The sequence below is a fragment of the Paenibacillus foliorum genome (genome assembly GCF_013141765.1).
In the GTDB taxonomy this organism is placed as follows: Bacteria; Bacillota; Bacilli; order Paenibacillales; family NBRC-103111; genus Paenibacillus_S; species Paenibacillus_S foliorum.
This window is the reverse complement of record NZ_WHOD01000056.1, coordinates 1-57,671: the sequence shown is the minus strand read 5'-3', so window position 1 is coordinate 57,671 and position 57,671 is coordinate 1. Positions and strand designations below refer to the sequence as shown.

The following is a 57,671-nucleotide window of genomic DNA, read 5'->3' as shown; positions in this document are numbered from 1 at the left end:
AAGACTTTGCCAACGGCAATGGTAGCATACAAGGTACAAGACATTATTCGAAGCCATTGCCTACTCAAAAAACCTGCATCTATACAGCCTTTTGGAAGTTTCATCCGTACTCCTGGTGAATTCATGCAAATGTGCATCTCTCTTTTCATTCTTAGCTGAAATCGGACCATTTCACATGAAATTGCTGTACTTTCGCAGTTTTTTGTCTCAACAGCAAGTTTCAGTAGAAAATAACTGTATGTTTGCAGGATTTTGGCAGGCTGATGATCGGGAGAGGGTCAAGCACGGATTCTGAGGTTGAGCCGTAAAAGATAATATAGAAGGAGAGCAAAACCAAGAGCAAAACCAAGAGCAAAACCAAGAGCAAAACCAAGAGTAAAACCAAGAGCAAAAGTTTAGTGAAGTTTAGTGAAAGTAAAGTAAACATCTGGCTATGAATAAGCAAGACTCAGCAACGTAGATAAAAGTGATGTAAACAAGATAAAACAAGTAAAAACAAGTAAAAACAAGTAAACACAAGATAAAACAATTAAAAGGCTAAGCATTGCTACCAGATGTTTGCGAAGAAATTCTGTGTTTGCAAAACTCAATAAAATAGTTGAATGTACGCAAGGTCGTAGATTCAACCGTCGCCGCAATGTACACGGGAATCGCACGCGTTGGAAAACTGTTTCCTCTATTAAGTTACAGGAATCCCTCCCTTTAATTCCACTTGTTTTGGAATTCATAATGATTTACCTGGATTTTCTCTCCCTTTAATTCGGCCTATAGCCTCACAATAGATCTATTTTCGAAGATTAGCGGGAGGATTTTCATCAAAATGAAGGATACCGCACTCATCTGGATAATTAACGGGAGGTGTTCCATTTCGTGTTATAAGGTGCTTGCGTTGAGGTGCGCAACATGGTGATGCCTCTCCTAATTTTAAGCGTGATCATCCCGTAGCTGTAGGGGGGCATTTACTTAAGCAATTCATTGGATTCAATTGATATAAATGCTTAGCAGTCGATTATCCTTGAAAAACTCGTAGGAGGTGCCATCCATGAAAGATCGGCTGCTGCGAAAAAGCGTACTCACAATTGCAGAATTCGCTCCGGTTCGATGGCTATTTCTAAAGTATGGGATGAAGCTCGGTGTAGATCGTTTTGTAGCTGCTGAGACGCTGCCGGAAACTTTAGAAAAGGTTAGAGGATTGAACGAGGAAGGAATGCATGTAACGCTGGACTATTTGGGCGAAAATGTACTGGACTCAGGCCAAGCGGAGGAAACCGCAGCCATTATTAGTAGTCTATTTCCTGCCATACAGCAGCTTAGGCTTCAGGCTAACGTATCCGTTAAGCTTACCCAGCTGGGGTTGCGGATTGATCGAGCTAGCTGCCTTAAGCATATGGAGCGCATTGTGAGTGAAGCGGCTGTAAGCCGCAGCTTTGTCCGTATCGATATGGAGGATTCTACGGTTACGCAAGAGACGATAGATGTGTTTCGGTTGCTGCTACGGCGCTTTGGTCCAGGGCGGATAGGATTAGTCTTGCAATCCTACTTGTATCGGAGCGAACAGGATGCTGATCAGCTCGGAGCGGGAGGAACGAATCTGCGCATTGTCAAAGGCGCCTACCGTGAGTCTCCTGATGTAGCTTTTCCCGACAAGCGTGATGTAGATGCTGCTTACACCCGGATCGTTAAGGCTCATTTAACTAAAGGTGGTTATGCGGCAGTGGCTACACATGATCCTGAAATTATTGATACGATTATTCGGTTTTCCAAGGATAAAGGAATTCCTCGTGGCCGTTTCGAATTCCAGATGCTTTATGGAATTGCAGGCGATCTTCAGCGGGATTTGGTGCGTGCCGGCTATTTGGTCCGTATTTATACACCATTCGGTCGCCTTTGGTATCCTTATTTTACACGTCGTATCGCCGAGCGGCCAGCTAATCTATGGTTTGTTGCTAAACATATGCTGCGTCCTTGACCCTGTTCTTGTGCATAATCTTGACTATCCTGTTCCAAGGAGAAAGCAGCTGGATATAAAGGAGAGATATTCGATGAAAAAGCAACCCGGCAGACGGATCTCTATAATCGGCGTACCCCTGGATTTGGGAGCAGGCAGGAGTGGTGCGTGTATGGGGCCAAGCGCGATCCGGTGTGCCGGGGTCGTAGAGAGGCTTGAACAAATTGGATGCTTCGTCGTGGACGAAGGAGACTTGGCAGTAAAAAATTGCTACGCATCATCTGCACAGCAGCCGAAATCGAAACTCAAGCATTTAGACGAAATTGTTAAGGTAAATGGGGAGCTGAGCACCAAAATATACGAGGCTGTAACTGCTGGGTATTTCCCGCTTGTTCTTGGCGGAGATCACAGTATCGCCATAGGTACCTTGGCTGGTTTGAGGAGAATGGGCGGCGAATACGGACTCATCTGGTTCGATGCGCATACCGATGTAAATACGGCAGAAACGACGCCTACCGGTAATATCCATGGAATGTCGCTAGCGGTGGCTCTTGGTTATGGGGATCCCCGATTGACCGCTATCGGAGGCGGGATTGCGTTTTTTAAGCCGGAGCATACGGTAATAGTAGGAGCGCGGTCCATTGACCCAGGTGAACGTAAGTTTCTAAAGAAGCTGGGCGTCCGCGTGTTTACTACACGAGATATCGAGCGATTGGGGATTGCGAAGGTAATAGAGCGTGCGCTGGAAATCGCGGCAGGAGGAACGGACGGCATTCACCTTAGCTTAGATCTTGATGGACTTGACCCACGTGATGCGCCTGGTGTCAGTACTCCGGTTCCAGGCGGTCTTAGCTTCCGGGAAAGCCTCCTGGCAATGGAATTGATTTTCGATGCAGGGGTGGCTGTCAGTGCGGAATTTGTTGAGGTTAATCCAACGCTCGATCTTAGGAATAAGACAGCTAGGGTTGCAGTGGATCTGATAGGCGCGTTGTTTGGGGAGAAGATCACATAAACACGAACATATGTTTGTAATAATCTGGAAGATGTGATAATATAAACGCAGCATAGTTTTCAGGAGATGATCCGGGTCCGTATGATTAAAGTTCGTGAAGCTATAGATAAATATAATTATGATTGGTCTAGCTTTTTAAATGATAGAATCGATGATGCATGGTACGAGCCCATTTCTATTGGAAAAGCTTCTATTGCTGAAATCATCGGGCATTTAATGAACTGGGATCAATATCTAACAACGAATGTTGTTCCTGCTGTAAGGGAAGACGGAAAGATTGTATTTCCTGAGTTTGACTCTTTTAATAAACTCGGGTATGCCTTTGCGAAACAAGTAACGAAGAATCAACTAATAGCTGATTTCGTCCGTACTCGTAAACAGTTGAGTGCAATATTAGAAGAATTGCCTGCTGAAGTTATTAATAGACCGACATCGGCTAATGGAGCTTCTAACTGCCCGCACACTGGCGAGCCTTATACTCTACTTTATATTATCAAAGAATTTATTGAGCACGACGAGCATCATAGGAAACAGATTCATAGCTTTGTCTATAAACCGTTAGGTTAGACTGCTTTTTGCATCTCGCATGCCCTTCCATTCATGTAAAAACGCCCGGGCTGCGTTAGTAGCCGGGCGTTGGTACGTAGCTAATTAGATGAATGAACGAGAAACAATAACCAATAGAATGAATAGTACGAGAATTACGCCAGTGCTAGTAATCAAACTAGAACAACTACAGCTAGTTCCAAATCCCATATGTGATACCCTCCCTCCATTTTCTTCTGCATTGTATGATCTCAGGCTGTTCGTGGATTGGGCATATCTTAAAAATGTGCGAATATAAGGGAGAAATAGTAGTTCCATACTTTCGTAGATTTTCATAAACTAATAGACAAGTTCCGTCCTGACTGAATGAACTTGAGGACCGCTTTTGGCTTCTAGGATGCTTAGATGAATGCGCGAGAAACAATAACCAATAGAATGAAAAGTACGAGAATTACACCCGTACTAGTAAATAAACCAGCACAGCTACAACTGCTACCTACTCCAGCTCCAAATCCCATTGTGACAGCCTCCCCTCACATTTTCTTCTGCATTGTATGATCCCGGGCTGATCGCGGATTGGGCAAATGACAAAAATGTGCGAATATAAAGGGGGAATTAGCAGTTCCATACATTTCTAGATTCTCATATACTAATTTCGCAGGGAATAGCCATACCTGCAACCCATAGAGCCCCTTTTTAGAAAGTAGACGGTTGCGTAACGCTCCGTCTACTTTTGTTTGTGATTTTAATCTAAGGCATAGTCTCGGTAGCGTAATATTCAAAAGGGGGGTTACATATTTTTACAATAGATATGGAGATGACGGCATGAGTATGTGCTTCAGTTCGTCAAGCCATAGAGGGAGGTTAGCAGGATGTCTTCTCAGGTTGAAGGAGTGCTGGTGGTCGGTTGTGGTCCAATCTTGCTCTCGCTTGTTAAAGCGTGGTATGAATCCGGTTTATCCAAGCTCACTGTATATGTAACAAACACGCAGCTTACAGACATGGAGGAGCTCAAGAAGCTTCTGGAGCACGCTCTTCCGAGCGATCCGGGGGCTTCTCTGGATATCCATGCGGCAACAGGAGATGAGGAGGTGAATTGGGAAACCGAGATTCGGCCTTTTCCATTTATTTTGTATACTTCCCAGCCTGGCGACTTAGAGGAGCTTAGGGAGCTTCAGGCCGCCTGCACAGCAGAAATGAAGCCGATGCTCCCTGTAATGGGTTTAAGAGGTATGGGCATGGTAGGGCCGCTGCATCGTCCTGATGGAGATGGCTGGTGGGAGTCGGCATGGCGGCGCATCCATTCATCCGTCTTTCCCGCGGATGGGGAGCCGCAAAGGTTCTCTGCCACAGCGGCAGCTGTATTATCGAATCTACTCGTGCATGAATGGGGCAAAGCGGTTACAGAAGAGGAGGAAACGCATTGCATCGATCAATGTTATATCCTGGATCCGATCACGTTGGAGGGAAGCTGGCATTCGATCTTGCCTCATCCATTCATAACCGGGCATGAACAGGTTCGCATGGTGACGGATATGGAGCTTAGACTTGGTATAGAACAAGAGCCTGCCGACTCGGAGGAAACGGAGGAATGGTTTACTTGGTTCAACAAGCTGACTTCAATGGTATCGGGCATTTTCCATGTATGGGAAGAGGGGAGCTTGAATCAGCTTCCACTGGCACAGTGTCTCGTTCAGCCCGCTGACCCGCTATCGGAGGGACCTGCACAGCTGTTGCCGACTATCATCTGCAGCGGTCTGACGCATGTAGAGGCTCGGCGGGAGTCAGGGCTCGCGGGAATTGAATCCTACACTGCCCGCATGACTCCGTTACTCGTTTCCGAGCTGCCCTCGGACCAGCCGGAGGACATCCACATCGGAGCGGGGGGTACCTTCGCCGAAGCGTTGGGGCGAGGGCTGCGAGCTTGCTTAGACCAAGAACTAGGCATGCGGCCCCTTCATAATGAGCTGGTATTAACGCGCATGGAATGTACTCAAATCGAAGATGTTCGCTGCCAGTATTATTTACAAGCCATAAGCATCTTAGAGGGCGAGCCTGTAATCGCAGTCGGAGAGTCGCTGCTCGGATTTCCGGTAGTATGGGTCTGTTCGGGCGGCGCTTGGTATGGCAGCGTAGGCCTTGACTTGACTCTGGCGCTTCGCGGGTCGCTACAAAAGGCATTGATGAAAACGGAGTGTGCACCGGTTTCTTCTGTGATTTGGAACGATCATAAGAAGCTGCAAAGCGTCATCATTCCTTCTAATTATCCAACATGGAATGCGCCTTGGATGCTGTCTGCCGTTCAGACCTTGAAGCAGCATCATAAACGCTTGGAAGTCGTAGATATGCGATGCGAGTCTTTCCTGAGAGAAGGACCGTTCGAGGTGCTAGGTATACGGCTCAGAGAGGAGGAATCCTTATGAACCCCATTGTTATCGTGGGAGAAGGCATGCTTACGGATATGGTGTGCAAGCAGTTGTCGTGGTTCCCGATAGTGCATAGACCGGATTTTAGCCAGGGATTGCCTCCCGCTGCTCTGGTATTAGTGCTGGGAGGGGACTCCTCCGTTCATCTTCAAGCTGAAGAGATGCTGCAGCCGCTCGGCATTCCTTGGTTATGCTCCTATGTGTCCTATGGAGAAGGCGTGGTGGGGCCATTGGTACGTCCCGGAACGGCCGGCTGTTCCCTATGTGCGGAAACCCGTCGCTCTATGGCGGGACGCGAGCGCGAAGAGATGGACGGTCTGCTCATGAGTCTGATCTCCCCTGAGCATCCTCCTCATCCTGTTGCAGAGTTACCTCCTGCGGGGTTAAGGCATATGGCACATATTCTCTCAGCGGAAACGGCTAGAGTGCTTCGAGGTGACGAAGTATTGTCGGAAGGCAAGGTCTATTTAATTAATCTTAATAATTTGAATACCACCATCCACTACGTTCTTCCTGACCCGATTTGCCCAGTTTGCGGCCAATTGCCGGATGACTCGAAGGAAGCGGCTGAAATCGTGCTAAGGCCTTGTAATAAGCTCGAACGCAGCCATTACCGCTGCCGATCAATGAGGGATTTGCAGAAGGTGCTGGCTAAGGATTATTGGGACAGTCGGACTGGACTCTTCAATGGAAAGCAGTTAGACTTCGTATCGACTTTTGCCGGAGCGGCTATGAATCTTCCTTTGATCATGTCGAATGAAGTGACGGGAGGCCGTTCACATTCTTATGCTCACAGCGAGATGGCCGCTATCCTAGAGGGCTTGGAGCGACATTGCGGTATTGCTCCCCGGGGCAAACGAACGATCGTGTACGACAGTATAACCCGCTTGAAGGATGCTGCGATGGATCCGTCCAAGGTGGGGCTTCATGCGCAGGAGCAGCTGGAACAACCGGATTTTCCATTTCTGCCGTTGGATCCCGATTCTGAGATGGCTTGGGTCTGGGGCTATTCGTTTCAGCAGGCGCGCCCGATTCTAGTTCCCGAGCTGCTGGCTTATTACAGCTTGGTTTATGGCGGGGGCTTTGTATATGAGACTTCCAATGGCTGCGCGATAGGAGGAAGCCTAGAGGAAGCGATCTTGTACGGAATTTTGGAGGTGGTAGAGCGGGATTCTTTCTTGATGACCTGGTACGCTAAACTGCCTGTTCCGCGGCTCGATTATCGCTCATCGGGGGATCAAGAGCTGCTGGTGATGATAGATCGTTTAAGAGCTGTAACCGGATACGAAGTGATGCTGTACAACACAACGATGGAAAATGCAATTCCAAGCATCTGGGCAGTAGCGAAGAGTGAGACGGATCAAGGAGAGAAGGCAGTGAACCTTGTCTGTGCCGCAGGAGCCCATCTAGACCCGATACAGGCAGCTAAGGGCGCTATACATGAGCTCGCTGGCAATATTACAATGGCTGAGGAACGCTGGAGAGAGCGCCAAGATGAAGCTGAAGCCATGTTTTATGACTCTTCGCTAGTGCAGATAATGGAGGATCACGCGCTGCTGTACAGCTTCCCTCAATCGGAGGAGAGGCTTCGATTTTTGCTGGACGAACAGCGTCCACTTCGGACATTCGATGAAGAGTTCAGTTCGGTTTCAGCGCACGATGATTTAACGGATGATCTGAAACAGGTTCTTGAGGTGTTTCGCAGCCTTCAGCTGGATGTTATTGTAATCGACCAGTCATCGAGCGAGACACTACGCAACGGACTGCACTGTGTGAAAGTGTTGATTCCGGGAATGCTGCCGATGACGTTCGGACACATGCTTACCCGGTTGGAGGGTCTCGATAGAGTACTTGAGGTGCCTATGAAGCTAGGCTATGTAAATCAGAAGCTTTCTCCTGAGGAGTTAAATCCGTATCCGCATCCGTTTCCTTAGGATCAGAATTTCCAACGCGCGCGAATCCTGGGCGCGCGTTGCGGCATTGCATGGTGGTTGGTCGAACCCCACTTGCTTGGCTATAAATGAATGCCTCTTTGCAGCGTGATCCTGTTCATACAGGCTTACGATGTAAAGAGGCATTTTTTCTTTGACGCCAGAATTAATACGTTTTTGGGTTTGGGGTCAAGAACCCCATACAGCGGCCGGAATCTCACACGCATGCCCTCCCAACGCACAAACGTCTAGATTTCCACAATAAGGACCTAACGGCTTGATCACCGCTATTTTTCTTTGTCCAAATGTGGTTATTGATTAATAAGTGCTGGACAAGCTGGATAAACCCACGCCACGCCTGAGGTTTTGGCTTTTTGTGCGAAAAATGAATCCTCTGTGAAATATGAATCAAGGTGCGTTTTGTGCGAAAAGTGCATCAAGTGATTCTGCATCGGTGCTTTTCAAGGACGAAAACCGTTCTCTATAATAAGGATCGAGAAAGCGGTTACGAGTGATTCAGAAATCACAACTTAGTCATCCGGGAGGGATTCATATCCATCAGTCCAATGTACAGCAGGCGGTCGGCGTTCAGAGAAATAAGACGCATCCGATCCTGCGTAATATGAAAAGAAGCAAGTACTTGTATATGATTTTTTTTCTACCCTTTTGTTACTATGTACTGTTCCATTATTGGCCTATGTACGGTATCATCATCGCTTTCAAGGATTACAACATCGTCAAAGGGATTGCTGCCAGTCCTTGGGTGGGGTTCGTCCATTTCAAGAAATTTTTGGTTGACCCTTACTTTTGGAAGCTGATCCGCAATACGCTGTTGATTAACGTGTATGAAATTTTCTGGGCGTTTCCGGCCCCGATTGTTTTGGCTCTTTTGCTAAATGAACTGAAGAGTCAGAAGCTGAAAAAATTCGCGCAAAGCGTAAGCTATCTGCCTCACTTTATTTCTACGGTTGTGGTGTGCGGTATGATTGTTAACTTTTTGACTACGGATGGGCTTGTTAATCAGTTTATTTCGTGGTTAGGCGGTACGCCGGTCCATTTTCTGATGAAGCCGGAATGGTTCCGGACGATCTTTATCTCATCGGGTATTTGGCAAAGCGTGGGCTGGGGCTCTATTATTTACTTGGCGGCATTAACCTCCGTGGATGAAGAATTATACGATGCCGCTAAAATAGACGGAGCGAACCGATGGAAGCAGCTGCTCCATATTACTCTGCCGGGGATTGCGCCGACCATATCGATTATGCTGATTCTGAATATCGGGAAGCTGATGTCTATCGGCTACGAAAAAATTATTTTGCTGTATAACGGCTCGACTTATGAAACGGCAGATGTCATTTCCACTTATGTATATCGGAGAGGCTTGCTAGGCAGTGACTTTAGCTATGCTACCGCCGTAGAGCTGTTCCAAGCGATTGTCGGGTTAATTCTATTAGTATCTGCCAATCGGCTTTCCAAAAAAATCAGTGAAACCGGATTGTGGTAGACCACCAGGAGGTTGCTATGAACAAACAGATTTCAATGGGTTCAAAAGTTTTTGACAGCTTTAATGTGTTGATCCTTATACTGCTGATGTTTATTACCCTGTATCCCATTTATTACATTTTTATCGTATCGATTAGCGATGGCAACTTGGTTACTAGAGGCTTAATCACATGGATTCCGCTGGATATTACCTTTGATGCCTACAAAATTGTATTCAAAAATCCGGATATATGGCAGGCTTACGGAAACACATTGCTTTACACCACCGTAGGTACTACGATTAACGTCTTCATGACGGCGCTCTGTGCTTATCCGCTTTCCAGAAAAGACTTTTATGGGCGCAATCTATTTATTTTCATGGTCGCCATAACGATGTTTATCAGCGGAGGACTGATTCCCTTGTATCTGGTAGTGCAGCAGCTAGGGCTTATCGATACGATGTGGGCGCTTGTGCTTCCTCCGGCTATCAGTACCTTCAATATGATCATAATGAAAACGTACTTCGAGGGCATTCCGATGGCGCTGCAGGAATCGGCTTACTTGGATGGAGCTAATGAGATTCAGGTGCTTATCAAAATTATTCTTCCATTATCGCTGCCAGTTATGGCAACCATGGTGTTATTCTATGCCGTTCATCATTGGAACAGCTTTTTCCCGGCTCTGATTTATTTGAATGACAGTGATAAATTTCCCGTTCAAGTGCTGCTTCGCAATATCGTTATTGCAGGGGAGTTTGCTGATCAGACCGCCGATATAGGAAGTGCTTCATCCAACTTCAGGGTCGTTGCGACCAACTACAAGTTTGCTGTTATCATCATCACCATCTTACCGATTTTGATCGTCTACCCTTATTTGCAAAAGTATTTTGTGAAAGGCGCGATGATTGGGGCACTCAAGGGTTAAGCTCAGGGGTGTTTTATAAAATGAAACAAACTTAAAGGGAGGGTTTTACATGACTAGAACATGGGTAAAAGGACTGTCATTATCGCTTTGCACCGTTATGGTAGCATCAGGTTTAGCTGCTTGCTCCAGCGGAGGGAAGGAAACTGCACCGGCTCCGGCTGGGAATGCATCGTCCAAGGCCTCAGGCGCCAGCAAAATTTCGGAGAAGGAACGGGAAGTGAAGGTAACATTCCCAGAGCATCCGAATCAGCCAGTTAAAAACTTCGCACTTGTGCAGCAGGAAATTTTTAATCAAACCAATATTAAATTGAAATTCGAGAATGTCCCAAACAGCAATTATAACGATAAGAAGAAAACGCTGCTGGCAACGAATAACTTGCCTGATATTATTCAAATTGAGATGTCGGATGTTAACAATTTTGGCTCAACAGGTGTTTTCGTTCCGCTGCTCCAGTACATGAATAAGGGCTTGATGCCAAACTTCAAGAAGTTCTGGGATCAATATCCTGATATGGTCAAGCTGACCGCTGACGGTGAGCTGTATGGATTCCCTGCTATTGGTCGTAATGAGCTGAAGAACGGCTTTGGACCGGTCATCCGTACCGATTTACTGACCAAGCACAACCTGCCAGTACCCAAATCATTTGATGAGCTGTTGACGGTTCTCGCCGAGCTGAAGAAGATCTATCCGGATTCAACTCCGTTCTCCGTTCGTAAGGGAAGCGGCCCTATCCACCAGCTGTTTAAAACGATGGCTTATCCACTAGGATCAGGCGTTGGCAGCGGCAACGGTATTTATTTTGACAAGGATGTCAATGGAGGGCAATATCTATACGGTCCGGCTACGCCGCAATTCAAAGAGGTGCTTGCCTTTTTCAATAAAGCATTTACGATGGGTGTCCTCGACAAGGACTACGCAGTGGCCACTCAACAGCAATGGACAGAGAAGCTGACCAGCGGCAAGTCATTCTTCTTCATGGATAACAGCGGTTTCGCTCTGGATTACACGAAGCAGCTGCAGAAGGCAGTTCCGGACGGCAAATTCCAGATCATTCCGACTCCTGTTAACAAAAGCGGTAAAGCTAGAGCGGAGTTTTATGCAACAACACTTACGTCGGATAGAATGTTTGCGATCAGCTCCAAAGCGAAGGACCCGGAAACACTCATTAAGCTGCTTGATTGGATGTATACGGAAAAAGCATCGAACCTGATGAGCTACGGAGTTGAAGGCGTTCACCATACTTTGGATGACAAGGGCCAGCCGAAGCTTAAAGCCGAATATGTGGCCAAATTTAAAGAGGGTCAACCGACTCCGTTCTATGCCATGTACTCCGAGCTTGGTTCGGGTAAGCTGAGCTTTACTCCATGGTTTGCCAATATGGACCCGCAGGTACAGGTTGAGAAGCTGAATGGAAGCTGGAGTCAGGTCCATGAGGAATATTGGAAAACTATTGCAGACGATAAGTCGTACCACGATCCGTACTTGGATCCCCCGCTTACCAAGGAAGAGGCTGCTCGCGTGAAAGAGATTCTGGCGCCACTTACTACGATGCTGGAGCAGGAATACGACAAATTTATTATGGGTGTAAAGAAGATCGATGAATATGATGCCGTTATGAAAAAAGCCCGTGATACAGGAGGCGAAGAGCTGGAAAAGATCTATAACGGAGCATTGCAAAGATTGTCTCAAAAGAAATAAGCAGTTAGTTGAGCAGCAGCAAAAGCATGGCCGTTTCACCGCGGATGTTGGAGCATTTAAAGACATCTGCGGTAGGACGGCATATGTTTTCGGTATGTTCCAGCAGCACCAGATACTTATTAATAACGGAGGTTTCATAATCACATGCAGAACCAACCTATTGCCAAGGGCGTTTGGCCTACAATGGTGACTCCTTTCACCGATTCGAATCAAGTGGATTACTTTGCGCTAGAGCAAATGGTTGAGTGGTATATCCGTCAGGGGGTTGCCGGGCTTTTTGCGGTATGCCAATCCAGCGAAATGTTCTTCTTGACGCTTGAAGAACGCGCTTCGATTGCTAAGTTTGTAGTTGAGAAGGCAAAAGGCCGTGTCCAAGTAATAGCATCCGGTCACATCTCGGAATCTATAGAGGATCAAGTGACAGAGCTGCAGGCTATAGCTGCTTCTGGTGTTCAAGCGGTAGTACTGGTAAGTAATCGACTAGCGAAGCAGGATGAATCCGAAGAAGTATGGAAGCGTAATGCTGAAACACTGCTGAGCGTTGTTCCAGATATTGCTTTTGGCATTTATGAATGTCCATATCCCTATAAACGGCTCATTTCACCAGAGCTGTTGGCATGGTGCGAGTCAACTGGCCGGTTTACTTTTTTGAAAGATACATGCTGCCATACGGGGCATATTGAAGACAAGCTGAATGCAGTGCGCGGCGGTGGCTTGAATATATATAACGCTAATACAGCTACTTTGCTGGAAACCTTAAAGATAGGCGTTCAAGGCTATAGCGGGATTATGGCGAACTTTCACCCGGATTTGTACGTTTGGCTTACCCGTCACTTCGAGGATCAGCCGGAGCGGGCAGAGAAGCTGCAGCATTTTTTAGGCATGTCCTCTGTAATTGAAAGTCAATATTACCCGGTTAATGCCAAATATTATTTGAGCTTGGAAGGGCTACCTATTGGTCTTCATACAAGAACTAAAGATCACCACCTGTTGACCTATTCGAACCGGCGCGAGGTAGAGCAATTGTTTGCCCTAACTGCCGAATATAGAAAGCTATATGAACTATAAGAGGAGAGTAGAGCTATGAAGCTGAAAGAGCAAGTCAAACAATTCCTTTTTGAAGAGGAGCGTCCATTTAACAGCTGCCACGCATCGACGGTTATTGCATTACCCAATGGGGATTTGCTGGTTTCTTATTTCGCAGGTACTAAGGAAGGCAATCCAGACGTAGCGATATGGTGCTCCAAGAGAACGGATGGTGTTTGGTCCCAGCCGTATTTGGTCGCCGACGAAGAGGGGCTTGTTCATTGGAACCCTGTATTGTTCCGCAAAAATGATGGGCAAATCGTGCTTCATTATAAAGTAGGGCACCCGATTCCGGAATGGTATACACGGGTTACAGTGTCCAATGATGACGGTGTGACTTGGAGCGAGCCGGTTGATTTGGTGCCGGGAGATGTAGGAGGAAGAGGTCCGGTCAAAAACAAGCTCATCGTGCTGCAGGATGGCACATGGCTGGCGCCTGCATCCATTGAAGGAGAAGTGTGGGACTGCTTCGCTGATATTTCTTATGACCAAGGGGTGACGTGGACTCGGAGTGAGCTGGTGCCAACCAATCATGGGACAGAGAATGATGGTACTATGCAGCTAGTGCGTGGCAAAGGCCTCATTCAACCGACCTTATGGGAATCGAAGCCCGGTCAAGTGCACATGCTCATGCGGAGTACAAGCGGATTTATTTATCGCAGCGATTCATTAGATTCAGGGAAGACTTGGTCGCCTGCTTACAGAACGTATTTGCCAAATAACAATAGCGGGATCGACTTGGCCAGAATGGATGATGGAACACTAGTGCTGGCTTATAATCCGGTAGGGATGTACAGAGGACCCCGCATGCCGCTATTGCTGAGTATTTCAAGAGATAATGGCGAGTATTGGGAAGAACTGGTGGTTATGGAGGCGGAGTATCGATCCTATACGATCCCTATTGAGCCGGGCGAGTATTCTTATCCAGCTGTCATTGCTGAGGGGAATCATATCTATGTGACCTACACTTGGAAGCGGGAGAGAATCGTTTGCTGGAGTCTGGAAGTTGAGACAGAGACAGCTTTATAATAGCGTGTACTATGAACAGCGGTAGCCTGAAGTTATTTCTGTGCCGCTGTTCTACTGCGTAATTTGTGCTTGTGGATATCAAAAAGGAGGCTCTATGGATGGTACTTTTACCCGAATTGAGGAAGCAATTTGAGCAGCCCCCTGCGCCATACAGGTCGGTGCCTTTTTGGGCATGGAATGACGAATTAAAGCAAGAAGAGCTGCTTCGTCAGATTGAAGATATGAAGGAACAGGGGATGGGCGGCTTTTTTATGCATTCCCGCGATGGATTGGAAACTCCTTACTTAAGTAAGGAGTGGATGGATGCCGTCCATCAGTCGGTTGCTAAGGCAGAAGAGCTTGGTATGAAGGCATGGCTGTATGATGAAGACCGCTGGCCCTCGGGCTCCGCAGGGGGGAGCATTCCTGCTCAAGGGGATGAGTTTCGCTCCAAGGGATTGACCCTAGAGGTTGTAAGTGGTGAGAATGGCACGTATGAGGATGACGGTCGAGTGGTAGCTTTATTCAAAGCAACCATTCAGGGTATGGACCTCATAGCATGCGAAAGGCTTCTGTTGATACCCGCACATACAGCTTCACCTGTATCAGCACCTGCATCTATATCAACATCAACATCAACATCTACATCCCATGCGGACTTATCAGCCCCAGCACCTGTGACTACAACTATAACCGGAGCCGTACAGAATCTGGAGTTTTCTGATGGAGAAGTGCTACTCGTATTTCGAGTAGAGGTTTCTGCACCAAGCGAGTGGTTTAACGACGAGGCTCCGCCCGACAGCATGAATCCCGATACAGTCCAGCAATTTATCAACTCGACCTATGAGGTGTACAAAGCAGAAGTAGGCGACCAGTTCGGACGCACGATTACAGGTATTTTTACGGATGAGCCGGGCATACACGATCGTCATTGTCAGTATACGGCAGGTCGCGGCTGGGTGCCATGGACGTATTCGTTCCCTGCTTATTTCAAGCAGCTGCGCGGACATGATATTCTGGATCTGCTTCCCTACCTTTATTTTAACGGTGAACAATCCTCAATGGCTCGACATGACTTTTGGCGTACGGTATCCGATAAATTTTGCGAATCCTATACGAAGCAATTGGGAGACTGGTGTGATGCCAATGGACTTGCTTTTACCGGACATTATTTGTGGGAGAGCGCATTAGGCGTAGCAACGAGAGTTGGCGGATCCATCATGCCGCATTATCGTTATCAGCATGTGCCTGGAATTGATATGCTCTGCGAGCAGACGGATGAACATATGACGGTCAAGCAATGCACTAGCGTAGCTAACCAATACGGACGGAAATTCGTTATTTCGGAGACTTACGGCTGCACGGGTTGGGAGTTTACCTTTGAAGGACAGAAGTGGATGGGGGATTGGCAGTATGTATTGGGAGTTAACTTAAGATCACAGCATCTTGCCCTATATTCATTGAAAGGCTGCCGCAAAAGAGATTATCCCCCAGTGTTTAACTACCAGACCTCCTGGTGGAAATATAACGGGATTATGGAGGATTATTTCGCCAGAATTGGCGCAGTAATCACAGAGGGGACCCCGATAAGGGACATTCTGGTGCTGCATCCGGCGTCTACGGCATGGTCCATGCTTGGGACGAATCCATATGGAAGTCCAAGGCGAGGCTTGGATAGGGATATACCGGGTATTGACCGTTACGGCTATGAGTTTAACGACTTGCTGCGTGTTTTACTCGGACAGCATTACGATTTCGACCTTGGTGATGAGACGATTATGGCTGAAGCAGGTGAGGTTCGCGCACAAGAGAAGAAGCTGTTCGTCAACCTAGCGGGCTATAAGACCGTTATTATTCCTCCGGTCCGTACCCTGCTTCGCAGCACGTTCGAGCTACTCATGGCTTTCCTTAACGCAGGAGGTCAGGCTACTGCAATGACACCTGCTCCAGCCCTGATCGAGGGGAGAATATCGGAGGATCCGGCACTGCTGTATGCCCATCCGGGAGTAACTCTAGTCGACAGGCCTGAACAGCTGATTGCCAAGCTGGAGCAACTACAGCCGAGGGCGGTCAGTATTCAGAACCGCTACGCGGCTGAGACGCCTGAATTGCTGTATTTACTGAAAGAAACCGGTGATGGACATACCTTATTTATCGTGAACAATGACCGGCAGCAAACATTCGATGTTTGTATAGATACACAAGCTAATGGTAGAGTTGAAGAATGGGATGCATTGACCGGCAGCATCAAGCAAGTACAATCTTGGATAGAAGGCGGACGTATGCGGTTCTACGCGCGGTTCGGCCCGACGGACTCTAAATTGTATGTCATCTATGGGGAAGAGGCAGCTTCCCACACCAACCAAGCTAAGCAGGTGCAGCCTGCACCACTTTCCGATTCAGATCTTTATGCGGCATTCGGGCCTGTATTTCAGTTCAGCCGGACGATGCCTAATGTGCTGACTTTGGATATCTGCTCTTATCGGATGAGGGATGACAGGTGGTCCGAGCCCAAAGAAGTATGGGTGGCTCAACGCGAAATCCGAGATACGCTTGGCATGAGGCAAGTATATTATAATGGGATCACACAGCGTTATAAATGGATTCGTGATGCTCACCCGAATGACGGCACCCCCGTCAGCTTTAAGCTGAGCTTCCATGTGACGGATGTTCCGGCTACGGAGGTGAATCTTGTTGTAGAGGGCGCACAGCAGTTTCAGATCAGCTTGAATGGGCAGCCAATTTCTAATACACCGAACGGCTGGTTTGTGGATCGCTCGATGGATCGTGTCCTGCTTTCCGGTATTCGCCAAGGCGTCAATGAGCTGGAATTGTCCTGCTCCTACAATCAGGCTATGGAAGTTGAGGATTGTTATCTTATCGGTGATTTCGGAGTGAGCCTGTCCCGAAGCATCATTGCTGAACCGGAAACGCTGCGTACTGGGGACTGGAGTTTGCAGGGCTACTTCCATTACAATGGCAGCATCATCTATCACTCCGACTATCACCACCAGCTGGAAGAAGGCATGAGAGCGATACTGACGCTAGGGGATTGCTCGGCAGTAACGGTGGAGATCCGTGTCAACGGGGTGACAGCAGGGCATGTGCCGTGGAAAGCTGCGGACGGCGTTGATCTAACCCCTTATTTAATAAGCGGCTTAAATAAACTGGAAATCGAAGTGATGGGCAGCCCTCGCAACATGTTCGGGCCGTTCCATGAAGCGCGCGGCCGAACGGCGACTACGGACTGGAGCTCGTTTCGCAAAGAAGGCAAATCATTCACCCCTGATTATATTGTTCAGCCGTACGGCTTGATGGAACAGGTGAAAATCATTCGGTCTAAGGAAGCTTAGGCAGGCTTATAACATGGATTACAATGACAGAGGCGAAACGAAAGAGGGCAGGGTAACGCTATGAAAATCCCAGGAATGAAACCATTCAGAGGAATGCAAGGTAAACAAAATAGGCTGTTCCTGACTATTCTATGCTATTTCCTGTCTCTCTTGATTCCTATTGTCATAATCGGTATTTCCGAGTATTGGTACTCGGTTAGCATTATGAAAAATGAGTTCAACCAAAGGATTTCCACGAATCTGGGATCTTCGGCGAATGCCGTTGATTTGTATATCAAAACTACGCAGGAAACCGGAGTTAACTTTTTATATGACGATACCGTTCAGACGCTGCTTATGCCCAAAAATCTGCAAAGCCTTGAAGTGAAAGCAGAGCTGTGGAGATTGCCGCGTATTTTGCAGCGTAATGAAAACATTGTCAGCAAGTATACCGATTCGATGTTTGTTTATATCGACAATCAGGATGTATATGTTAGCGGCGGGGTTAACTATTTTGAATCCTTTTTCAATAACATGTACAAATACGATAAATACGACGCCAGTTATTGGATGAAGAAGCAGGGCTCGGACAAAAGTGTGGAGCTTCTGCCAGTAACGAAGGTGATTCAAGAAAAAATCCATGTGAAGCAGGTTGTCCCCATTGTTATGACCAACCGAATTCGCAATCATAACGCGGTTATGGTTGTGAATATGGATGTGCAGACGATCGAGAAGACATTGAAGGGGGGAGCGGTATTCGACTCCACCGGCTTTGTCGTATTAGATGGTACTCGGGAAGCTCTGTATGATGCCAACGGTTACTTGAACGGTCCAGTGACAGCGGCGAGCCTAAACACTGCTTTTGAAGGAAACATCGGCGGCTCCAAGGAACTGAAGGTTAGCGGGAAGCCTTATATGGTGGCGCATGTTAAATCAGATTTGTATGGATGGGACTACTATTCGTTCACCCCGATTGATGAATTCAACCATTATACGGTCGGTATTTTGCAAATGACGCTTTTGTTGTGCATTGTGCTCATGGTGATGGGTATCGTGTTTTCATTCGTGTTCAGCCTGCGCATTTATAATCCAATTCGTAATATCCGGGACATTATTGCACAGAAGAGCGTGCCTATGAACGGTGAAAATGAAGTCAATGTCAATGCCGCTGCTAACGAGTTTGAGCTTATACAGCAGGGGATCAACAGAATGTCTGACAGCCACCAGCAGTATAAGGTGAAATACGATAAGCAGACGAGTGAGTATGTGGAATATTCCTTGTTATTTTTGTTAAAAGGCCACACCATCAATCAGGAAGAAATTCTACGCGAAACATTGAAGGCTGACTTCGGCTTCACTCATTCCGGATTTATATGCTGCACGGTGTTTTTTGACTTCAAGGATGCTTTTTATCAGGATATTCAGGATACCGAGCGTATCTATATTATTAACGGCATCAAAAAGATTGTTTGGAATCTGCTCGGCAACCAAGTTCCGTGTTATGTATTGGAGCATAGGCAAAATTTATTCGTTTGCTTAATTAATATCGAGGGTCCGCAGGATACGGAATTGCTGCATCCGGCGTTCCACAGCATGCTTAATATTTTTGAATATGATATTCGCATGTATTACGATATTACCATTGGTATCGGCACTTTTTACACGAATGTAAATGATATCGGAGCTTCTTATAATGAAGCGATGACGGCGGTCAGCAAGCGCAATAAGGACCAGAGATTTCAGATCGTGGATTCCAATCAGCTGTCCATTGAAAATAGCTACCAATACTCGCTTCATGACGAGCAAAAGATATTGAATTACTTGAAGCTGGGCGACGTTCCAGCCGTGCAGGATGTAATTGTAAGTGTGGTAGAAAGCAATGTACAGCACGGTGTATCCTACGAACACATGCTGCAGCTGTTTAAAGAAATGTATGTGACCGGCGTTCGATTTTTGGCAGAAAAAGGGCAAAGCGTCGCACAGCTAGAGATGGAACACGAGCTTCCTTTTAGTGAAAAAGCATTTGGAGAATCGTTCCTGGGAACCAAAGAGCTGGAGAAGGCTGCAATTGAATTTTTCACTCGAATCATAGAAACGACGAAAGCCCAGAGGGGGCAAAAAACCGGAAATCTCGTATCCTTGATTGAGAAATACATTCAAGAGCACTACACACAAGATCTCGGTCTTGAGCAAATTGCTGATGAAATGGGTGTTTCCGTCAAATATGTTTCCAGGGTGTTTAAAGATAAAACCGGTGAATATTTAACCGACTATATTAACCAGGTACGGATTGAAAAAGCGAAGGAATTACTGGTTCAAACCGATCTAAGAGTGAACGATATTGCTGAAAGGATAGGCATTCATAGCCGAACTACATTTCTAAGAGTATTTAAGAAGGTAGAGGGCATCTCGCCGAATGAATACCGTACCTTGCACAAAAAAATAAAAGGTTTTGAATAGCGCGCTGGTGTTGTATACTTGTCTTAATATCAACACGGAGGTTGAACAGAAGATGAGTCAAGATATGGGCGGATTGGGCCGTCATTATTTACAGGAAGATTCTTATGGAGCGTCTGCATTCTGTTTTTACCGCGCTATTCTTGAAAACAATTCAAATGGAAATGCATGGAATGGGCTTGTGCTTGCCATGAGCTTAATGCGCAAGGAGTATGACGCTCAAACGATACTTGCGAGATTTGCCCTGCAGCAGCAGCTGCCGTATGACAAGGATATGGTTACCTTTGCGTTAATGATGTTCCAGAATAGCCCGCAAGCGCTTGCGCAGTGGGTGCGTTCGATGTCTGTCCGTTTCGGGGCAAGCCCTGAGGAAAGACAAACCTTCGTCAAGATGGCTGAGGATTTGGACAATGCTTATAATGGCTTGCTGGCAGAACATGGAGAGGAAACGCTTAAAAGTCAGGGTATGCTGAGTCTTGAAGAGTTCGCGAATCGTCGCATCGAGCTTGATTGGCTGCTTACTGAATCGGTTGACTCGATATTTGCTCTGGCACAAGTTTGGCTGGAAGATCCAGAGATGGTGCTTTCCGGTGTTCGTCTGTTGTGCATGCTCCCTGATCCACGGAGCGAGAGAATGCTTCGCCGCGTTTGCCGTAATGAGCAGGTGGACGGGAAGGTCAGGACTCACGCGCTGCTTGCGCTTAGATGGTTAGGAGTCAGAGGCAATGTGCGGATTCATAAGATGGAGGAGTCGTTCGTTATTAATCTGGACGATCCTAAGCCGGAGCTAACGGTATCGGTTCCTGCCTCCTACAAGCCTGCTCTAGACAGAATGAAGCTGTGGTTGGCTAAAGAGCAAGGAGTCGTTACTCAAGAGGAGTACGAGCAGCATGCTTCAACCGATGAGCCGGAGCTGCCGGAAGCACTTGCTGAGAAGCTGGAGAACGCGGATATTCCAGGTGTGCTGCAGGAAGTTGTACATGCTGTGATTCGCGCGGCTTACGACCAGTACTATCCGCTTGTCCCTCACAACAGAGGCGCGCGCTCTTGGAGCAACGCGTTTGTGATGCTGATCAAGGACTACTCAGAAGGCATTGGCCAAGGTTGGCCCTATGGAGAACCGGAGAAGGACGATACGGCAGTGCTACATCGTAACTGGATGCTTAGCGCCAGTCCGGATTTTTATACCCAGATTGCAGAGGCGCGCAAGCTGCGGACCGCTTCAATGGGATCATAGAGTGCGATAAAAAGAAAGAGGGTCCTCTCGGCAGCATTAGCTGCTGGGAGGGCCCTCTTGGGTTGAATAGATAGTATAGCGTTATACTTGGGATCGTTCAACCGTGACCAGTACGATAGCTTTTGAGGGACTTCGCAGTCGTTTACCCTTGAGGGAAGCTTATGTGCTTAAGCTGCGGGGCAGGTAAGACCCGTTTTGGGTTGGGGTACTGGAACAAGCTTAAGTGCTTAAGCAATGTGGCAGGCAGGACCTTCTTGGGGTTGGTATGCTGGAAGCTTAAGTGCTCTCACTATTTTATTTTTTATGTTATTGCATGTTATTGCATGTTATTGCTTTAGTTACTGCTTTAGTTACTGCAAGTGTTGCAGCTGTTCCTGTATTACTCACTCCCACTCATGAGGAACGTAGATACGTTATTTTTAGTTGGATACGCTTTCATTTGGCCTGAACGGAACTAGGGTGCGCTATTACACTAAAATTAGCTTATTAGGGGGCAATAGTTGCATAATAGAGCATCGTAGTTCCGCTTGATGGTGAATATTGGCTTGAACGAGTAATATAACGCACCTAGGTTCCTCTTAGCTTAAACGAGTAATATAACGCACCTAGGTTCCTCTTAGCTTGAACGAGTAATATAACGCACCTAGGTTCCGCTTAGTAATGAAGCTTATAGGTTCTCGCCCGTGCTTGGCCGCCAGCTACGACTAAAAGCTGCTTATCGACCAAGTTATGCAGAAGTGTTCTGGCATGCCTGTTGCTTACTCTAAGATGAGCAGATAGCTCTGAGGGTGTGAACGGACGGAGTAATCTTCGCGCGAACCGAAGCGCTTCACTTTCTAGACAGGATAATTTCTCTGGCACATCCAACGAAATAAATTTGCCGATGAATGATAAAATAAGCTGCTGGCATTGTTTGGGTGTTTCAATAATCGAGGGATAGGCTATTGGCATAACCATCCATCCGTCCAGCGCAAGATGACAGTGACGTATGCAGAGATCCTTAAATCTCCAAACTTCAATATCCCGCGCATGGGATGCATATCCTTGGATCTCTATAACACCTTTGGCTTCTCCAGGCATATAAGCAAGATCCAAATACCTGTAGCCGTTCGCGAAATCACTAACTTCCCATTCGGGGTAAAGGTGGTCGAGATGTCCCACTACTGGATACCATATCGTTCGTAAAAATTCTTTTTCCCCATGTCCGAGCCCTTTCTCTAGTCGTTCTCGTCTTCTGCGGTTTGTTTCAGCAATGATCTGAGAATGCATAAAATGCTCGAATGCCTGCTCAAATTTCATTTAAGTTCACCCCCTCATGATGGTCAAAAGAAAAACGCCGCTCCCACCATGCCCGAGGAGTAGAACTCCAACAGTTGCATGGATGGAAACGGCGTGTGCTTCACGACCAAACCAAATTATTTAGTTTAGTATATCTCATTTTGTACACATTTTTCTACTATCAATAGGACATCTGGCAGTGGATTTCTTTTAAAGTTAAAAAAATCATGATTTTGTAATATATGGTTGACTTATTTGAAAATCTCGTGTTAAGATGTGTCCACGTTGAAGAAAGCCATTGGGCGAAAGGGGTGTAGGAAGATGACTAAGCATAACCATTCAAATCATATGCAACAAGAGCTCAATCATAATTCCTATACGAATATTCGCACTTGGCACAGCTTTCATGTACCGGTACGGCGTTTACAACTTGTAAATTGACTGTACGATAGGTTTCGGTATGTGGGGCTGCGAATTCGCAGCCTTTTTCTTTTGCCCAGAGGGCAGGGAAGAAGGCGGGAATATGCAGCTTTTTTAACACTATGTTTAAAAATTACACTACAACAGTCCAATCGGAAAGGAGAAGGGTACAATGAGTATACAGCTACATCAAGCATTGAATCATAAGCAGTTGGAGAATAAATTGCCGCATGGGGAGTTTTCAAATCATGCAAATCATTCAAATTTTCCATATATCCACAGTAGTTTTTGTGCATCCTTACCCCCTCCTTCTGAGCAAGCAGGGCTGGCCTGACACATTCAAATTCATGTGTACCAGGAATAGGGTTGCTCAAGGCTGCTGAATCACAGTGGCTTTTCTTATGCCTGTATTGGCAGGGAAGAGCATGTGAGCGAGTAGTCTTTTTAGTTTCTTTGGAGAAAAAGTAACCGCTGCCGATGTTGAATCGGTAAGCTCGGGTGCGATTCCTGTTGTTCTCCCTTTTATGGATAGGCGTAGTCATAGAGGCTGCTGCAATCTCGGTGGCTGGCAGACATGCGGTTCACTCCGTCCCTATCCGTCCAACCTTATGAAGCTGTGGAGAAGTGGGAGTTCTCACCGGTTTGTCAGACCGGAGGTCGCGGGTTCAAGTCCCGCCGGCTTCACCAAATATTTTGAAATGCTCCAACGAGAGGACGAATGTGTATAATTGCACAGGTGATCCTTTGCTGATATAAAATGAAGTGCAGCCCAACTCGGCGTCTATTTTGACATTTAGTAAAGGAGAATCGAAAATGACCATTTGTATAAACAGACGAGGAGATATTTTTGAACAATTTATTGAAGTTACGGAAGAACAGATTGACTCATGCAACCTACAGTATCCTTTAACCCATGCGTTGGTTGTTGCACGCGGTGCTAATGGATTTTTATTATTGTATAATACTTGGAAAAAGCATTGGGAGTTAGCAGGCGGCATACTAGAAGAAGGAGAAAGTCTCCGGGAATGTGCACTCAGAGAAATGCTTGAAGAAACGAATCAAATTCCTAGCAAGATACAGTTCAGGGGATTGATGAAATTCGTATTAGCCAATGGTAAGATTGAATATGGAGGCTTGTATTGCGGATTTATTGAAGTAGAAAGGCCTTTTGAGAAGAATGCGGAGGCACAAGAAATTGTGTTTTGGGATCAAGCCGCTCCTATTGGATATATAGATGAAATCGATCAAGAGTTATTAAACTACTACAAGGAACCCTCGATCCCCACGGTTAGAAGTTAAAATATCATGGTTGGATCAGCAGAAAGGAGCAGCTTACGATGATGTCCGACTTTACCTCCAAAATACAAAGCGAGCTGCTGAGAATCGAACACGAGGAGCAGGTGCGGATAGTATATGCGTGCGAATCGGGAAGTCGTGCATGGGGATTTCCGTCCCAAGATAGCGATTATGATGTGCGGTTTCTATATGTCCGACCAACCGATTGGTACTTATCGATCCTGGAGAAGCGGGATGTGATAGAACGTCCGATTAGTGAGCAGCTCGATATCAACGGGTGGGATTTGAAAAAAGCGCTCAACTTATTCCGCAAATCGAATCCGTCGCTGCTGGAGTGGCTAGAATCGCCAATCTCCTATATGGAGCGTTATACGGTAGCACAGCAAATTCGCGAGCTTAGTCCGCTCCTGTTCTCGCCGCGGGTCAGCATTTATCACTACTTGCATATGGCAAAAAGAAATTATAGACATTATCTCCAAGGAGAGATTGTCCAAATAAAAAAGTATTTTTACGTGCTCCGGCCTATACTTGCCTGCATATGGATTTTGGAGCGGGGCAGTATAGCGCCAGTTGATCATGGGGATTTGATCGCGGGGCTTCAATTAGAGCCTGCATTAGAACGGGAGATTAACAAATTAATATTGCGTAAAAAAGCGGGCGAGGAATTCGACTTGGAGCCAGGGATGAATATCCTTAACGATTATCTGGAAAAGCAGATAGCATGTTTGGAAGAAGTGGCTAATCTTAATCAAGCGCCCACCGGAGCAGAAAAGCAGGATAATGTGCTGGATGATCTGTTCAGAAAGGCTCTGCGTGAAGTGTGGCAGTAAACTTAATAGGCGTTACAAGAGAGCAGTCTTGAACTTGATAAAAGGTTCGGGGCTGCCCTTTTTAGATGAACCGCATCAAAAGCCAACAGACATGTGACAAGCGTCTAGGTTCAAATGGATAGTCCTGAATACTCTATAATACAGGCTGGGTGAACAGAGAGGAGGGACTTTTTTCATGCGACGAGTCGCTAATAAATGGTCGAAGTTCGCTATTCTGCTGCGTCATCAGGGTGTTGCTAAGCATATTCCGGCAATGAGGCATTTTAGTGCTTCCAACCTGCGTGATATGCTTCAGCGATACCCTTTTGTTGTGGCAAAGCCTTTTGTTGGAACAGGCGGAAATCGTGTTGTGAAGGTTCAAAAAACGCAGGGTGGATACATGTACCACTACTACGGGAATCAAATAAAGGTTCATTCCTTGGATGGGCTTGTCCGTGCGTTAAACCGCATTCGCAATGGCCGTTCCTACATGCTTCAGCAGGGCATTCAATTGACCACTATTGATGGAAGACCTGTGGATTACCGTGTAAAGCTAGTTAAAGCCGGCCGTTCGTGGCATATAAGAGCCATAGTAGGCCGACTCGCTCGCCCGGGACTGTTCGTCACCAATCTATGCAAGGGAGGCACCCTGCTTCAAGGATCCCACGCTCTTCGAAGGACCTTTCCGGCAAGAATGGTTAAATCGAAAAGAGACACGATGTGCGGAGTTGCACGAACGTGTACGTTTTTATTGGAATCGCGTTATCCAGGTATCGGGGAGCTCGGTTATGATTTTGGCATTGATAAAAAAGGCTCGGTATGGATTCTCGAAGTAAATACAAGGCCACATTAACGACATGCAAATCAGCCTATGCCAAAAAGCTAAGACAGCCTGTATCTAAAGAGCTGTCTTAGCTTTTTACACTGCACACAAAGGACGGCGCAAGGCATTAATCTTTCCGTTTATAAAACAATCGCGATACGGCAACGCCGATGATGCCGAGCCCGATAAACAGAACGGCGCGGACGGCGGTTGAAACATCTGGGAGATCGGCGAAAATAATTTTTAGCAGGGTGATGAATAAGAACAGAATGCCTGCAAGGCGCAGCTTTTGCTTGCCCATAACAACGCCCGTAACAATGACGGCAATAGCGTAGAGTACCCATACCGCCGACAGCAGCAAGTGCTGTAAATCAGCAGAAAGTGAATGTGTGAGGACTTGGGTAACCTGGGTGATGAATATAAGGAACAATACGGAATCTATCCAAAGCAAGCTGCTCTTATAGCGTTGGTGCCAGTTGGCTGAGCCTTCGGGCAATCGTTTTAAGAATTCGTACAACACGACGAGGGAAGCTAAGAGCATCAGCCAAGCTATTGTTTCAGCGGAAAAGATAGCATCAATGGGCTGTACCCATACGCTGCACATTCCAAATAAATAGGCCAAGCTGCCTGTTATTTGCTGCAGCTTGCTTTTTAGCTTGATCCCTAAGATGATCGCTAGTGTACCCTCGACCAGCGTTGCAGAGGATAGGTGATCTGCATTAAGCACATGCACTAACCATAGGAACCAAGCAAAGGTAGCTATGGCCAGATGGATGGCTGCGGCTTTCTTTTGCTTGATGAGCCAATAGGCCGTCACGCTGTAGACTAGTGCGCAGGATACTACAACAAGGCGGTATATGAAGGGGGCCTCATCTCCAAACAAACCGTACATCCAAGCTGCGACTAATCCAAAGCTGAGGAAAAGGGAGACCGGTCGATTAGCCTTCTGTTCGCCGTTCTGGCGGAAGGTAGACAGCGTAAACAGCACAGCGTGCTGAAGCAATACGGCAATCATAAGAGCGTACCGGCCCTCTGGGTCATCAGCGATTAAGCTGCCGATTAACAGCGGCGCATGTAGAATGAAAAAGGCGGTATAATAAGCCACTCTATAAGCATAGCGGTGCGCCAATACGATCATTACGATGGAGAACACAGTCTCGTAGGCTGTGAAAGTCCAAATATTAGGCTTGGCGCTGTCTACCAGAAACGGGATCAAATAACCGGCAAGCATCATGATAACGGAGAGTGCTTGTGAACGGTGACGAAGGGAGGTCCACAGGCCAGTGCTGATTGTGAGTACATAGAATGTAAAAGCAAGCCAAGCCGGAATGAGCCCATACAGCATATGGGCAGCGGCTAACGCCAGCAGCAGTACAGCAACGGAGCCCCCGAGCAGCACCTGTCCGAGCGCATGACGGCTTTGGCGGGATTGTCTTTCTCCTTGCCAGTACATAAAGGCCGACGCTAAAACTCCCAATATGCAGCGGACAGGCTCCGTAATGATGCCTGCGCTAATGGCAGCAGTGAAGCCCCATACAACGCCGATGAGCAGTACGGCAATGAAGATGCGTGGGAGCCAGACTCGGGCAATCAGATGTTCCCAATCTGTCTTGGGCTTCGGTTCAGAAACAGGAGCCTGGTATGGATTGGTAGGCACGGATCCTCCAGGCTGCTTGCTACCAACAGGCTGCACCGTGTATACAGGAGCAGGCTTCTGTGGCGGTGCTAATCTCCCGCTATGCAGCTCAAGGAGCTGCCGCTCGAGATCAGCCACTTTCTTCTCCAAATCTTCTACTCGAGTCACCAGATGCACATTATTATTTATTTCATTTGTATTAACGCTAGCTTGGGTCCCCTCTATTTTTGCTGTATCGTTTTCTCCAACTCTATCATGCCTATCTTCTCTATTTTCTCTATCATCTTGTTTACCATCATCTCTATCATTCATGCAGTCATCCCACCTCTTTTCATTTAAGGCTGCTATTAGGAGCCTTTCCCACGAAAGCAACTCGTCAGACATGCTCCTATTTATTCCATCTGTCTGTGTGACGATTATATCATAGGCTTAGAAACGTTTCCTTTCATTTAAAAATGATAAGTTTGACACCTTTTTAGCTAGTCAGGACCATTCTATCATTGCCAGCAGTTCTTTCTTTATGTTAGATTTTAATGGAACATGATGGAAATTATTGACGGGAGACATGTAAATTGAAGAGATGGAAGCAAGTAAGCAAGGGCTTGATGAGAGCTACAGCAGTGACGCTGTTGTTAATGACAGTGGCGGGGACGGGAGCATATGCAGACGCTTTAAATGACCAAGCCTCAATTCCAGCTGTCATTCAAAAAACAACATCCTCCGTGGTGGCTATTATTGGTAAGCCAAGCAACGGCAAGGATTCGAGGGAACGGGATCGTTATGACCTAGCCCACGGTACAGGTGTAATAGTAGAAAGCAATGGCTCTATTCTTACTAATGCACATGTAGTTAAAAATATGCGTAATATCAATGTAGTAACTTCGGATGGCAAATCGTATCCGGGCAAAACTACCCATTATGATGAAGAAAGCGACTTGGCTTTGGTGAAAATCGATGCAGCTGGACTGACACCAGCCACATTCGCAGCACCATCAGACATTAAAGTCGGAGAATCCGTGATGGCAATCGGAACCCCGTTATCTTTTGCGTTACGCAACTCTGTAACCTACGGGATTGTAAGCGGTATGGACCGCTCGGTACAATCCAAATATCAACTGATCCAAACGGATGCTGCGATCAATCCCGGCAACAGCGGGGGTGCGCTTGTTAATATGAAGGGACAAGTCATTGGCATTAACACGCTTAAATATGTTCAATATGGTGTTGATGGTCTAGGCTTTGCGATTCCTGTTGATACCGTACAGCATGTATTGGAGCATTTCCGTAAATACGGTAAGGTTAAACGTCCGAATCTTGGCTTGGAGCTTGGGGAAAGCTGGGAAGCGGTAGTTGGCCTGCCATCCAGCAATGGCTTGGAGGTAACTTATGTGGAGCCCGATTCTCCGGCTGCGAAGGCGGGGATTAAGCAGGGTGATGTTCTGTTATCTATCGATTCCAAACAGACCCTTAATCGGGTACAGTATAATGAAGCTTTGAAAAACTACCTGCCCGAGCAAAAGGTTCGCTTAACCGTACAATCCGGCAATTCAACCAAGACAGTCGATGTTGTGCTTGCAGAGGAACGTTCCAATTCAACTAATGTTGTGCAGGACGCCGACGGCTCTTATATTGATGCGGACCAGGGTAAAACTCAGATTGGCGACAGCCACTTTGGTTGGTCAATGAAATATCCGGCGGGGCTGATTAAAGCAGACCAGTCCAAGGGAGACGATAATATTTACCTGGCTGATGCCAAAGGTGAATTTGCTATTAACATCCTTGTTAAGGAGAAGCAAAGCGAAGATCTGTCTCCACTCGGTTTGTTGAAAAAGCTAAGCGGAAAAGCCAACTCTACGGTACTGGAAAAGCGGTATGTCGAGCAGTCTCCGCAGCCTTATGCTTTGCTTGTCGGAAAACGAGATGAAGCTGGCGGGTATTATCAAATTCGTGCTTTTTTGAAAGAAGATAAAATATTTTATATCATGCTGATGGTTGATGAGGAAAATAACTACAATAACGAATTTAAACGGAATAGCTATAATGATCTTCTTGATACATTCGTTCTGTCCTTCGATTCAAGCAACACGGCATTAAAAGATATATCCGCTTATAACACTGGGGACACCGTGACAACGGATTACGGATTAACCTTCGATGTCCCATTGGAATGGAGCAGGCAGGGCTGGGGCCGGGATATGAACTTTGGCAATGAGGATGGGGAGCAATCAATGTCCATCAGGGTAACCTCAGCTGCTTCCGGTGACACCGCTAAGGATTGGGCAGCGAGGCAGGAACGACTGTTCACAGATAGCTACGTTGAAGGTTACCGTGAGATGCAGGTCCTCCAAGAGATTTCAGTAGGGGGTGTGACGGCTCTTGAGAATCGGTATGCAACAACAATGGGAGATAAATGGCATCAGTATCATGTAATCTACATCATCAAGGACAAGTATAAATATGAGGTGAGCTTTTCGTTCCCTAAGACGGCTGATGGTGAAGAGATTAATAAGTTAATTGGAAATTTCGTGAAATCAGTGCATTTTTCCAAGGAGGCTATTAATAGCTCACTCGGATTTATTCAAGATGAGAAAGATATGCTGGATAAGAAACGGACTGTAACGTATACGAATAAAAAATATATGTACACCTTACATGCTCCGGAAAGCTGGAGTGAAGGTTATCAGAGCGAATTTGATAGTCCGATAAAGCAGTTCAACTTTGAAGGCGGCAGTCTAACCGTATCTGCTGATGACCGGTCTGGCTTGGACGAAGTTATCAATCGGATTGAGCAGGAGCATAAGAAAAATGCAGACGCAGATGCGAACTATAAATATAATGTGACGGATGAAGAAATGTTTGAAACTACGGTAAAAAAATTCTCAACTCAATATAAGAGTAAGAATGTTCCTTATACTTTAAACGAGTATGTACTAAAAAAGAACGATGTCATTTACACCCTTCGTCAGCGTATTAATGATGCGGTTAAAACAGACGAGCAGTGGCAGCAGCTAGAGAAGACTTTGCTGTCCATCCGGTTTCTTAACAAGTAAGATAAGATCAAGTCATTTATTATTCTGAGAATTTATTAGAACTAACACGCTCTACGAGCTAAGAAGTGCTTCTTTTATAAGAGGTCTTCTCTGGCTTAGGGGGCGTGTTTTTTATTGCGGGTTGTGCTTTATTACTGTATCACTTACCTCAACCCAACTAGGTTATGAAAATGTAAGCTCTTACGTAACGGTTGATTTGTTTTATATAATGAGTAGGAGATAGCAATTTCAACGAAATGGACACCAGCCAATAAACCTAATTGAGGAGGAATTACTTGTGGATTACCGTTTTGTAGGGAAAACAGGCTTAAAGGTGAGCGAATTGTGTTTGGGCTCCATGACATTCGGAGCTGCGGCGGACCGGGAAGAAAGCTTCCGAATTATGGATGGCTATACAGAAGCAGGCGGGAATTTTATCGATACAGCTAACGTTTATTCACAAGGCTTATCTGAAGAAATAGTGGGCGCTTGGTTGAAGGAAAAGAACAGGAATGATTTCGTTGTTGCTACTAAGGTGCGCTTTGGAATGGGAGAAGGTCCTAATGATATGGGCTTAAGCCGCAAGCATATTCTAGCATCCGTTGAAGACAGCTTACGCCGATTAGGCACTGATTATATTGATCTGTTTCAAGTGCATGCGTGGGATGCCGCAACTCCGCTGGAGGAAACGCTCAGCACGCTGAATGATCTTGTTCGCAAAGGTGTAGTCCGCTACATCGGAGCAAGCAACTATAGAGCGTGGCAGCTGCAGAAGGCGATCTATGTATCCCGCCAGAATGGCTGGGAGTCGTTCGTCTGCTTGCAGCCGCAATATAATTTGTTGTGTCGTGCAACGGAGTATGAGCTGCTGCCTTTGTGTGAGAACGAGGGAGTTGGCGTGATTCCATGGAGCCCACTGCGCGGGGGCTTGCTAAGCGGTAAATTCAAGCGTGGAGAAATCCCGCAGGAGAATACCCGAGTTGGAGCTAATAAGGCCACTTGGGAGCGCTACGATAATGAGTTCACATGGAACATTATCGATTCGTTGAGTGAGATTGCCAAAGAAACGGACAAATCTTCGGCACAAGTCGCTTTGAATTGGATGCTGAGCCGCAGCGTCATAACATCGCCGATTATCGGGGCGAGGAATGTTGCCCAGCTTGATGATAACCTGGGAGCAAGCGGCTGGTCATTGACGGAGGAACAAATACATCGTTTGAATGATGTGAGTGAGCTGCTTGTAAGCTACCCTTATGATCTGGCAGCTGAAAATCAGCAGCGTAGAGGTAGAGTGGCGGAAGCTCTTAGATAGATTGATAGGAAGCTATAGTGTTCAGCGATACAAAGCATGGGGGTTGCAAAGTCTTTAGAGACTTTGTGAGCCTCCTTTTTAATTGGTGGAGAGTAGGGTAGTAGAGGGAGCATGAAGCTCTGTGCAAAGCCGCGCATTCCTTAATTGGTGAACGGCAATGATCCCCCACATTGTTTAGATTTTGTTAAGAGGCTGTGTGGTACAAAGAAGTGTCGAATTATTATAATTTTTGTCGTAAATTAGAACCTTGTTGATGAAGGGGGTCATAGATTTAACATTCGTAATGAAGTGCGATCTGCAATATTCATCATCCTGCTTTAATCCATTCTACAAGGAGGCTTTTCACACGTATGCAAGGTAAGAAAATTCTACTCATGGTAATGATCCTAACTATGGTTTTCAGTATGATCCCACCCTCTTCGGTCCGGGCTACTACTCTGTCAGATTCGATCTCCATTAACGATCCCAGAGCTATGGCCTATTATGATGGTTATATTTATGTAGCTCAACGGAGCGCTGATAAAATTTCAAGGATTTCAACAGCGACCGGACAGGTTAGCGACGTTTTAGTCATGAATACCTATTCCACACCTATGGCTGTGGCCGTAAACAGTCATGGAGACTTGTTCTATACAAGGGACAGCAACAAGAACGTCTATAAGATTCCGGCAGCCTCGCTAACGAATTTACCGTTGAATGCAACTGAGGTGACGAGTCAGAGTCAAACCTATTTTTCAGGAAATTTTTCCTATATGTATGGGCTGACCTTTGACTCGAATGACAATCTGTATATGACCGATTATATAACCAAAGGCATCTACAAATTGGAACTAGGTCAAACGGTTCCGACAGCAGTTATTACGAACGCGCCTCAAACGATTACGGGTATCGCATTTAACCCGAGCGGTGACCTTCATTTTGTTGATAGCTCGAGTAAAATGTACAAAATTGATCATGCGAGCCTTAACGTGCAATCAGATAATGATCCGACAAAAATTAAATTTTTAGAGTCGGTGACTAATCCTCAGGTAAACGGTATCGTGTTTCTTCCGGATGGTACGCATTATCTTTCTTCTTTATATTCGAAAGTGATCTTTAAACATACCTTTGCCAGTGAAAATACAATCGTAACCGCTAAAAATTTGCTGCCGTCAAGCCTCACGGTTACAGAAGGAACGTACACGAACCTTTTGACCTACTTCAATGGGCTAACCGGGATGAGTGCAACGGGGGTAACGCTGACTTTGGTGTCTTCCAACGTTAACGTAGCCAATAACGGGGACATCACTTATACAGGCTCTGCTGTAAACGGAAACGTTACGGTGATGATTAACAAGGCCGGTGGAATACAAGAAACAAAAACCATCGCCATAACGGTATCGGCGCACACGCCAACGCAAGCGGAGCTTGCCAATGCGTCGATTGCTGCTGCGAAAGCCCTGCTGCCGTCAAGCCTCACGGTTACAGAAGGAACGTACACGAACCTTTTGACCTACTTCAACGGGCTAACCGGGATGAGTGCAACGGGGGTAACGTTGACTTTGGATTCCTCCAACGTTAACGTAGCCAATAACGGAGCCATCACTTATACAGATACAGCGGTAAACGGAAATGTTACGGTGAGGATTAACAAGGCCGGTGGAATTCAAGAAACAAAAACCATTGCAGTAAGCGTATCGGTTACTTCAACTCAGGGTCCTGCTCCAGTGACAGTAACGTCTCTTGCGGTTGATCCGATTAGTGCCAGCATTCGCCTCAATGACGTGAAACAACTGGCCGTCACTGCGGCTTACAGCAATAATACAACGGCTGATGTAACCAACTCGGCTGTATTCGAAACCTCGAACGTGAATGTGGCTGTCGTTAGCACAGCCGGTGCAATTACAGCAGTAGGTTACGGAACCACGGTTGTTGCCGTTACTTATGGTGGTCAATCTCAAGTGGTGACGATCACCGTCCCTAGACTCACCAGCCACACGGGGTCTTCTGCTCCAGCGGCAGCTCCAACCGATACGAAACAGCCAGAGGACACGGTTAAGCCGACAGTGCCTTCCACACTGCCCACAAGCCCGGACGTATTTAAAAGCGAGGCTGTACAAACAGATAGCAGTGTAGTGAAGAGTATTCAGACCAGAATTGAAGATGCCAAAAAATCCGATGTTAAGATGAAATTATCTGACATCCAACAGCATTGGGCCGAAAAAACGATTGATATCTTCGTTAAATTGAACATTATTGATGGCTATAACGATGGAAAATTTAGACCGGATGGAGATATCACACGAGCTGAATTTGCAGTGATCATCGACAGAGTATTCCATATCAACAATGCCTCTAAGCAGTCGGTTACAATGAACGATATCAAGAGCCACTGGGCCAAAGATACCCTTGAAAAGCTTGCGAATGCCGGCATTTTGAATGGTTACGGTGAAGAGTTCCGTCCGGATCAAACCGTTTCTCGAGCTGAAATGGTCGCTATTATTAGTCGAATCGTGAATATGAACGCCGTGAAGAAGAGTGAATCGAATGGAGTTTTTTCCGATACTGGCAATTCCTTTGCTTCCAGTCAAATCCAAGAGGCTGCCCAAGCGGGTATTATAAAGGGTAAGGAAGGGGATAAGTTCAAACCAGAAGCCCCATCCACCAGAGCGGAAGCTTTAACGATCATCCTGAATACATTAAATTTAAACCCACAAATCAAGGCTCTATTAGATAACTTTAAATAAACCGAGTGTGGCAATAAATGAATAAAAAGGTTGAGGCATACAGCCCCAACCTTTTTTCTTAATATCAGAATGTATAAGTTTTCAGCGGAGCTGAACCGTGCATTTTTCTTATACAGCTTTGGCCATGTAGGCTATAGTTTGATTCCTGCCGTTCCTCTTGGCCGTATAGAGCGCTTGATCTGCGCATTGCATGACGGTTTGGTCTGTAGAAGAATGGTTGGGGTGGGAAGCAATACCGATTGAAACTGTGATTGGTTTACCTGTCGGGCTGTTATGAGTCTCCAGTTTTTTTCGGAGTGTTTCAGCTGTTTTATACGCAAGTTCGATAGAGATGTCAGGCATCAGCACTACAAACTCTTCTCCACCAAAACGGCAGCAATAATCTTCTTTACGCATCACAGAAAGTACAACGGCAGCTAAATATTTCAATACCTCATCGCCGAGCTGATGGCCATAGGTGTCATTCACGGCTTTGAAATGATCAATATCCATAGCTATGACGGAAAAGGAGTGATTTTCCACCGTCCAATTAGCTAAACATACATCCATCGTCCGGCGGTTAGCTAGTCCAGTCAATGGATCGGTTTGTGCCTCAATAGAGTAATTGTCGACTCGTTGTTGCAATGTGTCCATAGTTAATAAAATGGTCTCATTTAAGTGATAAGCCTCGTAATTCCAGTGTACGGCTTTAGGCAAGTCTGCCACTCGGCTGCCGCTCACTAGTTTTTGTGCAGTTTCAGCTAAGGAGGAGAAGGGGGCTGCAAGCATTTTACCAAGCCATAAAGTAACAAGAAGTATAACAAGAAATAATGGGAGTGATGTCAGGACTACATTCTTAATCATTTTGTTGGATTCCGCATTAATAACCTCGATAGGAGTCTGAACAACAATTCCCCATCCGTTTTCATCAGAATCAGCGTATCCTGCCAAAAATGAATTTCCGTGCGTATTAACAACTTCCTCTTGTCCATCAAAACCATTGGTTAGTTTCCCTACTATTTTATTCTTTGCGACGTTTTCGCCCAGTCGTGTTTTATCCGGATGATAGAGCAGATTACCTTCCCCATCTACAACGTAAGCATAAGATTTGGATGCTGTGTAAGAGCCGAAAATACTATTAAGGATATTATCCTCACGCAAGTAGATCGTACCCCCAATATACCCCATATACTCTCCCGATGTGTCGTAAATAGGCTGGGTCATAAGAATAATAAGCCTATTGGTTGCTGTAATGAAGGGAGCCGAGATGGAAGGTTGGCGGAGCTCTAAAGCTCGCAACGCTGGTTGAGAGATCAGCTTTGGAATGGTTGCTCCAATTGCCATGGGCGATACGTTCATAATTGTAGAATCTTTATTAATAATAAATACTGAATTAAAATAGTTAGTGCTCTCCGTAAATAGATCCAAGTCCCTTTGCAGGGAAGCGTTAGCATTACTTTGTTTGGCGATACGCTCTGACATCACTCTTAAACTACGCTTCATGGAGCTGAATAAAGTGTTCATGGTGACGCTCATTTTTTGGGCAGATTCATAGTTAAGTGCGAGAGTGGTCTCGTATAAAGAAGCTTGCTCAGCTTTGTATGCAGCTATGATTTGAATGGTGGAGGTTCCTGAAATAGAAAGGAAGACCAGACCAATTATGAGGTAGACAAGGCGCAGGCGACGTATTTTTAGGCTTCCTCTCATATTTACACCCCCAAAGTTAGTGAAATAGCTACTAAAGTACTATAATTTATTCGACGAAAAATGACAAATTCCTTTCTTGATGAAATTGGATTATGTTTGCAAATGCCTTTTGTTAGTTAGTATGCTTGCTTTGCATCCGTAGCCTTAGTGTTTCTTCGATCCCTTTCTCATATATTTTTCTCCGCTAAGGATTAGCGGCTCTTTGGTTAAGTACATGATTTCAACAACCTCTCTCATGAGAGGGTCAAACAAACCCATGAGACTAATTAAGCTTGGCATTTTGAGAAGTCGGCACATAGTAATCGGGTAAACGTACAATGAGCGCCTGGACATTGTGGCACTTGTTATCAAAAATTAACTCTTCAAACTTTATTCTTATTTTTCCTTTATGGGTATGCGGATTTTTGGGATGCTCTTCAGTAACTCTTGTCATTTGCGATTTGCCATAAACATAAATACCATCCACGATTACGATCTTTTTACCTAGGTGATGGGGTGCCTTCATTTGCTTGATAGGCTCATCACGAATGCCCTGAGCTTGAACCTGCAGAACGATTTCGTTATGGTGCGTCTGCATTAACTCCTCGTAGACGGAGATCATTTCATACACAAGCTTATCTGGGGAAGCTTGAAGCTGTATGAAGCAATTCAGCGTACGTTCAAAGGCTCGCTCCAGCGAAGCAATGAAGAGCTCCTGCTTGTTCTTGAACAATTTGAACACATAGGGCTGGGAAATGCCGACCTTCTCCGCTATTTGTGCGGTTGTTGTGCTGTAATAACCGAACTATGCGAACACACCTACAGCGGCCTCCAAAGTCTCCTCACGCCGTGATGATTGTGTTGGGGTAGATGCCTTGTCTAGCTGCGATCGTTTAGCCATAATAGATTCCTCCTGTGGAGCAGAATTATTTAACTTAGCAACAGCTAACTTGTAATTATTCACCAAGTAACATTCACACTATCTTCACATCGAATGAATTAGAATGTTAGCAATGATACGAAAATAAATGCGTGGGGGCGGAAGAATGGCGAGAATTTTGATCAATCATCTCTTTAAGCGGTACGGTAAAGATAAGCATCCTGTTGTGAAGGATTTCCATTTGGAGATTAGAGATAAAGAATTTCTCGTATTTGTAGGACCCTCCGGTTGTGGAAAATCGACGACATTGCGAATGATTGCGGGTCTGGAGGATATTTCTGAGGGTGAGATTTATATCGGTGATAAGCTTGTAAACGAATTGCCGCCAAAGGATCGGGACATTGCGATGGTATTCCAAAACTATGCACTGTATCCGAACATGAGTGTTTATGAAAATATTGCCTTCGGTTTGCGGCTGCGGAAGCTGCCCAAGCATGAAATTGATATTGCGGTAAAGCGTGCTGCTCGTGTGCTGGAGATTGAGCAGTACCTGAGCAGAAAGCCAAGAGAGCTATCCGGCGGCCAACGGCAACGGGTCGCGTTAGGCCGTGCGATTGTGAGAACGCCACAGGTGTTTTTGATGGATGAACCGCTTTCCAACCTTGATGCCAAATTGCGGGTACATATGCGGACCGAAATCATCAAGCTCCACAAAAAGCTGGGTGTCACGATGATCTATGTTACCCATGATCAGATTGAAGCCATGACGATGGGGGACCGTATTGTCGTTATGAAGGACGGCATTATTCAACAGGTGGATACCCCGGAAATGATTTATACGAATCCTAGCAATACCTTTGTGGCCAGCTTTGTCGGATCCCCACCGATGAATTTCATAGTAGGGCGAATTATTGAAAATGAGTTTAATAAGCTGGAGTTTCATACGCAGCGCTTCGCTTTGGCCATACCGGAGAGCAAGTCGTTCGCCCTTCGCAGCAATAAGCAGGTGAATAAAACAATAACGCTCGGTGTGCGTCCGGAAAACGTTAGTTTGGATGAAATGATGTTCGAGGCTTTTCCAGGCGCCATTATTACCGGTGTGCACAAGATAAGCGAGCTGATGGGTGCAGACCGTTTCCTGCATTTGGATATCGGGCAAGACCGCCCGCTTGTGATCCGATGTAATCCGCGATTTCGTTATGAGGAGGATGACAAGCTGCAGGTAGCGGTAGATATGTCGAAGGCGCTGTTCTTCTTAAATGAATCAGGTGAACGGATTATGGACTAATCATGGCGTATCAGAAAGGAATGACTGTTATGCAACTGGAACGATTCAAAATCATACGTGAACGCTTTATCGCTTTGCAGCTGGTCGGATCGCTCCTCGCATCCGCGGCTCTACTTCCACTGCTGCCTCAAACGACGGTACAGGCAGCGGATGTGGTAAAGACGGATGCTGTCTCAAAGGGAAGAGCGGTAAAAGCCGACGAGTATGAGCCCTATTATTCAGATACACTGAAGGCTTGGCTAGCTAAAGGGGTTAAGACAGGGGACGCTCCTGTGGAGCTAAAAGGAGCCGCTCTCTCTGCAAAATCCGATGAAGCGGCAGCCCAAGTGGGAAGCTATGAAGGGAAAGACAATGTATTGATCTGGAACAGCCCGAAGGAGAGCTGGATTGAATATAAGATTGATATGCCCAAGGATGGGCTGTACGAAATACACGTTGCTTATCGTCCGTTTACGGGTGGTGGAATACGAAGGCCCATCAGCTGGGATATCAAGCTGGATGGTACACATTCCTTCAGGGAAGCTTCTTCTATTGCCCTTTACCGTCAATGGAAGGATGCTCTCCCGGTTAAACAAGATGTAGACGGTAATGACATTCGGCCCAAATCCGAAGATATTTCCAGCTGGTCGGTAACATCCTTGAGAGATTCCAGCGGAGCTTATGAGCAGCCGCTTCAGTGGTACTTCAGCAAGGGGAGCCATACACTTCGAATCCAAAGCTTTGAGCCTTCAGCTATTGAATCAATCAAGCTGGTACCTCAAGCAATGATTCCGGATTACAAGGATGTTATATCCACTTATCCGTCATCGAAGTCTTCACATGCTGAAGTCAAGACCATTCAGGCTGAAGATGTCAAATGGAAGAATGATTCAGCCATACAACTAATATCTGATTCCGATCCAAGAATGGCACCACTTGCAAAGGGCAAAAACACCTTCAACGCAATCGGAGGCAAGAAATGGTGGAATCAAAATCAGGAAATTACGTGGACCATTGAGATTCCCGAATCAGGCAAATATAAGCTTGCGTTTAGGGCGCTGCAGAACACGATTTCACAGAAAGCATCGTTTCGGCGCATTGTCGTAGATGGTAAGGTGCCGTTTAAAGAGCTGTTGTCCTATCGTTTTCCTTATTCTAGCGAATGGGAGGGAGCCCCTTTACAGGATGAACAGGGAAATCCGTATGAGTTTTATATGGAGAAGGGAACGCACACTTTATCCATGTCATCAACGCATGCTCCCTTTAAATCGGTGCTTTTTGGCATAGAGGAGATTATGGATATATTACGCAGGGTCGACCGAGATCTTAAGTCGCTCACTGGCGGCACCGTTGACAAAAACCGTACATGGAAAATTGAGCGGGATATGCCTGATCTACCTGTAAATTTGAAGCAGATTTCAGAGAAAATGACAATCCTCTCGCAGCAAATCGTTCAAGTTAACGGACGCAAGGATAACATTAGCGAAAGCTTAAATACGACAGTCAAGGATATTGAGGCTATGCTCGTCAAAGTTGATGATATTCCATACCATAGCGATCAGATTACATCTATTCAAGAGAAAATAAGCGGTTATATGGATACATTCGTACAGCAGCCGCTTCTGCTCGATGAAATATATGTGGCGCCTGTAGAAAAAAGCTTTCCGAGTATGAAAGCGTCACTGTTCTCCAAAATGAAGGGCATAGTCGTTAATTTCTTCTATACCTTTCAATCCAAAAACCGGCTGAGTGAGCTGGATGACCAGGTGTTGAACGTGTGGGTTCACCGTGGCCGGGATTATGTGAATCAGCTGCAGGAGCTGACAGATGAAATGTTTACACCGGAAACGGGTATTAAAGTCAAAGTCAATCTGCTGCCCAATACCCAGATGCTGATAATGGCCAATGCAGCCGGCAATCAGCCGGACATCGCGCTAGGACTATCCCAAGATTTACCGGTCGATTATGCGATCCGGAACAGCGTGTACGATCTCTCCAAGTTTTCTGATTTTCAGGATGTGTACAGACGTTATAGTCCAGGCTCATGGCTTCCACTTTACTATAACAAGGGCTATTTCGCGGTTCCTGAAACACAGTCGTTCCAGGTGCTATATTACCGCAAGGATATATTAAGCCGGCTCGGATTGGCAATACCTGATACCTGGGATGAAGTGTATGATATGCTGCCAACTCTCCAGCAAAATTATATGAATTTTTACATGCCGCCCAAAGAGTTCATGGCATTCTTCTATCAGAATAATGCTGAATTTTTCGATAAGGACGGTATTAAAACAGCGCTGGATACCCCAGAAAGCTTTAAGTCGTTCAAGCAGTGGACGGATCTGTACAATATTTATGCGTTGGAGAAAGAAGTGCCAAGCTTCTACCAGCATTTCCGTAAAGGAGATATGCCAATAGGCTTTGCTGATTATAACATGTATATTCAATTATCTGCTGCTGCCCCAGAACTTAACGGCTCTTGGGGAATCGCACAAATCCCCGGAACCGTGCAAAAAGACGGAACCATTGCACGATGGGCTGGAGGCGGACAGTCAACAGGGGTCATATTTGAATCATCGACACGTAAGGAGCAAGCCTGGCAGTATCTGAAATGGTGGACTTCAGCAGATGTTCAAGAGAGGTATGGAGCTGATTTGGAAGCCTTCAACGGAGTATCGTTTCGTTGGAATACAGCCAATATCGAGGCCTTCACGAAGCTTCCCTGGAAGCGTGAGGATGTCAATGTTATTTTGCAGCAATGGAAATGGTATAAGGATATGCCTAACCTACCTGGCGGCTACTTTGTAGGCAGGGAAATCAATAATGCATGGAACCGTGCTGTAGTCGACGGGACGAACTATCGGAGTTCGTTAGAGATGACTATATTAGAAGTAAACCGGGAGCTTCGGCGAAAGCAGCAGGAGTTTGGCTTTATCGATGCTTCGGGCAAAGTGCTCAAGTCGATGGAGCTTCCAATTGTCGACAAGCCATGGGATGGGGTGAATCCATATGTTAAGTAATCGGGTACGCCTTACATCGAACAAGGCCGTTCCAGTCAGACTGAACTGGATAGACAAAGTCAAACAAATTATGTCGGAGATTTGGGCAAGTCGATTTTCGTACCTGTTTATAACACCGTTTATGCTATGTTTTATCGCCTTTATCTTAGTTCCTGTCTGCGCGGCGATTGTATTGAGCTTTACTTATTTTAACGCGATTGAAAAGCCTCAATTTATAGGCTGGACGAATTTTCAGAATCTGATCTCGCAGGATTTGCTGTTTCTAAAATATGCGCTGCCCAATACATTTAAATTTGCTGTAATTGTCGGTCCAGGCGGCTATATTGCGGCGTTTGCTCTAGCTTGGCTCATAACACAATTGCCGGGTAAATTCCGCAAATGGTTCGCCTTGGCGATGTATACACCATCGTTGACCATGGGTGTGGCTATGTCAATCATTTGGCTGCCTCTGCTGTCAGGAGACCGGATTGGATATCTGAACAGCATATTATTGCAAATAGGCTTTATTGATGAGCCAAATTTGTGGGTAACAGACAAGGCGTATTTGATGAATTCGATGATCGCCGTTACGATGTGGTCGAGTATGGGAGTCGGATTTTTAGCGATGCTGGCGGGCATTCTGAACGTAAATCCCGAGCTGTATGAAGCGGGACGGATTGACGGTATGAGGAGCAGGCTGCAGGAAATATGGTACATCACCATTCCTTCGATGAAACCACAAATGCTGTTTGGTGCTGTTATGGCCATCGTTTCGACCTTCAAGGCAGGAGCCATTGGCGTTGAACTTTCGGGCCAATCTCCGACACCGCAGTATGCAGGGCATCTTATTATTAACCATATCGACGATTACGGATTTGTCCGTTTTGAGATGGGTTATGCAGCCGCAATTTCCGTGTTTTTGCTTATTTTGATGTATGCATCGAACAAGCTTTGCTGGGGATTATTCTCTGAAAATGAGAAGTAATTTCCCCCCCCCAATGCAGACGCAAAGCTCTGTTAATAATTACGAGGTTAGCTTTTCTCCAAAAAGCTCTTGGGAGGATGAATCATGCAAGGTACAGTAACGTGGCTGAACAAATTAAACCTATGGAAGCGACGATCCAAGCTGAATTCGATGGATGCTTTTCAAAAGCTGCTTATCGTTCTGCTAGTGCTGGTTTCAATTTTCATGCTACTGCCGTTAATCTATATATTTAATCATGCTTTGAAGCCTTATAACGAGCTGTTCATATACCCCCCTAACATTTTTGTGAGGGAGATTTCGTTTCAAAATTTTGCTGAGCTGTTTCTGGTAGCATCGTCCTCCACAGTGCCGATTAGCCGTTATTTATTTAACAGCTTTGTCATTTCAGGGGGCGCGGTGATATTTGTAACAATCGTCAGCGCTATGTGTGCGTACCCGATCTCCAAGCATAAATTTCGGGGTCAAAAAATCGTGTTTTCCACCATTATTTTTACACTGATGTTTGCCCCGGAGACTGTACAAATTCCACGTTATCTCATAGTCAGCAATCTAGGTATTATGAATACATATGCCGGTCATATTCTGCCAATGCTGGCGATGCCGATTGGGGTGTTCCTGCTTAAACAGTTTATTGATCAACTGCCGAACGAGCTGCTGGAGGCGGCACGAATCGATGGGGCTTCAGAGCTAATCATCTTTTTGCGGATTGTTATTCCGATTTGTTTGCCTGCGGTTGCAACCATAGCCATTCTTACCTTCCAGCATTCGTGGGGGAATACGGAAACGTCAACGCTGTTTATGCAGGATGATGAGATGAAGAACTTCCCGTTTTTCTTATCGACCTTGACGCATAATCTTTCAAACAGTGTAGCCAGACAAGGCGCGGCTGCAGCTGCGGCTGTCGTCATGTTCGTACCTAATTTAATCGTTTTTCTTGTATTTCAAGGTAAGGTTATTACTACAATGGCACATTCGGGGATTAAGTAAGGAGCCGTGTATGGATGAAGCAAGTTTTGCCGTTACAAGGCTTTTTAGGGAGGAGAATTATGGTTTCTATTAAAAAATGGCGGCATCCGCTATTCCTTATCCTAATGATCACGCTACTGGCATCTGCCGTGCTGCCTTCAACCGCCTTGGCTTATGTACCGTTCGATACGAATTATAAGGACAGCTACAAAAGGCTCACATGGACTCAAGCGGCCTATATACCAGTAGAAGTGATGGGGAGAGGGATTTATGCGACAGATCCGAAGGATCCTAGCAAACAGATGTATTCGCCTTTGGTGCAGCCGAAGGGCCTTTTCATAGATGAGAAGGATCATGTTTATATTGCGGATACCGGTAACAACCGGATTGTACATCTGAATGAAAAGGGTGAAGTACAGCGCATTATTCAGGTTGATGAAAGTCCTTTGAAAAAACCAGAAGGTGTTTTTATCGACAAAAAAGGCGACATTTATGTTGCGGATACAGGCAACAAAAGGATAGTCCGGTTGGACTCTGGCGGAAAGCTAATCAAGGAGTTCAAGCGGCCGGATTCTAAATTCATACCGGAATCCTTCAAGTATGACCCGGTTAAGGTAACTGTAGATAAGCGGGGATTTTTATACATTGCTACTTTAGGCGGTTATCAGGGCTTGCTGCAGCTGGATCCGGAGGGCAGCTTTCAAAGTTTCTTCGGAGCGAATAAAACAGTGTTCTCCGTTATGGACGCTATGAAAAGGATGCTCTATACGCGGGAGATGTACCTTAGGGAGATCAGCAAGCTGCCGGGTTCGGTCAGCAGTGTAACGATTGATAAGAACGGATTTATTTATACGGTTACCAAAGAAGTGGATAAAGGCCAGATCAAGAAGCTGAATATTGCGGGAAAAGACTTGCTCGCGATGAAAAAGGAAGGCTCCGACACAGAGGAGAAGATTAAAAGCTTCGGTGAGGTCCGTTTTCCTGGCAAGGACAAAATAGTGCCGAAGCTGCACGATGTGGCAGTCGATAAGGACGGGAATATTACAGTCATCGATTCGGCTCAAAAATATGTGAACCAGTACGATGCCAATGGTAACTTGCTGTTTTTCTGGTCGGGTGATTCGAAAGCGACATCATCCCTATTGGGTGTAGTCAAAACCCCCTCTGCCATTGCTGTAAACTCTAAAAAGCAATTATTTATTCTGGATGAAGAGAATAGTGTCATTCAAGTGTTAGGGCTGTCAGAGTTTGGCAAGCTGGTGCATAAAGCGAATCAACTAACCCAGGAAGGGCGATACGAGGAGAGTGAAAAGCCTTGGAAGGAAGTTTCCAGACTGAATGCCTATTACACTCCGGCCATGCTTGGTTTAGCAAAAGCCGCTTACAAGAAAGAGGAATATGACAAGGCGGAGAGGCTTTATTATGCTGCAGGGCAAATCCAAGGGTATTCAGATTCATTCTGGCAGCTGCGTCTTCGCTGGTTCCAAAGCCATTTCAGTACATTAATGAACGTGATCCTAGTATTAGGGCTTGCTTTCTATATTTTTAACCGTGTAACCCGCAAAAGCAAATTTCGCGAAAAATGGGTCAATCGAAGTGAGTCGCAAATATCGCTAATCGCGCAGCTTAAACATGCTTTCTACATTTTGAAGCATCCGATCGACGGGTTCAGTGCCATTCGTTATGAAGGCAAGGGAGGGTTCGCGAGCAGCTCGATTATGTTGCTACTGGCTTTAGTAAGCTTTTGCATATATCGCGGTTTTACAGATTTCAAGTTTAACCCGGATATCATTCTGGATGTTGATCTGATGACGGTGTTATTCCAATTTATGATAGTTTGGGTCTGCTGGATCGTGTCCAACTATTTGATCAGCACCATATATCGAGGAGAAGGCCGGTTTCGTGATGTGGCTTACGGAAGCTCTTATGCTTTATTCCCGTTGGTATTGATAGGATTACCGCTGACCGTCCTGTCTCATATGATGGCTTTAAGCGAGGACTCGATTTATTTATTCCTTCAGGGAGCCATGGTGCTCTGGATTGGATTGATGATGTTCTGGCAGGTGCAGTCTATGCAAAATTACAGCGTTGGTGAAACTGTGATGAATATACTGCTTTCAATCATTACAATGACCCTGCTGGGTGTGCTTGTTTTCATTATGTTCAGTTTAAGCTCAGAGTTAAAGGACTTCTTGTATTCGGTCTACCAGGAGGTGACGATCCGATGAAACGCAAACGCTATAAACTAACTCTATCTGCTTTATTGGCCACCTCATTGAGCCTGCTGCTATTCGTCACACAGACGGCTTGGACAATCAACGCCGCCAACACGCCCGTTCAGGCAACGTCATTGGATAAGCCCGAGCTGCAGTCGCAGGCACCAGCGGTTCAGGCACCAGCGGCGTCTGCGGCGGTTGCACCAGCCCCTGGGCCTACTGCGAATCCCGCAGGGGCTGTGAATGCGGCTCGTCTGAAGGCGGAGCTGCCGGATGGTGCGGTCTTCAAGCTGGCTGCACAAAGCGATAAGCTGAAGCTGCTCGTTGACAGCAGCTCGGGTCATTTTCAAGTAGAGGATAAGCGTACAGGTGATACCTGGCTCTCTTATCCTAACCCGGAGCAATGGCCTGCTGAAACGATCACCGGCACTTGGAGAAACAACCTCCGTTCACCGGTCATGCTGGAATATATAGACCCTGCAAACTTCAAATCACAGCCGAAGCTCATTAGCTTCATCGAGGATAAGGGGACTATAGAAGGATTCCAAATCACTTCTTCAGGCTTTAAAGTAACGTTTAACTTTGGAGGTACGAAATTTAAAATACCGGTAGAAGTGAACATTAAGGACGATTTTGTAGAAACTAAGATTATTGACGGCGGCATTGAGGAAGGCAAGCTTAGCTTGCTGAATTTAAAGCTGTATCCGATGTTCGGAGCTGAACCCTCCTTGGGACAAGACGGTTACCTGATGATCCCTGACGGGTCTGGCGCTCTGATCCGGTTCAAGCCTAATAAGATCAATGACAAATCGGTGTATCGAGAGAACGTGTATGGTAATGATATTTCATTCTATTCAGAGAAAACTGCACGTCAGTCTGTAAGGATGCCTGTTTTCGGAATGAAATCAGGTGGCAAGGCCTTCCTTGCTGTGATGACGGCGGGTGAAGAGTATTCCAAATTATTCGCAGCGCCTGCAGGTGCGTTCGGCCAATCGAATTGGACAACCTCCGAATGGCAGTACCGTATTAAATTTTTCCAAAACACGAGCAAAAAAGGCAACGCGGGCTTCTTCACCTACAGTAAGGAGCGCTTCACATCAGAACGAACCATGCGATACTATCTATTGGAGAAGGACCAGAGCGACTATGTCGGCATGGCAGCCAAATATCGCGAATATCTGATCAAGGAGCAAGGTCTGCAGCGTTTGAAAATAGCAGGCAGCAATATTCCGTTGTTCGTAGACATTGTTGGTGCGGATGTGAAAAAAGGCTTTATGTGGGATGAGTATTTAGTAGGAACATCCACCTCCCAAGCGATGGAAATGGTTAAAAGGTTGTACAGTCTCGGTATCGAAAATATGGCCATCCAATATTTGGGGTGGCAAACGGGCGGATATAGCTCTATGGGGGGCTTATTTCCGGTTGATAAAAGGCTTGGCGGCAATGAAGGCATGAAGCAATTCATTCAGTTTGCCCATTCCCTCCGCATGCCAGTTTATTTGGCGGCAAGCTACTCGTACAACAATAATGGTCGTGACGGCTTCAATCCTCGATACGATGGCTTGCGCAATTTGGCCGGCAAGCTAATGGAGTTTGAAATGTTCGCTACTAGGCAGATGATCTCGTTGATGAGCACGAAGTTTGCCGCCCGAACTGTAGCTAAGGATCAGCAGCAGTATCGAGATGTAGGTGCGGATGGTATTTATTTCGAAGACGGAATCGGACGTCATCTGAACAGTGATTTCAATACTGAAAATGCTTCCAGTCGCACAGGCTCAATGCAATCACAACAGGATATGCTCAAGCTGGTCAAGGAATCATTGGGTGGAACTAGTGTGGACAAGGCTAACATGTACGGTTTAAAAAATATCAGTCATATTCATCAAATATCGGATGATTACTCTTACGATTTGTTTGTAGACGAGTCAATTCCCTTCATGCAAATTGTTCTTCACGGGCTTCTTACCTATAGCCCCAACTGGTCCAATCAGCGCAATCAGTATAAAACGGAGATGCTGAAGGGTATTGAGAACGGCTCAAGTCCTGCCTTCATCCTTACGCAGGCTCCATCCGAGGATATGATTGGCTCCTATTCGGTTTGGTACTACAGCATGAACGTTCACGATTGGGAGTCGACTGCTGTGGAGGAATATCAGAAGTATAACAAGGCGCTTGGTGACGTACAGAATAAATTTATAATCGGTCACAGAACAATTGCTCCTAAAGTAAAAGAAACGACGTATGAGGGCGGCAAAAAGGTTATCGTGAATTATAATGAGACGCCTTACATAGACATCGAACATAAAATCAATGTCCCAGCCCTTGACTTCATGGTGGTACAGGGAGGAGGAGGGCAATGAACCGCAAAATAAGATGGAGCGCCGCTGCTCTCCGTAAATTAGAAGGCTCGATGTTCATAGCGCCATGGGTCATCGGATTCCTAAGCTTTGTTGCTTACCCGCTGCTTTATTCGTTGTATATGAGCTTTAACCAAGTCAAAATAACGGCAAGCGGAGTGGAGTACTCACCCGTGGGGTTCCAGTATTACCGGCAAATTTTGTTGGCAGACGGTGGTCTTCTATACAATGATTTACTGCCTTTCCTGCGGCAGGCGCTGATCATGATCCCCGTGATAGTCTTATTTTCACTTTTGATTGCGATTTTGCTCAATCAAAAGTTCATCGGGCGCTCCTTTTTTCGGGTGATCTTTTTCCTTCCGGTTATTTTTTCAAGCGGTCAAATCATCCAGGAGTTTATTACTCAAGGAGAAGGGACGCTGTCCATCGTACAGGAGCTGGATGTAGGCAGCTATATCAGTGCTTATCTGCCGGCTGCCTGGGCGGCGCCAATCATTAAAGTCATCAGCTCGTTTGTTCTGATTCTCTGGTATTCGGGCGTACAAATACTCATCTTTATTGCTGGAAGACAGACCATATCGGGCTCGGTGTATGAGGCGGCGCGAATCGACGGGGCGGACCCGTGGGAGACATTTTGGAAAATTACGCTGCCAGGCTTAACGCCATTTATTTTGTTGAATCTGATCTATACGGTAGTGGATTTATTTACATTCCCGTCCAATCCGATTATTGCCAAGGTCAATACGGCTAATTATGGGCTATCGAGTGCTCTAGCCTGGATTTATTTAATGATCGTCTTATTGTTTCTGGGATTGACTATCTATATTTTCTCCAGAGTGACCAAAGCAAACAGCATGGGTAAATAAGAAAGGAGGTTTGAGGGCTTGAAAACAATATGGAGAGATATGAGAAATGTCCGCATGGATTCTGCAACGCTGCTTCATGGACTTGGTATTCTGAAGCGCTTCTTTCTCGGTAAAGAGATAAATAAAGGGTTGATCTTTAGACTTTTTATGTACTTGGTACTGATTGATGTGGCTTTTATTTACATTAAACCGATTATTTATATGGTTTCGACGATGATTAAGGATAGCGCCAACCTGTTGGACCCTTCGGTTATTTGGGTGCCACGTTCCTTTTACACAGGTCATCTGCAGGAGGCATTACGTCTATTGAAATATTCGCAAGCGTTCACCATCAGCATGACGGTGTCCTTGTCCATTGCGGTGCTTCAGGTCATTACCTGTGCGATTGCTGGGTATGCGTTCGCACGGCTGGAATTTCCATTGAAAAAAACTTTGTTTGTTTGTTTAATTTTCACCTTTGTTATGCCTCCCCAGGCAACGATTTTGCCATCGATTTTGCTGTTTAAACAATTAGGCTGGATCAATACTTACCTTCCGCTCATCATACCTGCCTTTTTCGGTCATGGCTTGAAGGGAACGCTGTTCGTCATTATTTTCCGGCAGTTTTTCGGGACCCTTCCGAAAGAGCTGGAGGAGGCGTCGAAAATTGACGGAGCAGGTCCGTTTCGTATATTTTTCCGGGTCATGCTGCCCATTTCAACCTCTGCTATTATTGTAGTGTTTTTGTTCTCCTTTGTTTGGAGCTGGAATGACTTCTACTACCCTTCGATGTACATGTTCGCGTCCAAGGAGGTTCCCTTATCCATTAGTCTTTCTCAGATGGCTGTTTCACTCTCCTCGGAAGCTGAGCAATCGGGCCCCAGCATCTTTGCCGAACCAATCAAAATGGCCGCTTCCTTCCTTATCATTATGCCGGTTCTTATCGTATATACATTTACGCAGCGCTGGTTCGTTGAAGGCGTTGAGCGGACGGGAATTGTAGAATAGCGGTACAAGTAACTTTTGTAACGAACCGGGCGCATAGGTTAGTTATTAAGCTGTGATGCCCGGCTTGTTTAAACAGGGACCGCCATTAAGCTTTTGTTTCTGTATTGATCAATAACCTGCAACCAAGTAATATTGTTTTGGGGGAGGGGATTTGGATGAAAATTTTACTAGTTGAGGACGAACCCAAAATACGGGAAGTGCTGACTGCATATTTGAAGAATGAAGGTTGGGACGTCGATTACACTCCTAACGGGCTGGAAGCTGTACAGATGTTCGACAGCGGACATTATGATTTGCTTATATTGGATTTAATGATTGAAGGCTTGTCCGGTGAAGAAGTATGCAAGCAGGTGCGTGAGAAATCTGTTGTACCCATCATTATGATTACTTCGAAATCGCGTGAGAGCGATACGATAGCCGGACTGTATTTGGGAGCGGATGATTATATTGCCAAGCCCTTCCGTGCCAAAGAGGTCATCGCCCGGATATATGCTTTACGGAGAAGGATATATGCTTACACGACGGCTAAAGAGAAGCCGTCTTTATTGACGTTTAATAAGGGTGAGCTGGTTGTTAATTTACAGGAAAACACACTGCTAGTACGCGGCGTACATACGAGCCTGACGACAACCGAGTTTAAGATGCTGAGCGTATTCATAGACAAGCCGGGGAGAATTTTCAGCCGTGGGGATTTGTCCTACCATGTAATGGGGTACCGGTTTCAGGGAGACAGCCGTTCGATCGATACCCATGTGAAAAATCTTCGCAAAAAGCTGGAGGAAGATACGCGGGAACCGAAATATATATTGACGATGGTTGGATCCGGCTATAAATTTGCGGCGGAGCCTGACAATAAGGAAGTTGAATGATATGGGAAGAATGCTGCGTAAAATGAATGTCATTCTTTTTTTAACCTTGCAGACCTGCTTTCTGTTGATCATCTTAATTATTGCCTACGGCTATCATTTTAATTGGGAAAATGTTTTCGAGCGATATCAGCAGGATCAACTGAAAGTGAATGCCTACAAGCTGATTGATGATATGCGCAATGAGGAATTGTCCATCGGGCCTTATTCAGAGGAGCAGTTGGCATGGCTGACGCGCAGGGCGAATTTGTACGGGATGCTGGTAAGATACGGAGAGAATACCAAGTCGATCTGGTTCGATATGTTTTCACGAATCGGGGATATGAAAGAGGCTGTTGTGCAGGAATACCCTGTTGTCGCCAAAGGCGAAATGCAAGGTACACTTAGTGTGGCTTATTTGAAGTCGCTTAATGAAATCGATCCGACCGTCATCGCCTATCAAAAAATGATGCAAACACGTTCTGCCTTACTGATAGCTGTCATCTTGTCAGTATCAGTGCTAGTCAGTTTCTTTGTAGCCAGGCTGCTGTCGGCTCATTTGCAACGGTTGCAAGAAACCGCTTCCAAAATTAGACTTGGCAATTGGGAGGTTCAAGCAGCCGTCAGAGGGCCGGAAGAAGTGCGCAGGCTTGCCCTTACATTGAACGAGCTTTCTAAGGAACTGAAGAAGCAGGAGGATTGGCGCAAGCATTTGATGGAGGATTTGACTCATGAGCTGCGTACACCACTAACGTCTATGCTTTCTCAGCTTGAGGCAATGATTGACGGCATCTATGAAATCAATCTGGAATGGCTGCAGCAGGTATACGATGAACTCATAAGGCTGACCAGGCTGATAACTGATATGGAAAAGCTGTCAGAGGCCGAAGCTGCTGTGTTCACAGTAAATGCAAAGCGAATGGATATGATGGCTCTGACGCAAAACGTATACCGCAATTTTCAGCAGATGGCGCAGAGTAAGGGAGTCAGGCTCGAATTTATGCAGACTCACACGCCGTGCTATGCGGAGGTTGACAGGGATAAAATGATCCAAGTGATTTCCAACATTGTCTCGAATGCAATCAAGTATACAGATGCGGGTGGCAAGGTAATTCTAGGCGTCGATTGGACTGCAGAATATACGGTTGTATACTGCCTTGATACCGGTATTGGTATTGGCTCTACGGATTTGCCCTATATATTCAATCGGTTGTTCCGAGTGGACAAGTCGCGTTCTCGTTTCAGTGGGGGTGTTGGGCTGGGTCTCAGCATTGTTAAAGCTTTAGTGGAGGCTCATAATGGCAAAATAGAAATCGAAAGTGAGCTGAACCGCGGCTCCTTGTTCCGTATCATCATTCCGAATGTTTATAAATCTTTGGATCCGCTTACTTGGAGGTATGAAGAATATCGAATGGAGCGTTCGCCTTATAGTACCAATCTGACAGGAGGAGATTGAAGCATGCAGCCTTTTAATGAGAAAATTATATATGAAAATCCCCTTGTTCCTATGAAAATATATTTGAAGAAAAGAGAAGTGAGCTGGAACGACTGGCATTATCATAAACAAATCGAGCTTCTTTATATTGTTAACGGGAAGATGGATGTGCTGGTAGACCGGCAAAAGTATACGCTACACAATGATGATGTTGTTCTTATAGGCGCCAATCAGTTGCATCGCGACTATTCCTACACGTCCGAATATATTGTTTTTCACTTTGACCCTCTTCAATATTTTGATCCGTCGACCTTGACTTATATGAACTTGTTTTCTGGGATCAATGTAGCGCTGAATGAGCTTAACTATATATTTTATGAGAATCCGGAAGCGAAGCGGACCGTGTCGCAGTGCATAGTAGATATTTATCGGGAAGCAATAGATAAAAATTATGGCTATGATATGGCCATCAGCTTGCACATTCGGAGAATGCTGCTTGCTTTGCTTCGTTCAGATCGGCAGCAGGTTTTATCTTCAAATAATCATGTAGGCCTAGATCGATTAAAGTCAGTTATGGACTATATTGAAAATCATTTTACTGAAAAAATTACAGTTACGGAAGCGAGCAGCATCGCGAATATCAGTTATTCCTATTTCGCCACTTACTTTAAGAAAGTAATCGGCATGACATTTGTAGACTACGTGAATTATCACCGAATTAAGCTGGCGGAGCGTATTTTACTTACAGAGGATATCAGTGTCGAACAGATAGGGGAAAAAATAGGAATGGAAAATACCGGACATTTTTATAAAATGTTTCGGAAATTTAATCAGTGCTCTCCGAACGATTTTCGTAAAAAAATGACTGATTTTCATTAAGCCTACAGGATTTCTGCATATTTGGAATTGCCATATAGCATTAACAAGAAAAATACTAAAATCGGAAAATTGAGTAGTGTTTTCAATAATATACGCATTATTATGCAGATTAACTTCTTATATAATTATTACATAATAGCGAAAAGAGAGGTTTTCAGTGATATGAGAAAATCAACAAGAAAGACACTAAACCTGTTTCTCAGTACGGTTACATTACTTGGAGTTGCACTTACCGGATGCTCCCAAAGCGGAGCTCCTGCAGCCTCGGTTGAGAAGGTTAGCTCTGAACCGGTCACCTTAAAAATTTTCAATCATAACGCAGGAATTATGCAGAAGGACGTGGATGATCTTTTTTCTGGTCCTGTACAAAAGAAATATCCTAATATCAAATTTGAATTAGTAACGGGAAAGTCGCTTGAACAGCTCATTGCTGCTGGAGAAATACCGGATTTGATTCCGACGAGCAACTTCTATTTGAATGGTTTGGTCGATCTTGGATTAACTACGGACATGAACGACTTTGTGAAAAAGGAACGCATTGATCTGAACCGGTTCGAGCCTGAGGCTATTAAAGCCATAAAGCAATTCGGCAAAAACGGGGAATTGGTGGGTATGCCGTACACTATGAATTATGGGGTTATGGTATACAACAAAGATATTTTTGACAAATTTGGTATTCCTTATCCTACGGATGGGATGACTTGGAATCAGGTCATTGAGCTGAGCAAAAAGCTGACTAAAAAGCAGGATGGCATTCAGTACATCGGGCTTGATCCAGGTGATGCCAATGCATTAACCCGCGCGTACTCCCTTCCAGTCGCGGATGAAAAGCAAGAAAAATCAATGATTAATTCGGAAGGTTATCAGAAAGTGTTTTCATTACTGAAGCAGATTTATGACATCCCGGGTATGGTTACGGATAAAAAATATGTCTATGGCATAAACACTTTTATTAAAGAACAAAGAGTGGCAATGATTCCTTATTGGATTTCCGCATACACAAGTCGAATCCCGCAGGTCGGACAAACCTTCCAATGGGATATTGTTAGTTATCCTTCTTTTGATGATAAGCCGGGTGTCGGCAGAGAGATTGACTTTCATATGCTTGTCGTACCTCCGACCAGTAAGCATAAGGATGCCGCTTATCAAGTAGTTCAAACCTTAATCAGCGATGAGGCTCAACAAGCAATGAATAAAGGCACTCGCTTATCTATTTTGAAGGACGCAAATTTGCGTAAGGAATTTACTTCCGAATCTAAGGTCTACGAAGGTAAAAACTTGTCAGGTATGTTTAAGGTGAAGCCTGCTCCTGTTGCCTATAGCCCTAAGTACGAGCTTGATATATACGCAATTCTTAGAGACGCTATGAAGGATATAGTTGTCAATAACTTGGATATTAACTCGGCACTTAGAACGGCTGATGAAAAGGCTAACAAAATTATATCTGCTTCACAATTGAACTCTAAATAAGCTTCAGGACAAGTGAATCGAATGATAGAAAGCGGGGGAGAAAATTGAAACACCCTATAAGAAATACGGTCGCCGTTTTCATGCTGCTGGCCTTATTGTTCTCTGGTTACCTTTTCTTGCCGACACCCCAAACAACACAAGCAGCCAAAACAGATCGTTTATTAATTACAGAAATCGTCCCTGCTCCTAAATCTAAAGGGGAGGCTTTCGAATATGTAGAGCTCTACAATCCTACGGATAGCGTTGTCGATTTGACCGGCCATAAGATTTATTACTATGAAGATATGAAAAGTATGGAGCCATGGACCTCAACTGTGACGAAGTGGGACATAGTTGCCATGGATGAAATAAGCGGTGGCATGACGAACATGAGGATTCAGCCGCAAAGCACAAAGATTGTATGGCTCATTAAAAAAGGATTCAAGGGAACCGTACAGCAATTTAACGAAGAATACGGCACAACGCTGCCAAATGAACAGTTTGTATATGTTCAGCTAGGTGGAAATGAAGGTCTCATTGACGATGAGCAGCGGTATGCCGCTATTGTCGGACCGGGTGGGGATCAGGTTAAGGATAGAATTAGCATGGCTGCTTATAATGTGGATGCCGGAGTTGGAAAGTGCAAATATGCACCTAGACCGGGTGAACGTCCGTGTGATTTTGTTCGTAAGGAGGGGCAGTCAGCAGAGAGCGTAACGTTCTTTGCTCCTGCTAAAGGACTGGATCCTGAAACTAAAATGATGGAGCGTAGAATTCCATATTCCATTCATCAAAAGCCGACGCCGGGTTCTATTCTGCCTGCCCGAAGTGATGATGGGAGCTCGGATGTTTTACTCATTACGGAAGTCGTCCCTGCACCAAAGACAGACGGTGAGAATTACGAATATATCGAGCTCTACAATCCGACAAGCAGTGAAGTAAATTTGCAGGGGCATAAAATTTTTTACTACGAGGATGCGTCAAGCAAGGAACCGTGGACTTCCAATTATACGAAATGGGATATAATCCCAATTGATGTTATTGCTGGAGGCAAGACAGACATGGTGATCCGGCCGAAAAGCACCAAAATCGTTTGGTTAATTAAGGGTAATTTCAAAGGAACCGTGGACGGTTTTAATAAAGAGTATGGAACTTCGCTGAACAGCGACCAATTCGTCTTCGTTAAATTAGGTTCCGGTCAAAGCTTATCGAATGACCAGCAGCGGTTGATTGCTATCGCGGGGCCGGACGGAGATCCGGTGAAGGACCGGATCAGTATGGTCACCTACAATCCGGAGGCGGGTAATGCTAAATGCAAGTATGTAGCGAAGGCCAACGAGGCCGCTTGTGATTTTATCCGCAAAGCGAACTCATCGACGGAGAGCGTGAATTATTTTTACCCAGCAGGAGGGCTGGAGTCGGTAAGCAGGATGATGGAGCGCAGAGAAACGGACTCCACTCATCAAATACCAACACCGGGGGTGGTTCTGCTAGCTCAAGTATCTAAGGAACCTGCTAATGCACGCACCAAAGGCTCAGTTCCCGATTCAGTGGCAGCTACTGGGGGGGGAGGGGCTGCCTCGGCTCAATTGTTAATTACGGAGGTTGTCCCTGCACCGAAGACAGATGGGGAGCATTATGAATACATCGAGCTGTATAACCCGACAGATAGCGAAGTTGATTTGACGGGATACAAAATTTATTACTACGAGGATATGTCATCCAAGCAGCCTTGGACCTCCAAGGTGGTCAAATGGGACATCACCGCTATGGATAACATTGCTGGTGGTAAGACAGACATGATGATTCAACCGAAAGGCACCAAGGTCGTTTGGTTGATTAAAAATAATTTTGACGGAACACTTCAAGATTTTAATAAGGAATATGATAGTACGCTGAACAGCGACCAATTTGTTTTTATTAAATTGAGTGGCGGTCAAGGCTTAGCGAATGACCAACAACGGTTTCTGGCGATTGTTGGGCCAGACGGAGACCAGGTGAAGGACAGGATCAGCATGATCGCCTACAACCAAGAGGCGGGTACCGGGAAATGTAAATATGTAGCGAAGGCAAAAGAAGCTGTATGTGATTTTACCCGCAAGGCGAATAAATCGACGGAGAGCGTGAACTACTACTTTCCAGCTGATGGGTTGGATCCGGTGAGCAGGATGATGGAATTCAGATATTTGGATTCGAATCATCAACTACCGACTCCGGGTGTAATATTACCGACACAACAGCTGATAAATGATTCTGAAATCAATCAAGCCGTGGATAGCTTGCTGATTACGGAAGTAGTCGCTGCACCGAAGACAGAGGCTGAAATTTTCGAGTATATAGAGCTTTACAATAATTCCGATAAGCCGATTGATTTGACAGGCTATAAAATTTATTACAACTATGACATAACGACTGACGAGCCATGGACTTCCAAACCTGTAAGATGGAATATTACGGCCTCGGACAAGGTTAGCGGAAGTAAGACCGATATGGTGATCCAGCCGGGCAGCACCAAGATTGTCTGGCTGCTTAAGAAACAATACGGGGAAGTTTTCAGTACACAGGATTTTAATGAAGAGTATGGCTCGGAGTTAGGCTCCGATCGGTTTGTTTATGTGAAGCTGGGAGAAAATGAAGGCCTGTTTAACGATATAAGGGGCTATCTATCTATTGTTGCGCCAAGAGGGCATCAGGTTAAGGATAGAGTTAGTACAGCTGCCTACAACGTTGGGGCAGGGACAGGTAAATGTAAATACGTGGCTAAGGAAGGCGAGGTTGGCTGCGATTTTGTAAGAAAAAGTGATGAAGTACAAGAAAGCGTCATTTATTTCTATCCCGAAAATGGGTTAGATCCGGTCACCAAATTGATGGGACGCGGAAATGCGGCTGATTCGATTCATCAAAAACCGACTCCGGGCAACGTATTACCTGAACAAGTCCCAACTGGGAAAACTACCGAATAGCTTAGCTGAAAGAGGTGGAAACGTTGAGTATGAAACGAAACCGATTTATCACTGTCATTACACTTTTTTCCATGTTATTTTCGTTATTTAACTTTGTAGGAGTTCCTCCGAAGGCAGAGGCGGCGGTTACCGCCCCTTCCCTGCTCATTACGGAAATTATGGCGGCTTCGAAAGCTTCGGGCGATCCGTATGAGTTCGTAGAGCTGTACAATACTACAAGCCAACCGATCAATCTGACGAATTACCAAATCCACTATTACACGCAGCCGGGACTGGCGCAGCCTTGGACCGATGCGAATGCGAAGAAGTGGAGCATCGTACCCCAGGATACGATGACCGGAGGTACGACCAACATGACGATTGCCGCACACGGCACCAAAATCGTCTGGCTGGTTAAGCCTGCGCATCTCTCGTATACGGTGACTCAGTTTATTACGGAGTATGGGGATGCTACTTTGACGAAAGATCAATTTGTCTACGCGCTGATGGGGACCG

38 protein-coding genes, 1 tRNA gene and 2 pseudogenes (1 of these 41 running past the window's edge) are annotated in these 57,671 nt (G+C 45.7%); 34 read left to right on the top strand and 7 right to left on the bottom strand.

The annotated features are described in order from the left end of the window. Window positions 1-104, bottom strand: the 5' portion of a protein-coding gene (locus GC093_RS15025) for a hypothetical protein (RefSeq protein ID WP_171652704.1). 55 nt of this gene lie to the left of the window's left edge; the window shows 104 of its 159 coding nt (coding positions 1-104); its start codon is at window positions 102-104; its stop codon lies off the left edge, out of view. 938 nt (window positions 105-1,042) lie between these two features. On the opposite strand from GC093_RS15025, the gene GC093_RS15020 reads away from it, so the two are divergent. From GC093_RS15020 to GC093_RS15010, 3 genes are all read left to right on the top strand, one after another. Beyond that, window positions 1,043-1,969, top strand: coding sequence for a proline dehydrogenase family protein (locus GC093_RS15020; protein ID WP_171652703.1), 927 nt, complete (start codon window positions 1,043-1,045; stop codon window positions 1,967-1,969). Between the two features lie 73 nt (window positions 1,970-2,042). After that, window positions 2,043-2,960 carry an arginase gene (gene rocF, locus GC093_RS15015; RefSeq protein WP_171652702.1) on the top strand — a complete coding sequence of 306 codons (918 nt, stop codon included), beginning with the start codon at window positions 2,043-2,045 and terminating at the stop codon, window positions 2,958-2,960. An 81-nt stretch (window positions 2,961-3,041) separates the two neighbouring features. Next, a complete protein-coding gene (locus GC093_RS15010; protein ID WP_171652701.1) occupies window positions 3,042-3,527 on the top strand; it encodes a DinB family protein in 486 nt (161 codons plus the stop codon). A gap of 380 nt (window positions 3,528-3,907) precedes the next feature. On the opposite strand, the gene GC093_RS35975 is transcribed toward GC093_RS15010, so the two are convergent. Beyond that, window positions 3,908-4,024 (bottom strand): YjcZ family sporulation protein, encoded by a 117-nt coding sequence (locus GC093_RS35975; protein ID WP_246314407.1) that lies wholly within the window; start codon window positions 4,022-4,024, stop codon window positions 3,908-3,910. A gap of 354 nt (window positions 4,025-4,378) precedes the next feature. On the opposite strand from GC093_RS35975, the gene GC093_RS15005 reads away from it, so the two are divergent. The 10 genes from GC093_RS15005 (at window position 4,379) to GC093_RS14960 (ending at window position 21,088) form a co-directional block, all read left to right on the top strand. Further along, on the top strand, window positions 4,379-5,929 hold the full coding sequence (locus GC093_RS15005) for a hypothetical protein (protein ID WP_171652700.1): 1,551 nt from the start codon (window positions 4,379-4,381) through the stop codon (window positions 5,927-5,929). Then, window positions 5,926-7,866, top strand: a complete 1,941-nt coding sequence (locus GC093_RS15000) for a TOMM precursor leader peptide-binding protein (protein ID WP_171652699.1) — start codon at window positions 5,926-5,928, stop codon at window positions 7,864-7,866. The genes GC093_RS15005 and GC093_RS15000 overlap by 4 nt, the downstream gene beginning before the upstream one ends. Before the next feature lie 508 nt (window positions 7,867-8,374). Beyond that, window positions 8,375-9,367, top strand: coding sequence for an ABC transporter permease (locus GC093_RS14995; protein ID WP_312886538.1), 993 nt, complete (start codon window positions 8,375-8,377; stop codon window positions 9,365-9,367). Window positions 9,368-9,384: 17 nt separating this feature from the next. After that, window positions 9,385-10,269: a carbohydrate ABC transporter permease gene (locus tag GC093_RS14990; protein WP_171652698.1), complete on the top strand. Its 885-nt coding sequence runs from the start codon at window positions 9,385-9,387 to the stop codon at window positions 10,267-10,269. 49 nt (window positions 10,270-10,318) lie between these two features. Next, a complete protein-coding gene (locus GC093_RS14985; RefSeq protein ID WP_171652697.1) occupies window positions 10,319-11,968 on the top strand; it encodes an extracellular solute-binding protein in 1,650 nt (549 codons plus the stop codon). A gap of 144 nt (window positions 11,969-12,112) precedes the next feature. Continuing rightward, a complete protein-coding gene (locus tag GC093_RS14980) occupies window positions 12,113-13,036 on the top strand; it encodes a dihydrodipicolinate synthase family protein (RefSeq protein ID WP_171652696.1) in 924 nt (307 codons plus the stop codon). A 15-nt stretch (window positions 13,037-13,051) separates the two neighbouring features. Beyond that, window positions 13,052-14,083, top strand: coding sequence for a sialidase family protein (locus GC093_RS14975; RefSeq protein WP_171652695.1), 1,032 nt, complete (start codon window positions 13,052-13,054; stop codon window positions 14,081-14,083). Between the two features lie 98 nt (window positions 14,084-14,181). Beyond that, on the top strand, window positions 14,182-17,415 hold the full coding sequence (locus GC093_RS14970) for a glycosyl hydrolase (protein WP_171652694.1): 3,234 nt from the start codon (window positions 14,182-14,184) through the stop codon (window positions 17,413-17,415). 75 nt (window positions 17,416-17,490) lie between these two features. Further along, the gene (locus GC093_RS14965; RefSeq protein ID WP_171652693.1) at window positions 17,491-19,854 is read left to right on the top strand and encodes a helix-turn-helix domain-containing protein; all 2,364 of its coding nucleotides are present in this window, start codon (window positions 17,491-17,493) and stop codon (window positions 19,852-19,854) included. Window positions 19,855-19,906: 52 nt separating this feature from the next. Then, window positions 19,907-21,088 carry a HEAT repeat domain-containing protein gene (locus GC093_RS14960; RefSeq protein ID WP_171652692.1) on the top strand — a complete coding sequence of 394 codons (1,182 nt, stop codon included), beginning with the start codon at window positions 19,907-19,909 and terminating at the stop codon, window positions 21,086-21,088. Between the two features lie 654 nt (window positions 21,089-21,742). On the opposite strand, the gene GC093_RS14955 is transcribed toward GC093_RS14960, so the two are convergent. Then, window positions 21,743-22,387: a transcriptional regulator gene (locus GC093_RS14955; protein ID WP_171652691.1), complete on the bottom strand. Its 645-nt coding sequence runs from the start codon at window positions 22,385-22,387 to the stop codon at window positions 21,743-21,745. Between the two features lie 1,009 nt (window positions 22,388-23,396). On the opposite strand from GC093_RS14955, the gene GC093_RS14950 reads away from it, so the two are divergent. The 4 genes from GC093_RS14950 to GC093_RS14935 all read left to right on the top strand — a co-directional run bounded on the left by GC093_RS14950 (window position 23,397) and on the right by GC093_RS14935 (window position 25,744). Continuing rightward, window positions 23,397-23,473: transfer RNA gene (locus GC093_RS14950), tRNA-Asp, on the top strand. A 126-nt stretch (window positions 23,474-23,599) separates the two neighbouring features. Next, a complete protein-coding gene (locus GC093_RS14945) occupies window positions 23,600-24,085 on the top strand; it encodes an NUDIX hydrolase (protein ID WP_171652690.1) in 486 nt (161 codons plus the stop codon). Between the two features lie 41 nt (window positions 24,086-24,126). After that, a complete protein-coding gene (locus tag GC093_RS14940; protein ID WP_171652792.1) occupies window positions 24,127-24,912 on the top strand; it encodes a nucleotidyltransferase domain-containing protein in 786 nt (261 codons plus the stop codon). A gap of 175 nt (window positions 24,913-25,087) precedes the next feature. After that, entirely contained in the window at window positions 25,088-25,744 is a 657-nt protein-coding gene (locus tag GC093_RS14935; RefSeq protein ID WP_171652689.1) for a YheC/YheD family protein, read from the top strand. Window positions 25,745-25,841: 97 nt separating this feature from the next. Here the strand turns inward: GC093_RS14935 and GC093_RS14930 are convergent, their stop codons facing one another. After that, entirely contained in the window at window positions 25,842-27,662 is a 1,821-nt protein-coding gene (locus GC093_RS14930) for a DUF2339 domain-containing protein (protein WP_171652688.1), read from the bottom strand. A gap of 260 nt (window positions 27,663-27,922) precedes the next feature. On the opposite strand from GC093_RS14930, the gene GC093_RS14925 reads away from it, so the two are divergent. From GC093_RS14925 to GC093_RS14915, 3 genes are all read left to right on the top strand, one after another. After that, window positions 27,923-30,400 carry a S1C family serine protease gene (locus GC093_RS14925; protein ID WP_246314404.1) on the top strand — a complete coding sequence of 826 codons (2,478 nt, stop codon included), beginning with the start codon at window positions 27,923-27,925 and terminating at the stop codon, window positions 30,398-30,400. Between the two features lie 277 nt (window positions 30,401-30,677). Next, window positions 30,678-31,691, top strand: a complete 1,014-nt coding sequence (locus tag GC093_RS14920; protein ID WP_171652687.1) for an aldo/keto reductase — start codon at window positions 30,678-30,680, stop codon at window positions 31,689-31,691. A 350-nt stretch (window positions 31,692-32,041) separates the two neighbouring features. Further along, a complete protein-coding gene (locus GC093_RS14915; RefSeq protein ID WP_171652686.1) occupies window positions 32,042-34,417 on the top strand; it encodes an S-layer homology domain-containing protein in 2,376 nt (791 codons plus the stop codon). 108 nt (window positions 34,418-34,525) lie between these two features. Here the strand turns inward: GC093_RS14915 and GC093_RS14910 are convergent, their stop codons facing one another. From GC093_RS14910 to GC093_RS36910, 3 genes and pseudogenes are all read right to left on the bottom strand, one after another. After that, a complete protein-coding gene (locus GC093_RS14910; protein WP_171652685.1) occupies window positions 34,526-36,103 on the bottom strand; it encodes a sensor domain-containing diguanylate cyclase in 1,578 nt (525 codons plus the stop codon). Between the two features lie 144 nt (window positions 36,104-36,247). Next, window positions 36,248-36,608, bottom strand: a pseudogene (locus GC093_RS36915) (Rossmann-fold NAD(P)-binding domain-containing protein); the annotation flags it as partial. A 186-nt stretch (window positions 36,609-36,794) separates the two neighbouring features. Beyond that, window positions 36,795-36,872, bottom strand: a pseudogene (locus GC093_RS36910) (TetR family transcriptional regulator); the annotation flags it as partial. A gap of 256 nt (window positions 36,873-37,128) precedes the next feature. On the opposite strand from GC093_RS36910, the gene GC093_RS14900 reads away from it, so the two are divergent. The 14 genes from GC093_RS14900 to GC093_RS14835 all read left to right on the top strand — a co-directional run. Then, window positions 37,129-38,250 (top strand): ABC transporter ATP-binding protein, encoded by a 1,122-nt coding sequence (locus GC093_RS14900; RefSeq protein WP_171652684.1) that lies wholly within the window; start codon window positions 37,129-37,131, stop codon window positions 38,248-38,250. Window positions 38,251-38,279: 29 nt separating this feature from the next. After that, window positions 38,280-41,249 (top strand): extracellular solute-binding protein, encoded by a 2,970-nt coding sequence (locus tag GC093_RS14895; RefSeq protein ID WP_246314395.1) that lies wholly within the window; start codon window positions 38,280-38,282, stop codon window positions 41,247-41,249. Beyond that, window positions 41,239-42,213 (top strand): carbohydrate ABC transporter permease, encoded by a 975-nt coding sequence (locus GC093_RS14890; protein WP_171652682.1) that lies wholly within the window; start codon window positions 41,239-41,241, stop codon window positions 42,211-42,213. Before GC093_RS14895 ends, GC093_RS14890 begins: the two co-directional genes overlap by 11 nt. An 84-nt stretch (window positions 42,214-42,297) precedes the next feature. Beyond that, the gene (locus GC093_RS14885) at window positions 42,298-43,200 is read left to right on the top strand and encodes a carbohydrate ABC transporter permease (RefSeq protein ID WP_171652681.1); all 903 of its coding nucleotides are present in this window, start codon (window positions 42,298-42,300) and stop codon (window positions 43,198-43,200) included. A gap of 59 nt (window positions 43,201-43,259) precedes the next feature. Further along, window positions 43,260-45,407, top strand: coding sequence for an SMP-30/gluconolactonase/LRE family protein (locus GC093_RS14880; RefSeq protein WP_171652680.1), 2,148 nt, complete (start codon window positions 43,260-43,262; stop codon window positions 45,405-45,407). After that, window positions 45,404-47,755: a DUF5696 domain-containing protein gene (locus tag GC093_RS14875; protein WP_171652679.1), complete on the top strand. Its 2,352-nt coding sequence runs from the start codon at window positions 45,404-45,406 to the stop codon at window positions 47,753-47,755. Before GC093_RS14880 ends, GC093_RS14875 begins: the two co-directional genes overlap by 4 nt. Next, on the top strand, window positions 47,752-48,618 hold the full coding sequence (locus tag GC093_RS14870; protein ID WP_171652678.1) for a carbohydrate ABC transporter permease: 867 nt from the start codon (window positions 47,752-47,754) through the stop codon (window positions 48,616-48,618). Before GC093_RS14875 ends, GC093_RS14870 begins: the two co-directional genes overlap by 4 nt. A gap of 18 nt (window positions 48,619-48,636) precedes the next feature. Further along, window positions 48,637-49,605 (top strand): carbohydrate ABC transporter permease, encoded by a 969-nt coding sequence (locus GC093_RS14865; RefSeq protein ID WP_246314393.1) that lies wholly within the window; start codon window positions 48,637-48,639, stop codon window positions 49,603-49,605. A 155-nt stretch (window positions 49,606-49,760) separates the two neighbouring features. Then, a complete protein-coding gene (locus GC093_RS14860) occupies window positions 49,761-50,474 on the top strand; it encodes a response regulator transcription factor (protein ID WP_171652677.1) in 714 nt (237 codons plus the stop codon). Between the two features lies 1 nt (window position 50,475). Next, complete coding sequence (locus GC093_RS14855; protein WP_171652676.1) at window positions 50,476-51,906, top strand: sensor histidine kinase; 1,431 nt, start codon at window positions 50,476-50,478, stop codon at window positions 51,904-51,906. Window positions 51,907-51,909: 3 nt separating this feature from the next. After that, on the top strand, window positions 51,910-52,764 hold the full coding sequence (locus tag GC093_RS14850; protein WP_171652675.1) for a helix-turn-helix domain-containing protein: 855 nt from the start codon (window positions 51,910-51,912) through the stop codon (window positions 52,762-52,764). Window positions 52,765-52,926: 162 nt separating this feature from the next. Further along, window positions 52,927-54,234, top strand: a complete 1,308-nt coding sequence (locus tag GC093_RS14845; RefSeq protein ID WP_171652674.1) for an ABC transporter substrate-binding protein — start codon at window positions 52,927-52,929, stop codon at window positions 54,232-54,234. Window positions 54,235-54,278: 44 nt separating this feature from the next. Continuing rightward, window positions 54,279-57,176: a lamin tail domain-containing protein gene (locus GC093_RS14840; RefSeq protein WP_171652673.1), complete on the top strand. Its 2,898-nt coding sequence runs from the start codon at window positions 54,279-54,281 to the stop codon at window positions 57,174-57,176. A gap of 29 nt (window positions 57,177-57,205) precedes the next feature. Then, on the top strand, window positions 57,206-57,671 hold a 466-nt coding region (locus tag GC093_RS14835), incomplete at its 3' end, for a lamin tail domain-containing protein (RefSeq protein ID WP_171652672.1).

Coding starts and splice junctions, on each gene's coding strand:
- GC093_RS14890 (WP_171652682.1), top strand. CDS start 41,239: ATGTTAAGTAATCGGGTACGCCTTACATCGAACAAGGCCGTTCCAGTC.
- GC093_RS14985 (WP_171652697.1), top strand. CDS start 10,319: ATGACTAGAACATGGGTAAAAGGACTGTCATTATCGCTTTGCACCGTT.
- GC093_RS14875 (WP_171652679.1), top strand. CDS start 45,404: ATGAAACGCAAACGCTATAAACTAACTCTATCTGCTTTATTGGCCACC.
- GC093_RS14965 (WP_171652693.1), top strand. CDS start 17,491: ATGAAACCATTCAGAGGAATGCAAGGTAAACAAAATAGGCTGTTCCTG.
- GC093_RS14940 (WP_171652792.1), top strand. CDS start 24,127: ATGTCCGACTTTACCTCCAAAATACAAAGCGAGCTGCTGAGAATCGAA.
- GC093_RS14915 (WP_171652686.1), top strand. CDS start 32,042: ATGCAAGGTAAGAAAATTCTACTCATGGTAATGATCCTAACTATGGTT.
- GC093_RS35975 (WP_246314407.1), bottom strand. CDS start 4,024: ATGGGATTTGGAGCTGGAGTAGGTAGCAGTTGTAGCTGTGCTGGTTTA.
- GC093_RS14855 (WP_171652676.1), top strand. CDS start 50,476: ATGGGAAGAATGCTGCGTAAAATGAATGTCATTCTTTTTTTAACCTTG.
- GC093_RS14960 (WP_171652692.1), top strand. CDS start 19,907: ATGAGTCAAGATATGGGCGGATTGGGCCGTCATTATTTACAGGAAGAT.
- GC093_RS14955 (WP_171652691.1), bottom strand. CDS start 22,387: ATGAAATTTGAGCAGGCATTCGAGCATTTTATGCATTCTCAGATCATT.
- GC093_RS14850 (WP_171652675.1), top strand. CDS start 51,910: ATGCAGCCTTTTAATGAGAAAATTATATATGAAAATCCCCTTGTTCCT.
- GC093_RS14980 (WP_171652696.1), top strand. CDS start 12,113: ATGCAGAACCAACCTATTGCCAAGGGCGTTTGGCCTACAATGGTGACT.
- GC093_RS14860 (WP_171652677.1), top strand. CDS start 49,761: ATGAAAATTTTACTAGTTGAGGACGAACCCAAAATACGGGAAGTGCTG.
- GC093_RS15000 (WP_171652699.1), top strand. CDS start 5,926: ATGAACCCCATTGTTATCGTGGGAGAAGGCATGCTTACGGATATGGTG.
- GC093_RS15005 (WP_171652700.1), top strand. CDS start 4,379: ATGTCTTCTCAGGTTGAAGGAGTGCTGGTGGTCGGTTGTGGTCCAATC.
- GC093_RS15020 (WP_171652703.1), top strand. CDS start 1,043: ATGAAAGATCGGCTGCTGCGAAAAAGCGTACTCACAATTGCAGAATTC.
- GC093_RS14930 (WP_171652688.1), bottom strand. CDS start 27,662: ATGAATGATAGAGATGATGGTAAACAAGATGATAGAGAAAATAGAGAA.
- GC093_RS14910 (WP_171652685.1), bottom strand. CDS start 36,103: ATGAGAGGAAGCCTAAAAATACGTCGCCTGCGCCTTGTCTACCTCATA.
- GC093_RS14845 (WP_171652674.1), top strand. CDS start 52,927: ATGAGAAAATCAACAAGAAAGACACTAAACCTGTTTCTCAGTACGGTT.
- GC093_RS14880 (WP_171652680.1), top strand. CDS start 43,260: ATGGTTTCTATTAAAAAATGGCGGCATCCGCTATTCCTTATCCTAATG.
- rocF (WP_171652702.1), top strand. CDS start 2,043: ATGAAAAAGCAACCCGGCAGACGGATCTCTATAATCGGCGTACCCCTG.
- GC093_RS14990 (WP_171652698.1), top strand. CDS start 9,385: ATGAACAAACAGATTTCAATGGGTTCAAAAGTTTTTGACAGCTTTAAT.
- GC093_RS14895 (WP_246314395.1), top strand. CDS start 38,280: ATGCAACTGGAACGATTCAAAATCATACGTGAACGCTTTATCGCTTTG.
- GC093_RS14975 (WP_171652695.1), top strand. CDS start 13,052: ATGAAGCTGAAAGAGCAAGTCAAACAATTCCTTTTTGAAGAGGAGCGT.
- GC093_RS14945 (WP_171652690.1), top strand. CDS start 23,600: ATGACCATTTGTATAAACAGACGAGGAGATATTTTTGAACAATTTATT.
- GC093_RS14900 (WP_171652684.1), top strand. CDS start 37,129: ATGGCGAGAATTTTGATCAATCATCTCTTTAAGCGGTACGGTAAAGAT.
- GC093_RS15010 (WP_171652701.1), top strand. CDS start 3,042: ATGATTAAAGTTCGTGAAGCTATAGATAAATATAATTATGATTGGTCT.
- GC093_RS14870 (WP_171652678.1), top strand. CDS start 47,752: ATGAACCGCAAAATAAGATGGAGCGCCGCTGCTCTCCGTAAATTAGAA.
- GC093_RS14970 (WP_171652694.1), top strand. CDS start 14,182: ATGGTACTTTTACCCGAATTGAGGAAGCAATTTGAGCAGCCCCCTGCG.
- GC093_RS14885 (WP_171652681.1), top strand. CDS start 42,298: ATGCAAGGTACAGTAACGTGGCTGAACAAATTAAACCTATGGAAGCGA.
- GC093_RS14935 (WP_171652689.1), top strand. CDS start 25,088: ATGCGACGAGTCGCTAATAAATGGTCGAAGTTCGCTATTCTGCTGCGT.